Origin of the sequence: Vibrio alfacsensis, assembly GCF_019670485.1 — a bacterium.
In the GTDB taxonomy this organism is placed as follows: domain Bacteria; phylum Pseudomonadota; class Gammaproteobacteria; order Enterobacterales; family Vibrionaceae; genus Vibrio; species Vibrio alfacsensis.
This window is the reverse complement of sequence record NZ_AP024165.1, coordinates 1-57671: the sequence shown is the minus strand read 5'-3', so window position 1 is coordinate 57671 and position 57671 is coordinate 1. Positions and strand designations below refer to the sequence as shown.

45 protein-coding genes, 10 tRNA genes and 3 rRNA genes are annotated in these 57671 nt (G+C 45.3%); 16 read left to right on the top strand and 42 right to left on the bottom strand.

Annotation, left to right across the window (positions count from 1 at the left end; genetic code table 11):
* Positions 1-55 precede the first annotated feature (55 nt).
* Complete coding sequence (locus VA249_RS00290) at positions 56-1771, bottom strand: dipeptide ABC transporter ATP-binding protein (protein WP_221068434.1); 1716 nt, start codon at positions 1769-1771, stop codon at positions 56-58.
* Positions 1772-2447: 676 nt separating this feature from the next.
* Between VA249_RS00290 and VA249_RS00285 the strand changes: the two genes are divergently transcribed.
* Positions 2448-3173, top strand: coding sequence for an HAD family hydrolase (locus tag VA249_RS00285; protein ID WP_221068433.1), 726 nt, complete (start codon positions 2448-2450; stop codon positions 3171-3173).
* A gap of 482 nt (positions 3174-3655) precedes the next feature.
* On the opposite strand, the gene VA249_RS00280 is transcribed toward VA249_RS00285, so the two are convergent.
* The 5 genes from VA249_RS00280 to VA249_RS00260 all read right to left on the bottom strand — a co-directional run bounded on the left by VA249_RS00280 (position 3656) and on the right by VA249_RS00260 (position 4215).
* Positions 3656-3732: transfer RNA gene (locus VA249_RS00280), tRNA-Pro, on the bottom strand.
* A 24-nt stretch (positions 3733-3756) separates the two neighbouring features.
* Positions 3757-3832, bottom strand: a tRNA-His gene (locus VA249_RS00275).
* Between the two features lie 47 nt (positions 3833-3879).
* Positions 3880-3956: transfer RNA gene (locus VA249_RS00270), tRNA-Pro, on the bottom strand.
* 72 nt (positions 3957-4028) lie between these two features.
* A tRNA-His gene (locus VA249_RS00265) sits at positions 4029-4104 on the bottom strand.
* Positions 4105-4138: 34 nt separating this feature from the next.
* Positions 4139-4215, bottom strand: a tRNA-Arg gene (locus VA249_RS00260).
* A gap of 361 nt (positions 4216-4576) precedes the next feature.
* Between VA249_RS00260 and VA249_RS00255 the strand changes: the two genes are divergently transcribed.
* Positions 4577-4990: a c-type cytochrome gene (locus VA249_RS00255; protein ID WP_128812146.1), complete on the top strand. Its 414-nt coding sequence runs from the start codon at positions 4577-4579 to the stop codon at positions 4988-4990.
* Positions 4991-5069: 79 nt separating this feature from the next.
* Here the strand turns inward: VA249_RS00255 and rep are convergent, their stop codons facing one another.
* Positions 5070-7085 (bottom strand): DNA helicase Rep, encoded by a 2016-nt coding sequence (rep, locus tag VA249_RS00250; RefSeq protein WP_221068432.1) that lies wholly within the window; start codon positions 7083-7085, stop codon positions 5070-5072.
* A gap of 168 nt (positions 7086-7253) precedes the next feature.
* Between rep and VA249_RS00245 the strand changes: the two genes are divergently transcribed.
* The 4 genes from VA249_RS00245 to ubiK all read left to right on the top strand — a co-directional run bounded on the left by VA249_RS00245 (position 7254) and on the right by ubiK (position 12477).
* Positions 7254-7835 carry a TetR/AcrR family transcriptional regulator gene (locus VA249_RS00245; RefSeq protein ID WP_128812150.1) on the top strand — a complete coding sequence of 194 codons (582 nt, stop codon included), beginning with the start codon at positions 7254-7256 and terminating at the stop codon, positions 7833-7835.
* An 18-nt stretch (positions 7836-7853) separates the two neighbouring features.
* On the top strand, positions 7854-8960 hold the full coding sequence (gene vmeC, locus VA249_RS00240) for a multidrug efflux RND transporter periplasmic adaptor subunit VmeC (protein ID WP_221068431.1): 1107 nt from the start codon (positions 7854-7856) through the stop codon (positions 8958-8960).
* A gap of 11 nt (positions 8961-8971) precedes the next feature.
* On the top strand, positions 8972-12094 hold the full coding sequence (gene vmeD, locus VA249_RS00235; RefSeq protein WP_128812154.1) for a multidrug efflux RND transporter permease subunit VmeD: 3123 nt from the start codon (positions 8972-8974) through the stop codon (positions 12092-12094).
* Positions 12095-12225: 131 nt separating this feature from the next.
* On the top strand, positions 12226-12477 hold the full coding sequence (gene ubiK / locus VA249_RS00230) for a ubiquinone biosynthesis accessory factor UbiK (RefSeq protein WP_128812156.1): 252 nt from the start codon (positions 12226-12228) through the stop codon (positions 12475-12477).
* A gap of 343 nt (positions 12478-12820) precedes the next feature.
* Here ubiK and ilvC read toward each other — a convergent pair whose 3' ends face one another.
* On the bottom strand, positions 12821-14305 hold the full coding sequence (gene ilvC / locus VA249_RS00225; RefSeq protein WP_221068430.1) for a ketol-acid reductoisomerase: 1485 nt from the start codon (positions 14303-14305) through the stop codon (positions 12821-12823).
* A gap of 142 nt (positions 14306-14447) precedes the next feature.
* On the opposite strand from ilvC, the gene ilvY reads away from it, so the two are divergent.
* A complete protein-coding gene (gene ilvY / locus VA249_RS00220) occupies positions 14448-15338 on the top strand; it encodes an HTH-type transcriptional activator IlvY (RefSeq protein WP_221068429.1) in 891 nt (296 codons plus the stop codon).
* Between the two features lie 160 nt (positions 15339-15498).
* Here ilvY and VA249_RS00215 read toward each other — a convergent pair.
* The 11 genes from VA249_RS00215 to VA249_RS00165 all read right to left on the bottom strand — a co-directional run bounded on the left by VA249_RS00215 (position 15499) and on the right by VA249_RS00165 (position 24251).
* A tRNA-Asp gene (locus VA249_RS00215) sits at positions 15499-15575 on the bottom strand.
* A gap of 65 nt (positions 15576-15640) precedes the next feature.
* Positions 15641-15757, bottom strand: a 5S ribosomal RNA gene (rrf, locus tag VA249_RS00210).
* 92 nt (positions 15758-15849) lie between these two features.
* A 23S ribosomal RNA gene (locus VA249_RS00205) occupies positions 15850-18742 on the bottom strand.
* Between the two features lie 328 nt (positions 18743-19070).
* Positions 19071-19146: transfer RNA gene (locus VA249_RS00200), tRNA-Val, on the bottom strand.
* Positions 19147-19181: 35 nt separating this feature from the next.
* Positions 19182-19257 (bottom strand) — tRNA-Ala (locus VA249_RS00195).
* Between the two features lie 28 nt (positions 19258-19285).
* Positions 19286-19361: transfer RNA gene (locus VA249_RS00190), tRNA-Lys, on the bottom strand.
* Positions 19362-19363: 2 nt separating this feature from the next.
* Positions 19364-19439 (bottom strand) — tRNA-Glu (locus VA249_RS00185).
* A 90-nt stretch (positions 19440-19529) separates the two neighbouring features.
* Positions 19530-21084, bottom strand: a 16S ribosomal RNA gene (locus VA249_RS00180).
* The 16S, 23S and 5S rRNA genes sit together here with 5 tRNA genes alongside, the layout of an rRNA operon.
* A gap of 502 nt (positions 21085-21586) precedes the next feature.
* Positions 21587-22114 (bottom strand): menaquinone-dependent protoporphyrinogen IX dehydrogenase, encoded by a 528-nt coding sequence (gene hemG / locus VA249_RS00175; RefSeq protein ID WP_221068428.1) that lies wholly within the window; start codon positions 22112-22114, stop codon positions 21587-21589.
* Positions 22115-22123: 9 nt separating this feature from the next.
* Positions 22124-23581: a TrkH family potassium uptake protein gene (locus VA249_RS00170; RefSeq protein WP_221068427.1), complete on the bottom strand. Its 1458-nt coding sequence runs from the start codon at positions 23579-23581 to the stop codon at positions 22124-22126.
* Between the two features lie 46 nt (positions 23582-23627).
* The gene (locus tag VA249_RS00165; RefSeq protein ID WP_221068426.1) at positions 23628-24251 is read right to left on the bottom strand and encodes a YigZ family protein; all 624 of its coding nucleotides are present in this window, start codon (positions 24249-24251) and stop codon (positions 23628-23630) included.
* A 268-nt stretch (positions 24252-24519) separates the two neighbouring features.
* Between VA249_RS00165 and fadB the strand changes: the two genes are divergently transcribed.
* From fadB to acuI, 3 genes are all read left to right on the top strand, one after another.
* Complete coding sequence (fadB, locus tag VA249_RS00160; RefSeq protein WP_221068425.1) at positions 24520-26721, top strand: fatty acid oxidation complex subunit alpha FadB; 2202 nt, start codon at positions 24520-24522, stop codon at positions 26719-26721.
* 14 nt (positions 26722-26735) lie between these two features.
* Positions 26736-27911, top strand: a complete 1176-nt coding sequence (gene fadA, locus VA249_RS00155; RefSeq protein ID WP_221068424.1) for an acetyl-CoA C-acyltransferase FadA — start codon at positions 26736-26738, stop codon at positions 27909-27911.
* Between the two features lie 257 nt (positions 27912-28168).
* A complete protein-coding gene (gene acuI / locus VA249_RS00150; RefSeq protein WP_221068423.1) occupies positions 28169-29167 on the top strand; it encodes an acrylyl-CoA reductase (NADPH) in 999 nt (332 codons plus the stop codon).
* A 50-nt stretch (positions 29168-29217) separates the two neighbouring features.
* On the opposite strand, the gene VA249_RS00145 is transcribed toward acuI, so the two are convergent.
* Both VA249_RS00145 and VA249_RS00140 read right to left on the bottom strand, forming a co-directional pair.
* Complete coding sequence (locus VA249_RS00145; protein WP_221068422.1) at positions 29218-30159, bottom strand: LysR family transcriptional regulator; 942 nt, start codon at positions 30157-30159, stop codon at positions 29218-29220.
* A 168-nt stretch (positions 30160-30327) separates the two neighbouring features.
* On the bottom strand, positions 30328-30510 hold the full coding sequence (locus VA249_RS00140; protein WP_038870247.1) for a hypothetical protein: 183 nt from the start codon (positions 30508-30510) through the stop codon (positions 30328-30330).
* 132 nt (positions 30511-30642) lie between these two features.
* Between VA249_RS00140 and tusA the strand changes: the two genes are divergently transcribed.
* Entirely contained in the window at positions 30643-30891 is a 249-nt protein-coding gene (gene tusA, locus VA249_RS00135) for a sulfurtransferase TusA (protein WP_211915663.1), read from the top strand.
* A 44-nt stretch (positions 30892-30935) separates the two neighbouring features.
* On the opposite strand, the gene VA249_RS00130 is transcribed toward tusA, so the two are convergent.
* Positions 30936-31196, bottom strand: coding sequence for a hypothetical protein (locus VA249_RS00130; protein ID WP_221068421.1), 261 nt, complete (start codon positions 31194-31196; stop codon positions 30936-30938).
* A 160-nt stretch (positions 31197-31356) separates the two neighbouring features.
* Positions 31357-31911: a TMEM165/GDT1 family protein gene (locus VA249_RS00125; RefSeq protein WP_221068420.1), complete on the bottom strand. Its 555-nt coding sequence runs from the start codon at positions 31909-31911 to the stop codon at positions 31357-31359.
* A 489-nt stretch (positions 31912-32400) separates the two neighbouring features.
* Here VA249_RS00125 and glyQ point away from each other — a divergent pair, with 489 nt between their 5' ends.
* The 4 genes from glyQ (at position 32401) to VA249_RS00105 (ending at position 37585) form a co-directional block, all read left to right on the top strand.
* Positions 32401-33318 (top strand): glycine--tRNA ligase subunit alpha, encoded by a 918-nt coding sequence (glyQ, locus tag VA249_RS00120; protein WP_221068419.1) that lies wholly within the window; start codon positions 32401-32403, stop codon positions 33316-33318.
* 14 nt (positions 33319-33332) lie between these two features.
* Positions 33333-35414: a glycine--tRNA ligase subunit beta gene (gene glyS, locus VA249_RS00115; protein WP_221068418.1), complete on the top strand. Its 2082-nt coding sequence runs from the start codon at positions 33333-33335 to the stop codon at positions 35412-35414.
* A 102-nt stretch (positions 35415-35516) separates the two neighbouring features.
* Positions 35517-36197 (top strand): response regulator transcription factor, encoded by a 681-nt coding sequence (locus tag VA249_RS00110; RefSeq protein ID WP_221068417.1) that lies wholly within the window; start codon positions 35517-35519, stop codon positions 36195-36197.
* Between the two features lie 5 nt (positions 36198-36202).
* A complete protein-coding gene (locus VA249_RS00105; RefSeq protein WP_221068416.1) occupies positions 36203-37585 on the top strand; it encodes an ATP-binding protein in 1383 nt (460 codons plus the stop codon).
* Here the strand turns inward: VA249_RS00105 and VA249_RS00100 are convergent.
* Genes VA249_RS00100 through VA249_RS00035 form a run of 14 tightly spaced genes read right to left on the bottom strand, consistent with a single transcriptional unit; the run spans position 37582 to position 48925 of the window.
* Positions 37582-38217 (bottom strand): OmpA family protein, encoded by a 636-nt coding sequence (locus tag VA249_RS00100; RefSeq protein WP_221068415.1) that lies wholly within the window; start codon positions 38215-38217, stop codon positions 37582-37584. The two genes, VA249_RS00105 and VA249_RS00100, sit on opposite strands and share 4 nt — an antisense overlap.
* 11 nt (positions 38218-38228) lie before the next feature.
* On the bottom strand, positions 38229-39500 hold the full coding sequence (locus VA249_RS00095) for a vWA domain-containing protein (protein WP_420864278.1): 1272 nt from the start codon (positions 39498-39500) through the stop codon (positions 38229-38231).
* A 41-nt stretch (positions 39501-39541) separates the two neighbouring features.
* A complete protein-coding gene (tadF, locus tag VA249_RS00090; RefSeq protein ID WP_221068413.1) occupies positions 39542-40102 on the bottom strand; it encodes a tight adherence pilus pseudopilin TadF in 561 nt (186 codons plus the stop codon).
* Complete coding sequence (locus VA249_RS00085; protein ID WP_221068412.1) at positions 40077-40565, bottom strand: TadE/TadG family type IV pilus assembly protein; 489 nt, start codon at positions 40563-40565, stop codon at positions 40077-40079. The genes tadF and VA249_RS00085 overlap by 26 nt, the downstream gene beginning before the upstream one ends.
* Complete coding sequence (locus tag VA249_RS00080; protein ID WP_221068411.1) at positions 40555-41319, bottom strand: tetratricopeptide repeat protein; 765 nt, start codon at positions 41317-41319, stop codon at positions 40555-40557. The genes VA249_RS00085 and VA249_RS00080 overlap by 11 nt, the downstream gene beginning before the upstream one ends.
* Entirely contained in the window at positions 41312-42199 is an 888-nt protein-coding gene (locus VA249_RS00075) for a type II secretion system F family protein (protein ID WP_221068410.1), read from the bottom strand. The genes VA249_RS00080 and VA249_RS00075 overlap by 8 nt, the downstream gene beginning before the upstream one ends.
* Positions 42199-43116, bottom strand: coding sequence for a type II secretion system F family protein (locus VA249_RS00070; protein WP_221069748.1), 918 nt, complete (start codon positions 43114-43116; stop codon positions 42199-42201). Before VA249_RS00070 ends, VA249_RS00075 begins: the two co-directional genes overlap by 1 nt.
* 10 nt (positions 43117-43126) lie before the next feature.
* Positions 43127-44410, bottom strand: coding sequence for a TadA family conjugal transfer-associated ATPase (locus VA249_RS00065; protein ID WP_221068409.1), 1284 nt, complete (start codon positions 44408-44410; stop codon positions 43127-43129).
* 9 nt (positions 44411-44419) lie between these two features.
* Complete coding sequence (locus VA249_RS00060) at positions 44420-45640, bottom strand: CpaE/TadZ family protein (protein WP_221068408.1); 1221 nt, start codon at positions 45638-45640, stop codon at positions 44420-44422.
* A 22-nt stretch (positions 45641-45662) separates the two neighbouring features.
* Positions 45663-46133 carry a hypothetical protein gene (locus VA249_RS00055; protein ID WP_221068407.1) on the bottom strand — a complete coding sequence of 157 codons (471 nt, stop codon included), beginning with the start codon at positions 46131-46133 and terminating at the stop codon, positions 45663-45665.
* Positions 46130-47461, bottom strand: a complete 1332-nt coding sequence (locus VA249_RS00050) for a type II and III secretion system protein family protein (protein WP_221068406.1) — start codon at positions 47459-47461, stop codon at positions 46130-46132. Before VA249_RS00050 ends, VA249_RS00055 begins: the two co-directional genes overlap by 4 nt.
* 8 nt (positions 47462-47469) lie before the next feature.
* Positions 47470-48258: a Flp pilus assembly protein CpaB gene (gene cpaB / locus VA249_RS00045; protein ID WP_221068405.1), complete on the bottom strand. Its 789-nt coding sequence runs from the start codon at positions 48256-48258 to the stop codon at positions 47470-47472.
* 8 nt (positions 48259-48266) lie between these two features.
* Positions 48267-48704 (bottom strand): A24 family peptidase, encoded by a 438-nt coding sequence (locus VA249_RS00040; RefSeq protein WP_221068404.1) that lies wholly within the window; start codon positions 48702-48704, stop codon positions 48267-48269.
* Positions 48705-48706: 2 nt separating this feature from the next.
* A complete protein-coding gene (locus VA249_RS00035; RefSeq protein ID WP_221068403.1) occupies positions 48707-48925 on the bottom strand; it encodes a Flp family type IVb pilin in 219 nt (72 codons plus the stop codon).
* A gap of 315 nt (positions 48926-49240) precedes the next feature.
* Between VA249_RS00035 and VA249_RS00030 the strand changes: the two genes are divergently transcribed.
* Entirely contained in the window at positions 49241-50494 is a 1254-nt protein-coding gene (locus VA249_RS00030) for a valine--pyruvate transaminase (protein WP_221068402.1), read from the top strand.
* 149 nt (positions 50495-50643) lie between these two features.
* Here the strand turns inward: VA249_RS00030 and VA249_RS00025 are convergent, their stop codons facing one another.
* From VA249_RS00025 to dnaA, 5 genes are all read right to left on the bottom strand, one after another.
* The gene (locus tag VA249_RS00025) at positions 50644-51081 is read right to left on the bottom strand and encodes an Hsp20 family protein (protein WP_221068401.1); all 438 of its coding nucleotides are present in this window, start codon (positions 51079-51081) and stop codon (positions 50644-50646) included.
* 426 nt (positions 51082-51507) lie between these two features.
* Positions 51508-53925: a DNA topoisomerase (ATP-hydrolyzing) subunit B gene (gyrB, locus tag VA249_RS00020; RefSeq protein WP_221068400.1), complete on the bottom strand. Its 2418-nt coding sequence runs from the start codon at positions 53923-53925 to the stop codon at positions 51508-51510.
* Positions 53926-53938: 13 nt separating this feature from the next.
* Positions 53939-55018 (bottom strand): DNA replication/repair protein RecF, encoded by a 1080-nt coding sequence (gene recF / locus VA249_RS00015; protein WP_221068399.1) that lies wholly within the window; start codon positions 55016-55018, stop codon positions 53939-53941.
* A 9-nt stretch (positions 55019-55027) separates the two neighbouring features.
* Positions 55028-56128, bottom strand: coding sequence for a DNA polymerase III subunit beta (gene dnaN / locus VA249_RS00010; protein WP_128809807.1), 1101 nt, complete (start codon positions 56126-56128; stop codon positions 55028-55030).
* Between the two features lie 63 nt (positions 56129-56191).
* On the bottom strand, positions 56192-57598 hold the full coding sequence (gene dnaA, locus VA249_RS00005) for a chromosomal replication initiator protein DnaA (protein ID WP_128809806.1): 1407 nt from the start codon (positions 57596-57598) through the stop codon (positions 56192-56194).
* Positions 57599-57671: the final 73 nt, after the last annotated feature.

Genomic DNA, 57671 nt, shown 5'->3' with positions numbered 1-57671 from the left:
TTTGTTATGACTCAGGGTTGTTGACCTTAAAGGCCAGCCAAGCGAAAAACTTGGTTTATGCTGTTTTAATGTCTTCTCGTAGGCCCGTGAATTCAGGCATCAGAGAAATCAGTTTCTTACTGTATTCATGCTGAGGCGCAGTAAATAACTGCTCAGTGGGTGCGACTTCCAAAAGCGTCCCCATCTGCATGACACCCACTCGGTCACACATCTGGCGAATAACAGGTAAGTCGTGACTGATAAACAACATGGTGAGATTCAGTTCACTTTGCAGATCTTTCAGTAAGTTCAGAATTTGCGCCTGTACCGACACATCCAATGCAGAAGTCGGTTCATCACAAATCAGTAAGCGAGGACGAGTCGCCAGTGCACGCGCAATTGAGATACGCTGACGCTGACCACCGGAGAATTCATGAGGATATTTCACGCCTGCCATTTTACCCAAACCTACGTGATCCAGTAGGTCATTCACAATTCGGCGAGTTTCCGCTTCATTTTTGGTGAGCTTATGGAAACGAATTGGCTCCGCGATAATGTCGAAAATCTTCATACGCGGGTTCATTGAGGTGTATGGGTTTTGGAAAACCATCTGCATTTGACGACGCAGTGGACGGCGTGCTTTTTCCGATTTCAGCGCCGTTAGGTCGATGCCCTCGAAGCTCACTTGGCCTGAGTTTGGTTCATACAAACCAGCAATCACACGTGCGATGGTCGATTTACCTGAGCCAGATTCTCCCACCAAACCAAACGTCTCACCCTCGTGCACTTCAAAGCTGACATTGTTCGATGCCTGCACGTATTCACGGCGGCTTTCAAACAATGAATCTTTGGTCACAAAGCGTAGGTTTACGTTCTTCACGTCTAGCAACGGGCCGGTATATTCACGTTGATCTTGGCTTTGACCAAGCCAGTGATTTTTAATATCGAGCGGCTCCATTTCTGTCGCTTCCTCGATATAGCTGACCAATGGAAAACGATCGAGCTTCACGTCAGAGCGAGGAACGGCAGAGATCAAACTGCGCGTATAAGAATGGTCAGGATCGCCGAGTACTTTCGCGGTTGGACCAAACTCCACCAAATCACCACGGTACATCACTGCAACACGGTCAGTCACGTTAGATACCACCCCCATGTCGTGTGTCACCAACATACAACCAACGTTGTTTTTGATACACAATTCACGAATAAGGTTTAGGATTTGATCTTGGATAGACACATCGAGCGCCGTCGTTGGCTCATCGGCGATGATCAGTTCTGGCTCACCAGCCAATGCGATTGCAATCACCACACGCTGACGCATACCACCAGAGAACTGGTGAGGATATTGTTTTAGGCGGTTTTCAGGCTGAGGGATCCCTACTTGTTGCATAAGAGACAACGCGCGTTGATACGCTTCTTCATCCGACACTTTCATGTTGGCATGAATCGTCTCTGTTAGTTGCTGCTCAACCGTAAATAAAGGGTTGAGAGAGGTCATTGGGTCTTGGAAAATAAAACCAATCTTAGAGCCTCGAACCTTTCGCATCGCCTCTGGGGACAACCCAGAAATAATCTCTCCATCAAGATATACATCACCGCTTGCGATGCGACCTGGAGGACTTAGCAAATCAATAACGGCGTTACCAACGGTGGATTTACCCGCACCGGATTCGCCAACCACGCCCACAATTTCGCCTCTTTCAATATTGAAAGAAAGTGATTTCACCGCCGCGTGGACTCCGTGGCGAGATGGGTACTCAATACGAAGGTTTTTCACCTCTAATAGTGACATTTCAGACCTCTACTGCCTTGTCTGTGGTATCAAATCGCGCAAACGTGCGCCATTTATCACCTGAATGAATCCGTTCAAATTCAGAATAATACTCTGAAATCTTAATGCGGAAACAATTTGGCAAATATCACACAAAAAAGCAACAATTAAAGTATATCTTGCCGAAAAACATTAATTGCACGCATAATTAGCGAATATAAATGCATTAACAAGTATTTAACCATTTAAAGGGCGCACCATTTTTGTGCGCCAAGTACCATAAAAACCAGAAATATGCTCCAAAATTAATCACAAACACACATTTTGACATAACCACATTATTCGAATGGATTAATTAACAAATACAAAACAAGATATTGTATTTGGCGCCCTTTTTCGACATAAAATGTTACTAACAAAATAGTCGGCACTAATGAAAAGCCAAAGGTCTTAAAGGGAAAATGAGATTAAAACGTGAGCACATCAGCAAAATACCGAATCAATCACTTTGTTTCTGTTATGCGCCTGTTATTCGATATTGTGACTAAAGTGATTTAGGCAGAGTAGTATTCCCACTGAATGTCTTAGCACTTCGCTAAATAAGGGAGAAAGTAGAGATTTTTAGCTTCACGCTGCAATTTCGGCCAAGATAAGCGATAATCACACTCCAATATCTGGTAGTGAACAAGGAGCCTCTGTGCTTAAAGCGATTTTTTTTGATATGGACGAGACCTTATGTGGCACCTCTCAGGCCGATAAAGTCGCTGGACAAGAGTTTGCCAATTGGATTGCGCAAGCTTACCCACAAGTCTCCGATTCAACGGCCTTTGTTCAACGCTATCTGCAAGGCGTATACAAAAAGCTCAATGATGAATTTCCCGAGCTTGTCACTCTATTACCAGACGAAAATGCATATCGCTGTGGTTTAATCCAAACCATCTTGGCAGAGCAAGGTATCGAGATCGATGCAGAACAAGCCCAACAGGCACAGAGTTTCTTCGATTCAGCTCGAATGGGGGCTTTTGACTTCTTCCCGGGAGTGAAAGAGATGCTGACCGAACTTCGCCAGCACTTTAAGTTAGTAGTGATCACTAACGGTCCGATCTTCTCACAACATCCAAAGCTCAAAGCGACACAAATGAGCGAATGGGTTGACCACGTTATTGTGGGTGGCGAAGAACCAGAAGAAAAACCGGCAGCAAGTATCTTCCATAAAGCGCTCAGCCTTGTCGATGCAAAGCCAGAAGAAGTGATTCATATTGGTGACTCTCTGTCAGCCGACATCGAGGGTGCCAACAACATGGGAATTTTAAGTGTTTGGGTTAACGCAACTGATGTAGCAAACTCAACCGAAATCAAACCAAGCTACGAAGTGAAAGAGACGATAGAGCTCAACGAGATCCTTAAAACGCTTGCTCAGTAAAACGGTCAATTTAAGAAACACAAACCCCAGACACCGTGCTGGGGTTTCTTTTGTCTGGTCTAAAAGCATTTGGATCATAGGTGCTCAAAAGCTCTCAAAACTGTACATTTCAGCTGAGCCTATGATTTCGTGAGGATTTAAAAAACGATAAATGCAAAAAAGCCTCGATATTTCTATCGAGGCTTTAAATAGTGGTCAGTAAAGAGCCATATTCTAACTTCAGGCGAACCCCACTTGGGTTCAAAGCCATTGAAATATTGCCGACTAACGCAGTCCAAACTATGTCATAAGCTCTAAAACGACGAAAGCCTGCTAAAAAGCAGGCTTTCTAATGGTGGTCGGTAAAGAGGATTCGACGCGGCAGGGCTTCCTGCGGACTGGCGTTCCACCGGACTGGCGTTCCAGCCCACGACCCTCTGGCCCCAGCATTCTAAGTTTCAAATGTAAAAAAGCCCCAGTCTTTCGACTGAGGCTTTAAATAGTGGTCGGTGAAGAGGGATTCGAACCCCCGACCCTCTGGTCCCAAACCAGATGCGCTACCAAGCTGCGCTATTCACCGAGCATGTATTCTTTAAAGAAAGAATGGGGTGGCTAACGGGATTTGAACCCGCGACAACCGGAATCACAATCCGGGACTCTACCAACTGAGCTATAGCCACCATCAATTTTTTATTGTCTACCGCTATTATAGCCATAAACTAAATAGTGGTCGGTGAAGAGGGATTCGAACCCCCGACCCTCTGGTCCCAAACCAGATGCGCTACCAAGCTGCGCTATTCACCGACTTATGTTTTATCTCGACTTTAAATCAAGAACGGAAGCAATGCTACCGTATTCTATCCCAAAAGGGAAGAATGGGGTGGCTAACGGGATTTGAACCCGCGACAACCGGAATCACAATCCGGGACTCTACCAACTGAGCTATAGCCACCACTGATATTTTTTACCGATAACCTTTAGGCGAATGGTACGCCCGAAAGGATTCGAACCTTCGACCTTTGGCTCCGGAGGCCAACGCTCTATCCAACTGAGCTACGGGCGCATGCCCTATCGGCGGAGAGGAATAATACGGATATCACCCTATGCCGTCTAGTACTTTTTTTACTTTTTTTATCGTTTGGTCTCTTTTTCGACAGTTCTCTGCCTTAAAACTGAATTTTTGATGTGATTCACGCCCTGTCATGGATAACTCGTTGTTTATTGCAACAACTTATCAGGATATAATCACTCATTATTTACATTGATTTAACAGCTACAACTTAGTTGTTCGGTCACTCAAGACGGTTAGATAAGTTTTTTTGCTCAATGCACGAACAATGACGTAAAAATTTATCCAAACGGTCTAAATACTCTAACAATATAAAAAGGTAAGTCACTTACCTTAGGAATGTGAAGTGGGTTTAATGGATATGTCTCGACGAATGATTAGCGTTTTGTTCGCTGCCTTAACTTTTTCTACGGCAGCTTTAGCTTCTGACATCAGCCAAACTGAATATGATGCGATCGCAGAACGCATCAAACCTGTCGGTGATGTCTATCTAGCTGGTGCTGAGCCAGTAAAAGCAGAGCCAACTGGTCCACGTGATGGTGCTGCCGTGTATGGAACGTTCTGTATTGCCTGTCACTCTTCAGGTGTAAGCGGTGCACCAAAAACTGGAGATGCAGCAGATTGGGCACCACGCATCGCCCAAGGTAAAGATGTGATGACTGATCACGCGATTCAAGGCTTCAATGCAATGCCAGCGAAAGGAACGTGTATGGATTGTTCTGATGATGAAATCATCGCAGCGATTGACCACATGATCGAAGGCCTTTAATCGTCCCCGAAAGCAAAAAGGCTTGCCCAACAGCAAGCCTTTTGTTTTTAACACTTATGTGAATTGATTTGTTGGAACGCTACTTCTTGAACATGGCACGTAAGTTAGCGATATGAGCTTGCCCTTTTGCCATCCGCTCTTCTTGCGTTACCGGTTTCTTGTTCGCTTCCCATTCCACATCATCAAAAGGCAGTTCGTCTAAGAAACGACTTTGTGTTGGCTTGATGAGCTCACCAAACTGGCGACGCTCTTTACACATAGTAAAGGTTAGCTCACGTTGAGCACGAGTGATTCCCACGTACATCAGTCGTCGCTCTTCTTCGACGTTATCTTCATCAATACTGGTTTGATGCGGCAGAATCCCCTCCTCCGAGCCAATTAAGTACACATAAGGGAACTCCAAACCTTTCGATGCATGCAATGTCATAAGCTGTACCGCATCGCTGTCTTCGTCTTCTTCTCCACGCTCCATCATGTCGCGTAAAGTGAGTCGCTGAACCACCTCTTTAAGCGTTTTTTCTTCTTGATCGTAATTGTCCCCCTCAAGGTCAGCAACAATCCAAGAATAAAGATCAGAGACGTTCTTCATGCGCATTTCTGCTGCTTTCGGACTTGCAGAAGTCTCATACAACCAATCTTCATAATGAATATCACGAACGAGCGAACGCACGGCTTCTACAGTATCCCCACGCTCGGCTTGATCGGCAATCGCCACCAACCATTGAGTAAAGCGACGTAAATTCTCTAAGCCACGACCAGTAAGATGGTGTTCTAATCCAAGCTCAAAACTGGATTCAAATAGACTCTTCCCACGCATATTGGCGTAGCTACCGAGTTTTTCCAAAGTAACTGGACCAATTTCACGTCGAGGCGTATTTACAATACGTAAAAATGCATTGTCGTCATCAGGGTTCACCAGCACGCGCAGGTAGGCCATGATGTCTTTAATTTCAGCTCGAGCAAAAAAAGACGTGCCGCCAGAAAGCTTGTACGGAACTCGGTTTTGCATCAGAGATTTTTCAATCAATCGTGACTGATGGTTACCGCGGTAAAGCACCGCATAATCTTTGTAGTTCGTGCGATTTAAGAATTTATGCGCAATGAGCTCACCCGTAACACGCTCCGCTTCATGCTCTTCATTCTTCGCCAACAATACTTTCAGCTTCTCACCATCTGGAATTTCCGAAAACAGTGACTTTTCATACACGTGTGGGTTATTTGCGATCAAAATATTCGCAGCGCGCAAAATACGACTGGTTGAACGATAGTTCTGTTCCAGTTTAATCAAACGTAATTTCGGATAATCCTGCCCGAGCAGCACTAAATTTTGTGGCTTCGCGCCTCGCCATGAATAGATTGATTGGTCGTCATCTCCTACAACGGTCAAACGACCACGCTCGCCAACCAACAATTTCACCAATTCATACTGGCTAGTATTGGTATCTTGGTATTCATCAACCAACAGGTAACGAATACGGTTTTGCCAACGTTGACGCACTTCTTCATTGTGACGCAATAAAAGGACAGGCATCAAAATCAGATCATCAAAGTCCAATGCGTTGTACGCTTTCATCTGCTTCTGGTACATCTCAAAGCAGAACGCAAACAATTGTTGTTGTTCACCTTTTGCAAATGCTTTGACCTGCTCAGGCGACAACATGTCATTTTTCCAGTTAGAGATACTGCTAAGCAACTGGCGCAATAAGTCCTTATCACCATCCAATTGTTTTTCTGTCAGTTCTTTCAAGAGCGCTAGCTGGTCTTGATCATCAAACAACGAAAAGCCGGACTTCAACCCCAAGTGCTTGTATTCACGTTTGATAATGTTCAACCCTAACGTATGGAAGGTCGACACCATCAAACCTTTTGCTTCCGCTTTTCCTAACGTTTGTCCGACACGCTCTTTCATCTCTCGTGATGCTTTGTTAGTAAAAGTCACCGCTGCAATATTACGTGCTTTATAGCCACACTGCTGAACCAAGTAAGCGATTTTATTGGTAATTACACGAGTCTTACCCGAACCAGCACCCGCCAGCACCAAGCATGGGCCTGATACATATTTAACGGCTTCATCTTGTCTAGGGTTCAGCTTCATAAAAATTCTCTGCGGCTAAAAATAGTGGCGCCTATGATAAAGGGGGGACCGTGCGAAAGCTATGCGATTTTTACGTAAAGTTTACAAAGATAGTCGTAACATTTCGTTGCATAAACGGTCATAGATTGCGCTATAATGAATGAACGTTCATTCATTGGTGGTAGGGTTATGTCAAATAGCGCTGCTGGAAGTAAATACGAGCAAATCATCGCTGCAGCAGAACGTTTGATCGCCGAATCAGGCTTTCATGGCCTTTCTATGCACAAACTCGCCGCTGAAGCAGGCGTTGCTGCAGGTACGATTTATCGTTATTTCTCAGATAAGGAACATCTTTTAGAAGAAGTTCGCCTTAACGTAACCAAACGTATTGCGGAGGCCGTTCAATCAGATGTTCATGACAATATGTCTTTGAAAGAACGTTACCGAACTATGTGGCTCAATATCTGGCGCCTTGCAGGTTCAAACCTCGACACACTGAGCAGCCGTGTCCAGTATGAATCATTACCCTGTGCAAATCGTAGAAATACGCGGGAACTAGAACGACAAATGTTTGCCCAAGTAGATCGTCTTTTTGATCAAGGTAAGGCGGAAGGGGTATTTAAGCCTCTCGATAACGAAATTCTTTCGGGGTTAAGTTTCGAAGCTAGTGTCGCGCTTGCAAGAAAACATGCTTTGGGATTTTATCAGTTGGATGACGATGCGCTGGAAGCGGCCATCGAAGCCAGTTGGGATGCAATTATTAAACACTAACTTGGAGTTCTTATAAGAATGAAAAAGTGGACTTTCTTTATGTTGCTTATCGCAGTTCTTCTATTTGGGAGCGTGATAGGTTTCAACTTATTCAAGCAGCAGAAAATCGCTGAATACATGGCGAACCGTCCGGAGCCTGAGTTCCCGGTCACGGTTACAGAAGTAAAAGCGGTTGATTGGGTACCTGTTATTGAAGCGATCGGCTTCATCGAACCAAACCAAGGGGTCACCGTAGCGAACGAAACCAGCGGTGTGATCGATAAGATTTCTTTCCACTCGGGGACGTCTGTTGAAGAGGGCCAACCTTTGGTTCATTTAGACTCTGATGTAGAAAAAGCAAACTTACAAAGCTCTCAAGCAAGACTGCCTGCTGCTCAAGCGAAGTACAAGCGCTATCAAGGTCTTTTCAAAAAAGGCTCAATTTCTAAAGAAGCGTACGACGAAGCCGAAGCCAATTACTTTTCACTTAAGGCAGATATCGAAAGCTTAAAAGCAACCATTGATCGCCGCGAAATCAAAGCGCCTTTTGCAGGTGTGGTTGGTATTCGTAATGTTTATCTTGGCCAATACCTACAAGCAGGTACCGATATCGTTCGCCTTGAAGACACCAGTGTTATGCGTCTGCGTTTTACCGTTCCTCAAACTGACATATCACGCATTACCCTAAACCAAGAAGTCGATATATTCGTTGATGCTTACCCTGATAGACCATTCAAAGGTTCTATCTCCGCTATTGAACCAGCCGTTAACGTTCAAAGTGGTTTGATTCAAGTTCAAGCCGACATTCCAAACAGCGATGGCAAACTTCGCAGTGGTATGTTCGCTCGTGCAAACATCATTCTACCTAAACTTGAAAACCAAGTGACGCTACCTCAGACCGCAATTACGTTTACGCTATACGGCGATAATGTGTACATCGTAACGGAAGAAAATGGTGAAAAACGTGTTAATCAACACGTGGTAAAAGTGGGTGAACGCACCAAAGACATCGCCCATATCCTAGATGGTGTAAAACCAGGTGATATGGTCGTAACATCTGGTCAAATCCGTTTGAGCAACCACGCGAAAGTGAGCATTGTTGAAGATGATTCACTAACCCCACCGGCTGAAACACCAATGCTTTAATTGGAGGCATCATGCGCTTTACTGATGTTTTTATAAAACGTCCAGTTTTAGCGGTATCGATCAGCTTTTTGATTGCGTTGCTTGGTTTACAAGCCGTTTTCAAAATGCAGGTTCGTGAATACCCTGAAATGACAAATACCGTAGTAACGGTAACTACCAGTTATTACGGTGCCAGTGCCAACTTGATCCAAGGCTTCATTACTCAGCCTTTGGAACAAGCTGTCGCGCAGGCCGATAATATCGATTATATGACTTCGTCCTCGGTACTTGGTACATCAACCATCACTGTGAACATGAAGTTAAATACCGATCCGAACGCCGCACTGTCTGACATTCTGGCGAAAACAAATTCGGTTCGTTCACAGCTTCCAAAAGAAGCAGAAGACCCTACAGTAACCATGTCGACTGGCTCGACTACAGCGGTGCTGTACATTGGCTTCACCAGTGATGAGTTGTCTTCTAGCCAGATCACCGATTATCTTGAACGTGTAATCAACCCACAGCTATTCACGGTAAACGGTGTATCCAAAGTAGACCTATACGGCGGTATGAAATACGCGCTACGCGTATGGCTAGATCCAGCCAAAATGGGGGCGCTTAAGCTGACAGCAACGGATGTAATGGGTGTTCTAAATGCCAATAACTATCAGTCAGCAACGGGTCAGGCCGTCGGTGAGTTTGTTCTTTACAACGGTAGCGCAGATACGCAGGTATCGAATGTGGCTGAATTAGAAGCCCTCGTGGTGAAAACAGGCGATGGTGATGTAATTCGTCTTGGAGACATCGCAAAGGTCACTCTAGAGAAGAGCCACGATGTTTACCGAGCAAGTGCAAACGGTAAAGAAGCCGTAGTTGCAGCAATAAACGCCGCACCAAGTGCAAACCCAATAAACATTGCAGCAGATGTTCTGAAGCTATTGCCTCAATTAGAACGTAACTTGCCAAGTAACATCAAAATGAATGTGATGTACGACTCAACCATCGCGATCAATGAATCCATTCACGAAGTTGTGAAGACCATTCTTGAAGCGGCAGTCATTGTACTGGTGGTTATTACTCTGTTCCTAGGTTCTTTCCGAGCAGTAATCATCCCTATCGTTACTATCCCGCTATCTTTGATTGGCGTTGCAATGGTGATGCAGGCGATGGGCTTCTCGTGGAACTTAATGACACTACTGGCAATGGTACTAGCCATCGGTCTGGTGGTGGATGACGCGATCGTTGTTCTTGAGAACGTCGACCGCCACATTAAAGACGGGGAATCACCGTTCCGTGCTGCGATCATTGGTACGCGTGAAATCGCGGTGCCAGTAATCGCAATGACACTGACACTAGGTGCGGTATACGCACCGATCGCACTGATGGGTGGTATCACGGGCTCGCTATTCAAAGAGTTCGCATTAACCCTAGCTGGTGCGGTATTTGTGTCCGGCATCATCGCTCTGACGCTGTCGCCAATGATGTGTTCGAAAATGCTCAAAGCAAATGAAGAGCCAAGTAAGTTCGAGCAGAAAGTGCATCACATACTTGACGGTATGACTAACCGCTATGAAAAAATGCTCAAAGCGGTCATGGCGCACCGACCAGTAATCATCGCTTTTGCAGTTATCGTATTCGCAAGCTTGCCAATTCTGTTTAAATTCATTCCAAGTGAACTGGCACCATCAGAAGATAAAGGCGTAGTGGTCTTAATGGGTACTGCTCCATCGAATGCGAACTTGGATTACATTCAAAATACCATGAATGACGTAAACAAGATTCTGTCTGATCAGCCAGAAGTGGAATACGCTCAGGTATTTAATGGTGTGCCAAATTCAAATCAAGCATTTGGTCTAGCGACTCTAAAGCCTTGGAGTGAGCGTGAAGCAAGCCAAGCAGAGATCACTAAGCGTGTTGGTGATTTGGTCTCTCATGTCCCTGGTATGTCAGTAACGGCGTTCCAAATGCCTGAACTCCCTGGTGCAGGTTCTGGTCTGCCTATCCAGTTTGTTATTACAACACCAAACAGCTTTGAGAGCTTATTTACCATCGCTAGTGATATCCTAACGAATGTGTCAAAAAGCCCAATGTTCGTCTACTCGGATCTGGATCTAAACTACGATTCAGCTACGATGAAGATCAGCATCGACAAGGACAAAGCGGGTGCCTACGGCGTGACCATGCAAGACATTGGTGTAACGCTCAGTACTATGATGGCGGATGGTTATGTAAACCGTATCGACTTAAATGGTCGTTCATATGAAGTAATCCCGCAAGTTGAACGTAAGTGGCGATTAAACCCAGAGTCAATGAAGAACTACTACGTACGTTCCGTTGATGGTAACGCAGTACCGCTTGGTAGCTTAATCACGATTGATGTTGTCGCAGAACCGCGCGCGCTACCACACTTCAACCAACTAAACTCTGCAACGGTTGGGGCAGTACCTGCACCTGGTGTTGCCATGGGTGATGCTATCAATTGGTTTGAAGATATTGCGCAAAACAAACTGCCCGCTGGCTACAACCATGACTATATGGGTGAGGCTCGTCAGTTCGTAACTGAAGGTAGTGCGCTGTATGCAACTTTCGGCTTGGCGTTGGCGATTATCTTCCTAGTTCTAGCGATTCAATTTGAATCTATCCGCGATCCAATCGTAATTATGGTATCAGTACCGCTAGCGGTATGTGGTGCACTGATTGCTCTGGCGTGGGGTACGGCATCGATGAATATATACTCACAAGTGGGTCTGATCACCCTGGTAGGTCTGATTACCAAACACGGTATCTTGATCTGTGAGGTAGCGAAAGAAGAGCAGCTACACAACAAGCTGTCTCGAATCGATGCGGTAATGGAAGCGGCGAAAGTTCGTCTTCGTCCAATCCTAATGACGACGGCGGCGATGATTGCAGGCCTGATCCCACTGATGTACGCAACGGGTGCAGGTGCCGCTCAGCGCTTTAGTATCGGTATCGTAATCGTTGCTGGTCTAGCGATCGGTACGCTATTTACGCTATTCGTACTGCCTGTGATTTACAGCTACCTAGCTGAGAAGCACAAACCACTACCAGTGTTTGTTGAAGACAAAGACTTGGAGAAACTGGCTCGAGTGGATGAAGCAAAAGCAGCTCATCGCGAATTAGCTGAAAATAAATAAGCTCAATAAACTAGGAAAAAGGTCACTTCGGTGACCTTTTTTATTGCTGCTCTATTTTTTGCCATCTAAATGGCGACTTTCCCGCATCATTTACATAAAATATGGGCAAATCAAAAGGAGTTTTAGCCACTATGTTTGACCCAAAGAAATTAGAGCAAATCGCTAAACAAATTCATGACTCAATGCCACAGCCAGTGAAAGAACTTGGCGCAGACGTTGATCAAAAAGTTCGTCAAGTAATTCAAGGCCAACTAAACAAGCTCGACGTGGTTAGCCGCGAAGAATTCGACGTACAAACTCAAGTTCTGCTGCGTACTCGTCAAAAGCTGACAGAAATGGAAAAGAAATTAGCAGAGCTTGAAGAAAAGCTCGCTGATAAATAAGCGAAAAGAGACGAGAAAATTATAAGGGTTGATGTGAGAACATCAGCCCTTTTTGTTTATTGGGATTCGGGATTCGCTTCTATTTTGCATTCTTAAGGACAAAATTCATCTTTATAAAAACAAAAAGGCTTGGTCAACGGCGACCAAGCCTTTTAATTAAATGTTGTGTTTTATGTTGTATTTATTGACCCCAGTCTGTCTGGAGTTCTTATCTGCTTTGCTTTAATGCAATTACGCAGATTGTATATTCGAAGCTAGAGCTTAAGTTCGCGGAGGTAACACGGCGTTTGTGCTAGCAAATGAGTATTACCGACAAAGAAACTAACCTCCTTAGCGAAGAAGATTAGCCGCCTACCGCGATGTTCTTCATATCAGTCATATAGCCACGTAGCTCTTCACCAATGTATTCCACTGGGTGGTTACGGATAGCATCATTTACAGCGATAAGAGTCGCGTTATCTACTTGGTTAGAAGTTTCACCTAGCCCCTTACCAATTACGTCAGTATTTACTGCTGGCATAAACTTCTCACGTAGAAGCGGGGTTGCTACGTTAGCGAACAGGTAGTTACCGTATTCCGCAGTGTCTGAAATAACCACGTTCATTTCGTATAGACGCTTACGTGCGATTGTGTTCGCGATCAGTGGTAGCTCGTGTAGAGACTCGTAGTAAGCAGACTCATCGATGATGCCTGATGCCGTCATTGCTTCGAACGCTAGCTCAACACCGGCACGAACCATGGCAACCATCAAGATACCGTTGTCGAAGTACTCTTGCTCAGAGATTTCTACGTCAGTTTCTGGGTAGTTTTCGAATGCCGTTTCGCCCGTTTCAGCACGCCAACCTAGTAGGTTTGCATCGTCGTTTGCCCAGTCAGCCATCATCGTGCTAGAGAAGTGACCTGTGATGATGTCATCCATATGCTTGTTGTATAGCGGACGCATCAGCTCTTTTAACTCTTCAGAAAGCTCAAATGCTTTTACTTTTGCTGGGTTTGATAGACGATCCATCATGTGAGTGATACCACCAAACTTCAGTGCTTCCGTGATGGTTTCCCAACCGTATTGAAGAAGCTTACCTGCGTAGCCAGGATCGATACCATCAGCAATCATCTTCTCGTAACATACGATAGAGCCAGCCTGTAGCATGCCACAAAGGATGGTTTGCTCACCCATTAGGTCAGATTTCACCTCAGCAACAAAAGAAGACTCTAGACAACCAGCCCGGTGACCACCTGTTGCTGCAGCCCAAGCTTTCGCGATATCCCAACCTTCGCCTTTAGGATCGTTTTCTGGGTGAACAGCGATAAGAGTCGGAACACCAAAGCCACGTTTGTATTCTTCACGAACTTCTGTTCCAGGACACTTAGGTGCAACCATAACAACAGTCAAATCTTTACGGATTTGCATGCCTTCTTCAACAACGTTGAAACCGTGTGAATAGCCCAGAGCAGCGCCGTCTTTCATTAATGGCATTACCGTCTCAACAACGTTAGTGTGCTGCTTGTCTGGAGTCAGGTTTACGACTAGGTCAGCTTGTGGAATAAGTGTTTCGTAGCTACCTACTTCAAAACCGTTATCTTTTGCATTTTTGAATGACTGACGTTGTTCATCGATCGCAGCCTGGCGAAGTGCATAAGCGACATCTAAACCAGAATCACGCATGTTCAAACCTTGGTTAAGACCTTGAGCACCACAACCTACGATGACCACTTTTTTGCCTTTTAGGTAATCGGCTTCTGACGCGAATTCTTCGCGGTCCATAAAACGACAACGACCTAGTTGATCCAATTGCTCACGCAAATTTAGGGTATTGAAATAGTTAGCCATCTGGGCACTCCTTAACATTCTTCCATTGAGGTCGGCATTTGCTTTACCGAATGAGTTCATACTAAAACAGACACCCTGTTGCTGAAAGTGATATATTCACAATTACTTATTGCAATAAATGCAACATGGAAGTGAAGATTTAATGAACATCAAAAGCCTGCAATTATTCATTCATCTATGTGATAGTAAGAGCTTCGCTAAGACAGCGGCAGCAATGCATATCAGCCCATCAGCGCTAAGCCGACAGATTCAAAAGTTGGAAGAGGAAACGCATCAACAATTGTTTTTGCGTGATAATCGAAGTGTCGAACTTACCGTTCAAGCAAAGAAATTATTGCCAGTCGCACTTAAGATTTTAAGTGAATGGCAACAGTACCAAAGCTATATAAAAGGCACTGAAGATGATTTAAAAGGTGAGATCCGTCTATTTTGCTCAGTAACAGCGAGTTACAGTCACCTACCAGAGCTTATTTCTGAATTCCGCATACAACACCCTTTTATTGAATTCAAACTCTCTACTGGCGATCCAGCTCAAGCAATCGACAAAATACTAGCCGATGAGGCTGACATTGCTATCTCTGCAAAACCAGATCAACTTCCAGCCAAAGTCGCTTTCGAACCAATCAGTGAAATTCCGTTATCAGTTATTGCACCTGTCGGGGTAAGTAGCTTTGCGGAAGAACTACAAAAAGAAGAGCCCAACTGGTCGGCTATCCCTTTTATTCTCCCAGAAGCAGGCACAGCAAGAGATAGAGCGAACGTTTGGTTTAAGCAAATGAAGATCAAACCGAATATCTACGCGCAAGTAGCAGGACATGAAGCCATTGTCAGCATGGTGGCATTAGGATGTGGTGTCGGCATAGCACCAGATGTTGTCATCAACAATAGTCCCGTCAAAGAAAAAATTTCTCGACTTAAGGTATTACCGATTAAACCTTTTGAACTCGGTGTTTGTTGCGTTAAAAGTCAGCTAGAAAACCCATTAGTTAAAGCTCTATGGGAAGTCGCAGAGTGTAAATATATCTCTTTATAAGAACGCTAACGATAAGACCTGAGCATTTCTGCTAGGGCTTCGTCTAAATAAATGGCGGAACGGCCGGGCTTGCGTTCAAGCGGGACTCGTTGGTCAAAGACCAAGTTTATGCATATACGAAAAAGCCCCAGCATTTCTGCTAGGGCTTCGTCTGAATAAATGGCGGAGCGGACGGGACTCGAACCCGCGACCCCCGGCGTGACAGGCCGGTATTCTAACCAACTGAACTACCGCTCCACACGGTGACGGAGATTTCTCTCTATCCGGTAATCGCCGTTCAACGCGTTTACCTTAAAATTAAAGCCTGGCGATGTCCTACTCTCACATGGGGAAACCCCACACTACCATCGGCGCTATTTCGTTTCACTTCTGAGTTCGGAATGGAAATCAGGTGGGTCCAAAATGCTATGGTCGCCAAGCAAATTCTTTAATCTGGAAAGCTGTTTCTGTGTTCTCTACACAATCAAGTCTTGTTCTTGCTTTGAGTCCATCAAAACCCTTTGGGTGTTGTATGGTTAAGCCTCACGGGCAATTAGTATCAGTTAGCTCAATGCCTCACAGCACTTACACACCTGACCTATCAACGTCGTAGTCTCCGACAACCCTTTAGGATACTTAAAGTATCAGGGAGAACTCATCTCAAGGCTCGCTTCCCGCTTAGATGCTTTCAGCGGTTATCGATTCCGAACTTAGCTACCGGGCAATGCGTCTGGCGACACAACCCGAACACCAGAGGTTCGTCCACTCCGGTCCTCTCGTACTAGGAGCAGCCCCTTTCAATTCTCCAACGCCCACGGCAGATAGGGACCGAACTGTCTCACGACGTTCTAAACCCAGCTCGCGTACCACTTTAAATGGCGAACAGCCATACCCTTGGGACCGACTTCAGCCCCAGGATGTGATGAGCCGACATCGAGGTGCCAAACACCGCCGTCGATATGAACTCTTGGGCGGTATCAGCCTGTTATCCCCGGAGTACCTTTTATCCGTTGAGCGATGGCCCTTCCATTCAGAACCACCGGATCACTATGACCTGCTTTCGCACCTGCTCGAATTGTCATTCTCGCAGTCAAGCGGGCTTATGCCATTGCACTAACCTCACGATGTCCAACCGTGATTAGCCCACCTTCGTGCTCCTCCGTTACTCTTTGGGAGGAGACCGCCCCAGTCAAACTACCCACCAGGCACTGTCCGCAACCCCGATAAGGGGTCGACGTTAGAACATCAACACTACAAGGGTGGTATTTCAAGGACGGCTCCACAGATACTAGCGTACCTGCTTCAAAGCCTCCCACCTATCCTACACATGTAGGGTCAATGTTCAGTGCCAAGCTGTAGTAAAGGTTCACGGGGTCTTTCCGTCTAGCCGCGGGTACACTGCATCTTCACAGCGATTTCAATTTCACTGAGTCTCGGGTGGAGACAGCGTGGCCATCATTACGCCATTCGTGCAGGTCGGAACTTACCCGACAAGGAATTTCGCTACCTTAGGACCGTTATAGTTACGGCCGCCGTTTACCGGGGCTTCGATCAAGAGCTTCGACCGAAGTCTAACCCCATCAATTAACCTTCCGGCACCGGGCAGGCGTCACACCGTATACGTCATCTTACGATTTTGCACAGTGCTGTGTTTTTAATAAACAGTTGCAGCCACCTGGTATCTGCGACTCTCGTCAGCTCCATCCGCAAGGGACTTCACCATCAAGAGCGTACCTTCTCCCGAAGTTACGGTACCATTTTGCCTAGTTCCTTCACCCGAGTTCTCTCAAGCGCCTTGGTATTCTCTACCCGACCACCTGTGTCGGTTTGGGGTACGATTCCTTACAATCTGAAGCTTAGAGGCTTTTCCTGGAAGCATGGCATCAATGACTTCACTACCGTAGTAGCTCGACGTCGTGTCTCAGCCTTAGAAAGAGCCGGATTTACCTAACTCTTAAGCCTACGCACTTGAACCTGGACAACCGTCGCCAGGCCCACCTAGCCTTCTCCGTCCCCCCATCGCAATTGTAAGAAGTACGGGAATATTAACCCGTTTCCCATCGACTACGCCTTTCGGCCTCGCCTTAGGGGTCGACTTACCCTGCCCCGATTAACGTTGGACAGGAACCCTTGGTCTTCCGGCGAGGAGGTTTTTCACCCCCTTTATCGTTACTCATGTCAGCATTCGCACTTCTGATACCTCCAGCATGCTTTACAACACACCTTCAACGGCTTACAGAACGCTCCCCTACCCAATGAAGTAAACTTCATTGCCGCAGCTTCGGTTTATTACTTAGCCCCGTTACATCTTCCGCGCAGGCCGACTCGACCAGTGAGCTATTACGCTTTCTTTAAATGATGGCTGCTTCTAAGCCAACATCCTGGCTGTCTGAGCCTTCCCACATCGTTTCCCACTTAGTAATAATTTGGGACCTTAGCTGGCGGTCTGGGTTGTTTCCCTCTCCACGACGGACGTTAGCACCCGCCGTGTGTCTCCCGGATAGTACTTACTGGTATTCGGAGTTTGCAAAGGGTTGGTAAGTCGGGATGACCCCCTAGCCTTAACAGTGCTCTACCCCCAGTAGTATTCGTCCGAGGCGCTACCTAAATAGCTTTCGGGGAGAACCAGCTATCTCCAGGTTTGATTGGCCTTTCACCCCTAGCCACAAGTCATCCGCTAATTTTTCAACATTAGTCGGTTCGGTCCTCCAATTGATGTTACTCAATCTTCAACCTGCCCATGGCTAGATCACCTGGTTTCGGGTCTATATCCAGAGACTGAACGCCCAGTTAAGACTCGGTTTCCCTACGGCTCCCCTAGATGGTTAACCTTGCCACTGAATATAAGTCGCTGACCCATTATACAAAAGGTACGCAGTCACAGGACGCAATGCCTGCTCCTACTGCTTGTACGTACACGGTTTCAGGTTCTATTTCACTCCCCTCACAGGGGTTCTTTTCGCCTTTCCCTCACGGTACTGGTTCACTATCGGTCAGTCAGTAGTATTTAGCCTTGGAGGATGGTCCCCCCATATTCAGACAGGATATCACGTGTCCCGCCCTACTCGATTTCACTGAATGTGCGTTGTCGACTACGGGGCTATCACCCTGTATCGCCGGACTTTCCAGACCGTTCGTCTAACGCATATAAAGCTTAAGGGCTAGTCCAATTTCGCTCGCCGCTACTTTCGGAATCTCGGTTGATTTCTTTTCCTCGGGGTACTTAGATGTTTCAGTTCCCCCGGTTCGCCTCATTAACCTATGAATTCAGTTAATGATACTAGCTTATGCTAGTGGGTTTCCCCATTCAGAAATCCCAGACTCAAATGGTTGTTACTACCTAATCTGGGCTTATCGCAAGTTACTACGTCTTTCATCGCCTCTGACTGCCAAGGCATCCACCGTGTACGCTTAGTCACTTAACCATACAACCCCAAAGAGTTTCAGAAGAAATCTTGAGTTTGTTGTTTAAACAACCAAAGTTGCTATCTCATTATTTGAATGAGCGAGATAGCTATCGATTTTGCCGGACTCAAATATGTTTTGCTTTCGCAAAACCCAAGAACACTTGAATGTGTTTTTGTGTATTCATCGAAATGAATACTTTGAGAACTTTACAAACAAATGCTTATCTATTTAAGACAAGATTTGTTTTGTCAGCTTTCCAAATTGTTAAAGAGCTAATCACTTCTCATGAAGTAACCATTTTTAAAAACACTCTGCTTTCTGTTTTAAAGAAAGTGTGCTTAAAGATGGTGGGCGATACCGGGCTCGAACCAGTGACCCCCTGCTTGTAAGGCAGGTGCTCTCCCAACTGAGCTAATCGCCCACATGAGTTTTACGTCTCGTGGTAGACGTCAAGAATGGTGGAGCTATGCGGGATCGAACCGCAGACCTCCTGCGTGCAAGGCAGGCGCTCTCCCAGCTGAGCTATAGCCCCATCTTGAGAGTCATTTCTAAAAAAGAAATGGTGGGTCGTGCAGGATTCGAACCTGCGACCAATTGATTAAAAGTCAACTGCTCTACCAACTGAGCTAACGACCCAATGGTATCCCGTAGGGGAGTCGAACCCCTGTTACCGCCGTGAAAGGGCGGTGTCCTAGGCCTCTAGACGAACGGGACACTGGATTGAAGATATTGGGATATCTTCGTCTCTTTTACTTTATAAACCGTATCAATCTGTGTGGACACTCATCGTGAGTAATCATCGTATAAGGAGGTGATCCAGCGCCAGGTTCCCCTAGCGCTACCTTGTTACGACTTCACCCCAGTCATGAACCACAAAGTGGTAAGCGTCCTCCCCGAAAGGTTAAACTACCTACTTCTTTTGCAGCCCACTCCCATGGTGTGACGGGCGGTGTGTACAAGGCCCGGGAACGTATTCACCGTGGCATTCTGATCCACGATTACTAGCGATTCCGACTTCATGGAGTCGAGTTGCAGACTCCAATCCGGACTACGACGCACTTTTTGGGATTCGCTCACTTTCGCAAGTTGGCTGCCCTCTGTATGCGCCATTGTAGCACGTGTGTAGCCCTACTCGTAAGGGCCATGATGACTTGACGTCGTCCCCACCTTCCTCCGGTTTATCACCGGCAGTCTCCCTGGAGTTCCCGACATTACTCGCTGGCAAACAAGGATAAGGGTTGCGCTCGTTGCGGGACTTAACCCAACATTTCACAACACGAGCTGACGACAGCCATGCAGCACCTGTCTCAGAGTTCCCGAAGGCACACCTGTATCTCTACTGGCTTCTCTGGATGTCAAGAGTAGGTAAGGTTCTTCGCGTTGCATCGAATTAAACCACATGCTCCACCGCTTGTGCGGGCCCCCGTCAATTCATTTGAGTTTTAATCTTGCGACCGTACTCCCCAGGCGGTCTACTTAACGCGTTAGCTCCGAAAGCCACGGCTCAAGGCCACAACCTCCAAGTAGACATCGTTTACGGCGTGGACTACCAGGGTATCTAATCCTGTTTGCTCCCCACGCTTTCGCATCTGAGTGTCAGTATCTGTCCAGGGGGCCGCCTTCGCCACCGGTATTCCTTCAGATCTCTACGCATTTCACCGCTACACCTGAAATTCTACCCCCCTCTACAGTACTCTAGTCTGCCAGTTTCAAATGCAATTCCGAGGTTGAGCCCCGGGCTTTCACATCTGACTTAACAAACCACCTGCATGCGCTTTACGCCCAGTAATTCCGATTAACGCTCGCACCCTCCGTATTACCGCGGCTGCTGGCACGGAGTTAGCCGGTGCTTCTTCTGTAGGTAACGTCAAATCCATACGCTATTAACGCATGAACCTTCCTCCCTACTGAAAGTGCTTTACAACCCGAAGGCCTTCTTCACACACGCGGCATGGCTGCATCAGGCTTGCGCCCATTGTGCAATATTCCCCACTGCTGCCTCCCGTAGGAGTCTGGACCGTGTCTCAGTTCCAGTGTGGCTGATCATCCTCTCAGACCAGCTAGGGATCGTCGCCTTGGTGAGCCCTTACCTCACCAACTAGCTAATCCCACCTAGGCATATCCTGACGCGAGAGGCCCGAAGGTCCCCCTCTTTGGCCCGTAGGCATCATGCGGTATTAGCCATCGTTTCCAATGGTTATCCCCCACATCAGGGCAATTTCCTAGGCATTACTCACCCGTCCGCCGCTCGCCGCCCAACAAATCCTCCGAAGATTCAATGTTGTCGCTGCCGCTCGACTTGCATGTGTTAGGCCTGCCGCCAGCGTTCAATCTGAGCCATGATCAAACTCTTCAATTTAAGATTTTGTTCGGCTCAATGAATACTGACTTCAAAACTGCTCTTACTCGAAAGTAAGAAGTAATTTTAAAGCTATTATCGTTCCAACAGAACGATAATGAATTGACTGTGCCAAGCCTTTCGACTCGTTTGGTCACTCAGTTCATTGAAACCTAATTTGATACCGATGTATCTAATTGGATTATCATCAACGAGTGCCCACACAGATTGATAGGTCTATATTGTTAAAGAGCTTTCCTATTGAGCTTTGCTCAAATCGGACGGCCATTTTAGCGAGATAAAGTTTAGTGTCAACCACTTTTTTCAAACTTTCTTTCAAGCGTTTCCACTTGGCTAATTGGCTTGCTAACTTGGTTTGCGTTCCTTTCGGAGCGTTGCCGTGTCAGCGAGGTGGTATTATAGAGATTGCGATCACATTGGCAAGCCCTTTTTTACGTTTTTTTTGATTTTCTTATCGTTCGGATAAAATTGCAGCAAAAACACTTAAAAGAGCACGTTATTTCTACAGTTCTTTGAATTTATCTGCAAAAAGAGCCACTTTTTCCCAGTTGGTGTATTCCACTTCTTTGGTTGTATCGGTTTCACCACCTGTCATCGACATAATGAACTTAATCATCGTTCGATCAAACCAATGATAGCGAGGGTAATAAAGAGCTCCTGCAAAGACACCTATTAACGTAGGTTTCCAAGGTGACTTAATTAGGAACTTACGAATATAGGCACTACCTTCAGGAGTATCCTTACCTTGATCTTCTTTACGGGCAGTAAGGTTCACGCAGAAAAACGCCACTTTGCTTTGCGCAAGTTGATTCAAGTTTCGTTCAATAAACTGGTATAGCTTCTTATTAAGATGACCATAGCGAATAGACGCTCCAATCAATACTCTGTCGTATTGGCTAAAATCAATCGTCTTTACATTATGTAAATCCACCAACTCGCATTCGAAGTCTGTGAGTTGCTCATCTATATAGTGGAGAATTTTTTTTGTCTGCCCTTCACGCGAAGAGTATAGAAATAAAGCTTTTGCCACGATTTCTCCTTAGCTACGCCAGAATGTCGGCGTGAGTAAAATAAGTAAGGTAAATATTTCCAAGCGACCAAATAGCATAGAAACAATCAGCACCCATTTAGCATTATCATTTACATCACCAAAATGAAGAGCAACTTCTCCCAACCCTGGTCCTAAGTTATTCAATGTGGCGGCAACAGCGGAAAATGCACTTAACTCATCCATCCCTGTTGCGATCAGCGCCAACATACAAACGACGAACACTAAGGCATAAGCAGAGAAAAATCCCCACACCGCATCAACCACGCGTTGAGGCAAAGCCGTTCCTCCCACTTTAATAGTGTAAACCGCGCGAGGGTGAACCAGCCGCTTTAGTTCACGTGCACCTTGTAAGGTCAGCAGCAGAATACGGATCACTTTCATGCCGCCGCCAGTCGAACCTGCACACCCCCCTATAAAAGAAGAGAACAATAGCAGCACTGGTAAAAACAATGGCCAGTCAGCAAATCCAGTTGTGGTAAAACCCGCCGTAGTAGAGATAGACACGGTCTGGAATAACGCTTGGTCAAAGGCGTCATATGGGGAGTCATACGAGTGGTGATTCAACAGTAATAAGAAGCACACCAAGAACAGGATAACTTGAATAAAGATGAACGCGCGAAACTCTGGATCTTTCCAATAGTATTTAGGATGCACACCGCCAGACGCAAACGCGGCGAAGTGCAAAGAATAGTTACATGCCGAAATCAACAAGAAGACAACGGTGATCATATTGATGGCGTAGCTATCAAAATAACCCATGCTGGCGTCGTGGGTTGAGAAACCACCAATGGCTATGGTTGAGAAACTATGGCTGATCGCATCAAACGGCGTCATGCCTGCCAACCAAAATGCTAAGGCACATGCAATAGTCAAACTCAGATAGATATACCACAGTGCTTTTGCCGTTTCAGCTATGCGCGGAGTCATCTTAGTATCTTTTACTGGCCCAGGAATTTCAGCGCGATATAACTGCATACCTCCGATACCAAGAACCGGAAGAATTGCTACAGCAAGAACAATGATACCCATACCACCAAACCATTGAAGCAACTGGCGATAGAACAAAATGGCTTTGGGTAATTCATCCAATCCAACAATGACTGTCGCACCGGTGGTCGTTAAGGCAGAGAAAGACTCAAAAAAGGCATCGGTTACAGAAACGTTTGGATTATCTGCAATCAAAAAAGGAATAGCGCCTGCACTACCTAGAACTGTCCAAAAGAGAACAACAATAAGAAAGCCATCACGTGCTTTAAGCTCGTGCTTATGCCTTCGGTTTGGAAACCAACATACCCCTCCCCATAAAAGGAGAACAAAAAATGTCGTGACAAACGGTACACCCGCACCATCTCTATAGATAAGTGCAACCAGTGCAGGTGCGAGCATTGTGACACTAAAAAGCGCGAGCAATAGCCCGACGATTCGAATAATTGAACGAAATTGCATGGATTGATTGACTAGCGAAGCTGTCCCTGTGGCTTCCTATTTTTCATTATTGTCCGTCTAATGGGGTGACAATTGCCTTTGCACCACTTTTGTTGATGATAGTCTGGGTAAACGCGCTCACTTCACGTAGCTCGATTTCCACAACTAATGCCACCTGAACGCTGTATTCGGCATCGACTTCAACCGCACCGAACTGAGGCATTAACGACTGTACGATAGGCATAAAGCCATAGTCTAACTCTAGTCTGAGCTTTGTGGTTATTTTTTTCTCAATTGTTTGAAGCTGCTTGAGAGCTTGTTGTACACCACCACCATAAGCTTTCACAAGTCCTCCCGTACCTAACCGAATACCACCATAGTAACGCGTCACTACGGCCGTGATTTCTCCGACACCTGATCCTGACAATTGAGCAAGTATTGGCTTACCTGCAGTACCGGACGGTTCTCCATCATCACTAAACCCCCACTTCATTGAATCTTCTGGCCGGCCAGCAACAAAACCCCAGCAGTTATGTCTTGCGTCAGAGTGTTTGGATTTTATCTGTTCCACAAATGCTTTCGCCTTTTCCACGCTCGGTGTATGAGCCAAATAAGTAATAAAGAGACTCTTTTTGATCTCTTCTTCAAATTGCACAGGCTCTGCTGGAATCAGATAAGGTTGGTCATTCATAGGATTACGTCACTTTTCTCTTTGTTCAAAGTCTATCACGAGACCGATTTACACGTCGCATAAGATCTGCACTAGCGCACAATGTTAAACACTTGTTTAAAAAATGTATTGAAATTGGCCAATCTGCGGTCCAAACTAATCCCACTGGTCTAACCAGAATAAGAATAAAACGACTTTCCTCTATATCTATTTGTTGTATCACACGGCATTTAGCCAACATCAAATCGGTATACAGACAATCCAAGATTGTATGTCATGGAGATAGACAATGATTTACCAAGCCGAAACCCTACAGGTAAAGGAAGTACACAATGGTATTGCAGAGCTTAGCTTCTGCTCTCCGAAATCCGTCAACAAGCTCGACCTAGCAACACTAGAGTCACTCGACAAAGCACTTGATGCCTTGATTGCGCATCAAGGACTGAAGGGCTTGATGCTCACCTCAGATAAAGACGCGTTCATTGTTGGCGCGGACATCACCGAGTTCTTAGGTCTTTTTGCCAAGACAGACGCTGAGCTCGATCAGTGGCTGCAATTTGCGAACAGCATCTTCAATAAACTGGAAGACTTACCGGTCCCGACGATCTCGGTACTAAAAGGTCACACATTAGGTGGCGGTTGTGAGTGTGTACTTGCAACTGACATGCGAATTGGTGACAAGACCACCAGCATCGGTCTTCCTGAAACTAAGTTAGGCATTATGCCGGGCTTTGGTGGTTGTGTCCGTTTACCACGCGTGATCGGTGCCGACAGCGCAATGGAAGTGATCACTCAAGGTAAAGCGTGTCGTGCGGATGAAGCATTAAAGATTGGTCTTCTTGATGCCGTTGTTGATACCGACGCACTTTACGAGTCAGCACTCAAGACACTGACCTCGGCAATCAACGAGAAGTTGGACTGGCAAGCTCGTCGTAAGCAAAAGACATCACCACTTACGCTAAGTAAGCTTGAATCAATGATGAGCTTTACCATGGCGAAGGGTCTAGTGGCTCAGAAAGCTGGTCCTCATTACCCAGCTCCAATGACAGCCGTTATTACTATTGAAGAAGGCGCTCGCTTTGCTCGTAACGAAGCACTCGACATTGAACGTCAGCACTTCGTAAAACTGGCTAAGTCTGAAGAAGCAAAATCACTGGTTGGTTTATTCCTTAACGACCAATACATCAAAGGGCTTGCGAAAAAATCAGCTAAGTCAGCGAGTAAAGACACGCAACGTGCGGCTGTACTTGGTGCAGGTATCATGGGCGGCGGCATCGCCTACCAATCTGCATTAAAAGGCGTACCGGTGTTAATGAAAGACATCGCGCAACCTTCACTCGATTTAGGCATGACTGAAGCATCTAAGCTACTAAATAAACGCTTATCTCGTGGTCGCATTGATGGCTTTAAGATGGCTGGTATTTTAGCGTCTATCACACCAAGCCTACATTACGCAGGCATCGAAGAATCAGACGTGATTGTTGAAGCCGTAGTAGAAAACCCGAAAGTAAAAGCAGCAGTTTTGAGTGAAGTCGAATCACATGTCGGTGAAGACACGGTTATCACCTCAAACACCTCGACGATTCCAATCAATCTATTAGCGAAATCGCTAAAACGTCCAGAAAACTTCTGTGGCATGCACTTCTTCAACCCAGTGCACCGCATGCCTCTTGTTGAGATCATCCGTGGTGAACATACCTCTGATGAAACCATCAATCGTGTTGTCGCCTACGCAGCGAAAATGGGCAAATCACCAATTGTCGTCAATGACTGCCCTGGGTTCTTTGTAAACCGCGTATTGTTCCCATACTTTGGTGGCTTTAGCATGCTACTTCGTGATGGCGCGGACTTTACGAAAATCGACAAAGTCATGGAACGTAAGTTTGGCTGGCCGATGGGACCTGCATACTTGCTCGATGTCGTTGGTATTGATACTGCTCACCACGCACAAGCCGTTATGGCGCAAGGTTTCCCAGAGCGTATGGGTAAACAAGGTCGTGACGCGATCGATGCACTGTTCGAAGCAAGCAAATACGGTCAGAAAAATGGCAGTGGCTTCTACAGCTACACCATAGATAGAAAAGGTAAGCCGAAGAAAACCTTCTCTGAAGAGATCTTGCCGGTGCTCGCTGATATTTGTGCCGATAAGCCGTTCCATGACAAAGAACGTTTTGACGAACAAACCATCATTCAACGTATGATGATTCCAATGATCAACGAAGTGGTACTGTGTCTACAAGAAGGCATCATTGCCACTCCACAAGAAGCGGATATGGCTCTGGTTTACGGTCTTGGTTTCCCTCCATTCCGCGGTGGCGTATTCCGCTACCTAGATAGCGTAGGTATTGCTGAGTTTGTTGCAATAGCAAAACAATACTCAGAGCTCGGTGCAATGTACCAAGTACCACAGATGCTGATTGATATGGCAGAGAAAGGCCACCCCGTATATGGAAAAACCTTTTACGGTGCACAACAGCAAGGTTCTATCTAAGGAGGGATGCAAAAATGACTAATCAAACAAGAAATGTTGTCGTAGTCGATTGTCTACGTACTCCAATGGGTCGCTCTAAAGGTGGTGCTTTCCGTCATACGCGAGCAGAAGATCTGTCTGCGCGCCTAATGAAGGGGATTCTTGCGCGTAACCCAGAGGTAAACCCAAGCGAGATTGAAGATATCTACTGGGGCTGTGTACAACAAACACTAGAGCAAGGCTTTAACGTTGCACGTAATGCCGCGCTACTTGCTGGTCTGCCAATTGAGATTGGCGCCGTGACGGTTAACCGCCTGTGTGGTTCATCCATGCAAGCGCTTCACGACGGTACACGTGCCATCATGACGGGTGACGCTGAAATCTGCCTAATTGGTGGTGTTGAGCACATGGGCCACGTACCAATGAACCACGGCGTGGACTTCCACCCTGGTATGTCAAAGACAGTTGCAAAAGCCGCCGGCATGATGGGGTTAACCGCAGAAATGCTTGGCAAGCTTCATGGCATCAGCCGACAACAACAAGATGAGTTTGCTGCTCGTTCTCATGCCCGAGCGCATGCCGCGACGGTAGAGGGCCGCTTTAAAAACGAAATCCTACCGATTGAAGGCCATGCAGCCGACGGCACGCTGTTCACCCTAGATTACGATGAAGTAATTCGTCCTGAAACATCTGTAGAGGGCCTATCTCAACTGCGTCCTGTATTCGATCCAGTAAACGGCACCGTCACTGCAGGTACATCATCGGCATTGTCTGACGGCGCTTCAGCCATGCTGATCATGAGCGAAGAGAAAGCCAATGAACTTGGCTTAAAGATCCGCGCACGTATTAAAGGCATGGCTATTGCGGGCTGCGATCCATCTATCATGGGTTATGGTCCTGTTCCTGCAACGCAAAAAGCACTTAAGCGTGCTGGTCTTTCAATTGAAGACATGGATGTGGTTGAGCTCAATGAAGCATTCGCTGCACAATCACTACCGTGTGCGAAAGACTTAGGTTTGCTTGAAGTAATGGATGAAAAGGTCAACCTCAACGGCGGTGCGATTGCATTGGGTCACCCACTTGGTTGTTCAGGCTCGCGCATTTCAACCACGCTGATCAACCTAATGGAAGACAAAGACGCAAAATATGGTCTGGCAACCATGTGTATTGGTTTAGGTCAGGGTATTGCAACTGTATTTGAACGTCCATAATGGTTCAATGGTCGTCGTGATCGACCCAACAATCACAAGCAAATGAACCAATACTGAAAATTTTTAGTATTACACTTAAGGGCGGCATCTAATGTCGCCCTTTGTTTTACGCCAAACATTGCTTGTATGCATAAAAAGCATGCATTAAATGATCAAGTTTCATTTTATTCATAGGCAAAGAAGACATACACTTAGCAGCAGTTGATATCTTGCTGCATGTGACCCAGAGTCACGCTACCGCACAATCGGAGAACCTTATGTTTAATGCTCTAGTTCTAAATCAAGAAGACAAACGTACTATCGCTAGCATCGAGCAAATCGATGAAACACAACTGCCTGAAGGCGACGTTCTGATTGACGTTGATTACTCATCGTTGAACTACAAAGACGGTCTTGCAATTACAGGTAAAGGTAAAATCATCCGTAACTTCCCGATGGTGCCGGGTATTGACCTAGCAGGTACAGTCGTAAGCTCAGAAGACGACCGCTACCAAGCAGGCGACAAAGTTGTTCTTACTGGTTGGGGTGTGGGTGAAAACCACTGGGGTGGTATGTCTCAACGCGCTCGCCTAAAAGCGGATTGGCTAGTACCGCTACCTAAAGGTCTAGACAGCAAGAAAGCGATGATGATTGGTACTGCAGGCTTTACTGGCATGCTATGTGTTCAAGCACTGCTGGATGCAGGCATCAAACCTGAAGCGGGTGAAATCTTAGTAACAGGCGCAAGTGGTGGCGTTGGCTCTGTCGCAGTAACGCTTCTAGCACAGCTTGGCTACAAAGTTGCAGCCGTGACAGGCCGTGTTGAACAAAACGGTCCGCTATTAGAAAAACTAGGTGCGAGCCGCATTATTGATCGTGTTGAGTTTGAAGAACCAGCTCGTCCGCTTGAGAAGCAAGTATGGGCAGGTGCCGTTGATACCGTAGGCAGCAAAGTACTAGCAAAAGTATTGGCGCAAATGGATTACAACAGTGCCGTCGCGGCTTGTGGTCTAGCAGGTGGCTTCGATCTACCTACCACGGTGATGCCGTTCATCCTACGTAACGTTCGTCTACAAGGTGTGGATTCTGTTTCATGCCCATTTGAAAAACGTACCGCAGCATGGGAAAAATTGGTTGAACTACTACCAGACAGCTACTTCGAACAAGCTTGTACTGAGGTAGAACTAGCAGAAGCACCAAAATACGCTGAAGACATCACAAACGGCCAAGTAACTGGTCGCGTGGTTATCAAGCTATTTAACCCTTCGATAGAATAAACAAAGCCGGGTCATTGCCCGGCTTTTTGCTATTTCGATTATCGGAAAAATTAGTCCAATCCCATATCTTCAATTCGCTTGGCAATAAGACGACTACATTCTTCACGAACCACGGCACGTAACCATTCTTGAGCGGGAGAGTGCTCGCAACGCGCATGCCAAATCATCGAATATTCAAACGGCGTGAATTGGAATGGTAATGGCTTCACTACTAAGTCATAGCGATCAGCAACCAAGTACGCCAAATCCGCCGGCACAGTAATTATGATAGGTAAAGTATCGACGATCGCCAATGCTGCTTCCAAATGGTAAGCACGTAGCACCATTTTACGTTTTGGCTTTTCAATTAAGGCTTGTTCAATCAGCGCTTTGACTCCATCACTAATCGCAATCATCGCATGCGGATAGCGAAGGTAATCATCTAAGCTCATCTCTTTATCAGCTAGCGGGTGTTGTTTGGAGAGCATACACAATACACCGACTCGACCAAGCACTTCGCTACGCAGTGGTTCAACAGGACCGGTAGGGCGACAAATAGCGAGATCGGCACTCTCATAAGTCAACTGATCAGATAAACGATCGTGTTGCAGTGGCAAGAAGTTAAAAGACACATTCGGCGCTTCTTGATAAATACGCGGCAAAGCAAAAGGAAGAATTGTCTGCATCGCATAATCTGTGGTGGCGATATTAAAGGTTTGATCGCAATTACGTGGATCGAACTCGCGTGGCGACAACAGCTGACGTAAAGACTCCAATGGATCACCTAAGGAACGATCGATTTCTAACGCCTTTTGCGTTGGGATCAAATGCTGACCTTGCCGCGTAAACAATGGATCGCCGAGCAGATCGCGTAAGCGCCCGAGTACACGACTCATAGCCGATTGGCTTAAATTGAGACGCGTTGCTGCCTTGCTGACACTACTCTCTTCAATCAGTACGCGCAACGCAACCAATAAGTTAAGATCTCGACGATAGATATCTTCTAATTCCACGATTTGCCACTTATCATGTAGGGGATTTAGATAAATTGTACTCTTCAGGCAAAAAAAATCCCGCCTTTCAGCGGGGAAGCCCAAGAAAAATGGGGATAGTGTCGGAATGAAGTGTCGTTAAGTTTGGTGAGCGGTATATCGATAGGTTCCGAATACAGCAAAAAAGCGCTAATTTTCTTGCTCTGATGCACCTGACCATTTGTGCATCTCAATCCAAATCCCAATAATCGTTGCACTCATGCCTACGAGAGGCATTAATGAGGTTTCAGCTGGCGTTCTAAGCACAAGCGCACAGAACGAGATAAAGCACAAAACCGAATAGATGGTTAGTCTGTCTAACGCTGTTAACATCGTCTCTCCTTGCCAGTTGTTACCAAATTGTTAATTTAAGGTAAATCAAAAAATTCAGTTTGCCAAGTGGTTATTGAATATTTTTTCAACGAAAGTAAAATTCACCGCTAAGTTAGCTATGAGAATCACATTATGAGTTTTAATCCTGAACTGGCGACCAAGACATTAGAGGCGGAAGGATTACGCTGCCCAGAGCCAGTAATGATGGTCAGGAAGACAATTCGAACTATGCAAGATGGTGAGGTGTTGCTAGTAAAAGCAGATGATCCATCGACAACTCGAGATATCCCGAGTTTCTGCAGATTTATGGATCACCAATTAATAGCGGCACAAACGGAACATCTCCCATACCAGTATTTAATTAAGAAAGGTTTGGAGTAATCTCAGCAGAATCAAAAACGGCAGCCCATGAGGCTGCCGTTTGTTTATTCATCGTATTCTAGCGTGCGAACTTCTGATTGTAGCTTGTTCAATTGTTTGCGCATCGCGCGCATTTCTTCATGCATCGGAATAATGTGTGCAACCCGAATCCACGCTTCTACTGTTAAACCAGTAAGAATAAAAGACCCTGCCACGATAGGTAGCCACATATCCGTCAACACCATTGCCAATAAGCACAGTGCCAAACCAAAGGTGAATAAGTAACTCTGACTTTTTGGAGACATCCCCATATAACGTGTAAGCATAAACTTGCCCTCTCGCCATCATTCACACCATTAAATTACCATGACAAGTATGACACTAATACGTCATTCGTCACGGTCCTGAATGATTTTGAGTCAGAGTTTGAACTCGCGCATTCCCTATCTACTTATTGATAATTCGCATCATTTTAGAGTATATAAATCAAAACAACGCCGCACCTATAGCAAGCGCGATAAACAAGAATGCGGTAATTTTACGGATCAGCCCTAACGGCATCTTGTCTGCCGATAATTTACCGATCAGAACCACTGGCACATTCGCGAGCAGCATACCGATCGTCGTACCGAGAATCACCCAACTGAGCGCATCAGCATACTGCGCCCCTAGAATCGAAGTCGCGATCTGAGTTTTATCTCCGATCTCTGCAACAAAGAAAGCAATAAAACTCGCAATAAAAGGACCTCGATTAGAAATCTGCTCGTCGTCATCTAACTTATCTGGGATCAGCACCCAAGCGGCCATCGCGACAAAACTGACCACCAGCACCCATTTTAAAATGTCAGGAGACAGATAGTCCGCCACAACCACACCTAGCCATGCAGCCAAAGCGTGGTTGGCAATGGTTGCCAAAAAGATTGCAGCAATAATAGGGATTGGTTTACGGTAACGACTGGCAAGTAATAGAGATAGCAATTGGGTCTTATCGCCAATTTCTGCTAACGCTACGGTAGTAATTGAAATAGCTAAAACGCTCACGACATGCTCATTGGGGCGGGATAATTATTATAACCATAGACAAACCTCACGCCCCACCCCGGTTCATGATGATTTGTCTAAGGTCTTGCTAAACTCATCAGATGATAAGTCTCGAACGCCATGGTGATTTTGCACCAATTATGTTGACGAACGAACCGAATGAAACTGGCATTTCATCAAGTAAGCTACTCCCCAAAGACAAGGCAATTCTAATTATAACGACGCGTCATCTCAAGCTCCGTTTTGTAAGTAAAAATCACCCCAAAAGCTCAATTTTCATCTCTATTAGCTAAATATGCCAAGAATTAGGCAAACTTAGCGGTTCTGGCTATGAAATAAGCAAGATTAGCTCTACTCCCACGCACAATATCTGGGTATACTTGATCGTTATTTTATTCAACCGTCATTACTCCAAACGTCATCATTTAGGCACCAAAGCCTTACTGTTTGACACAATGCGAGTAATTAGAGAATCGCGCGAACCGACTTATGCAAAAATACGATATCAAAACCTTCCAGGGAATGATCCTCGCGCTGCAGGATTATTGGGCTCAAAATGGTTGCACCATTGTTCAACCGCTAGATATGGAAGTAGGTGCGGGTACCTCTCACCCAATGACCTGTCTACGAGCGCTTGGCCCAGAGCCAATGTCTACAGCTTATGTACAACCATCTCGTCGTCCTACCGATGGTCGTTACGGTGAAAACCCTAACCGCCTTCAACACTACTACCAATTCCAAGTAGCATTGAAACCATCACCAGACAATATCCAAGAGTTGTACTTAGGTTCTCTAGAAGTTCTTGGTATTGACCCACTTGTACACGACATTCGTTTCGTAGAAGACAACTGGGAAAACCCAACACTAGGCGCATGGGGTCTAGGCTGGGAAGTATGGCTAAACGGCATGGAAGTGACTCAATTTACTTACTTCCAACAAGTTGGTGGTCTTGAGTGTAAGCCAGTAACAGGTGAAATCACTTACGGTATCGAACGTCTAGCAATGTACATCCAAGAAGTAGACTCGGTTTACGACCTTACTTGGAACATTGCACCAGACGGCAGCAAAGTGACATACGGTGATATCTTCCACCAAAACGAAGTAGAGCAGTCGACTTACAACTTTGAACACGCTGACGTGGAATTCCTATTTGGTTTCTTCGAGCAATGTGAGAAAGAGTGTAAAGCGCTACTTGAGCTAGAAAAGCCACTACCTCTACCAGCATACGAGCGCATCTTGAAAGCCGCTCACGCGTTCAACCTTCTAGACGCACGTAAAGCGATCTCAGTAACTGAACGTCAACGCTACATCCTGCGCATCCGTGATCTGACTAAGTCAGTAGCAGAAGCCTACTACGCATCGCGTGAAGCACTTGGCTTCCCAATGTGTAAAAAAGAACAAGCGTAAGGGAGCGATATAACATGGCAAAAGAATTTCTAATCGAGCTAGGCACAGAAGAGCTACCACCAACGCAACTTCGTACTCTAGCGGAAGCATTCGCAGCAAACTTCGAAGCAGAACTAAAAGGCGCTGAGCTTGCTCACGAAGGCGTGAAATGGTTCGCAGCTCCTCGTCGTCTGGCTCTTAAAGTGGCAGCGCTAGCAGAAAGCCAATCAGACAAAGTAGTAGAAAAACGTGGTCCTGCTGTTTCAGCAGCATTTGACGCAGAAGGTAATGCAACAAAAGCAGCTCAAGGTTGGGCTCGTGGTTGTGGTATCACTGTTGATCAAGCTGAGCGCATGGTGACAGACAAGGGTGAATGGCTTCTATTTAAACAAGAAGTGAAAGGTCAACCGACATCAGAAGTTGTTGTAGAACTTGCAGCAAAAGCACTGGCTAACCTACCTATTGCTAAACCAATGCGTTGGGGCAACAAAACAACTCAGTTTATTCGCCCAGTAAAAACGCTAACCATGCTTATGGGCAGCGATCTAATCGAGGGTGAAATCCTTGGTGTAGCATCTGATCGCACTATCCGTGGTCACCGCTTCATGGGTGAAAAAGAGTTCACAATCGATTCTGCTGAGCAATACCCTGCGATCCTAGAAGAGCGCGGTAAAGTAATGGCAGATTACGAAGCGCGTAAAGCAATCATTCTAGCTGACGCAGAAAAAGCGGCAGCAGCAGTTGGCGGTATCGCTGATCTAGAAGATGACCTAGTAGAAGAAGTAACGTCTCTGGTTGAATGGCCAGTAGTACTTACAGCGAAGTTCGAAGAAGAGTTCCTAAAAGTCCCTTCTGAAGCGTTGGTTTACACAATGAAAGGTGACCAAAAGTACTTCCCCGTCTATTCACATGAGAATGGCGATGAAAACAAGAAGCTACTACCGAACTTCATCTTTGTATCAAACATTGAATCAAAAGAGCCTCGCTACGTAATCGAGGGTAACGAGAAAGTGGTTCGTCCTCGTCTTGCTGACGCAGAGTTCTTCTTCAACACAGACCGTAAGCGTCCGCTTATCGACCGTCTGCCTGAACTAGAGCAAGCGATCTTCCAAAAGCAGCTCGGTACCATCAAAGACAAAACTGATCGTATCGCCGCTCTTGCTGGCTACATTGCAAAACAAATTGATGCCGATGTTGAGAAAGCAACACGTGCAGGCCTACTGGCCAAATGTGACCTAATGACATCAATGGTATTCGAGTTTACGGATACTCAAGGTGTCATGGGTATGCACTATGCACGTCATGATGGCGAAGATGAGCAAGTCGCTTTAGCACTTTACGAGCAATACATGCCACGCTTTGCGGGTGATGAACTGCCATCTAACGGCGTGTCATCTGCGGTTGCAATGGCAGACAAACTGGACACTATCGTAGGTATCTTCGGTATTGGTCAAGCTCCGAAAGGTTCAGACCCATTTGCCCTTCGTCGTGCGTCACTAGGTGTATTGCGCATCATCGTAGAAAATGGTTTCAACTTAGACTTGGTTGATCTGATCCACGAAGCAAAAGTTCAGTTTGGCGACAAACTAACGAATGAAAACGTAGAAACTGACGTTCTTGAATTTATGCTTGGTCGCTTCCGTGCATGGTATCAAGATGCTGGCTTTAGCGTAGACATCATTCAAGCGGTATTAGCTCGTCGCCCGACTAAACCAGCAGACTTCGACCAACGCGTTAAAGCGGTTTCTCACTTCCGTGAACTGGAAGCGGCAGAAGCGCTCGCAGCGGCGAACAAGCGTGTAGGTAACATTCTTGCGAAATTCGATGGCGAACTAGCAGCAGACATCGACCTAGCACTTCTACAAGAAGACGCAGAGAAAGCACTAGCAGAAAGCGTTGAAGTCATGACAGAAGCGTTAGAGCCTGCATTTGCAACGGGTAACTACCAAGAAGCCCTAAGTAAGCTAGCTGACCTACGCGAGCCAGTTGATGCGTTCTTTGATAACGTGATGGTAATGGCAGACGATGAAGCACTTAAGAAGAACCGTCTGACACTACTGAACAACCTGCGTAACCTGTTCCTACAGATTGCAGATATCTCTGTTCTTCAGAAGTAAGATTATTGAGATACGTTCGATTGAAAGGGAAGCAAAGGCTTCCCTTTTTTACGTCTAATGCTAAGGTTAAGCCTATTATGAAATCTCATGACTAGGTAACTTATGTTAGTCGTACTGGTAGAAGACAACGAAATCCTCAATCATCATTTAACGTCACAACTTAAAGATCGTGGCCACACGGTTTATGCTGACCGTAGCGCTTCTTCCAGTTTACAAACAATTCAAAAATACCCCAATGCCGATGCTATGATCATTGACCTCGGTCTCCCTGACTTCGATGGCATCACGCTGATCAAACAAATTCGTCGTAAAGAAATTAGCGTACCCATTTTGATTCTAACCGCTCGCAGTAATTGGCAAGACAAGGTTGAAGGTTTAAATGCTGGAGCTGATGATTACTTAACCAAGCCATTCCAATTAGAAGAACTGCTTGCTCGCTTGGAAGCCCTCGTTCGCCGATACCAAGGCTTTTCCCACTCCGTCATTAAAGCAGGAGATATCACTCTTGATACCCAAGCGAAAAGCATTGTTTATGGCGAGAAAACATTAGACCTAACTGCGCTTGAGTATCAAATTTTTGAGCTTTTAATACGAAACAGCCAAAAGATACTGTCAAAAGAACAGATTGCCGAATCTTTATATGACATCGAAGGCAGTGTTCAACTCAACAATATCGAAGTGATTGTTTCTCGCTTACGTAAAAAACTCACTCAACACAGTCATGACAAGATTATTAGTACTATTCGAGGACAAGGCTATCGCTTTGAATTAGAGGCCAAATAAACGTAATGAAACGGTTGATTTCCAGTTCTTTTCGCCGGCGGGTACTCTTTATAACAACCCTTATTGGTACTACCTATCTCTTCACCATTAGCAGCTTCATCTATCACATAGAAAAAGATAAGTTATTTGAAGATTACGCATTGGATCTCGTTAGCCATATCCCTGCCATTACTAACGAATTGCTCGCCTCTAACCAAGTGACACCTATCGATAAATGGGATGAAATTTACCCCAGTGAATCCTCTCGATTTTCCATGTTTATCTGTGACGAGCAAAACAATGAACTTTGGCGATCAATGAATGATGAATCACGTCAAAAACTCATTGCTAAGGGAATTTCAGTTCCAAACATCGATAATTTTTGTATTGACCCGCTTCTACCCACAAAAATTAATCAGTTTAAATTAATACAAACAAAACAAGGTTCTGCTTTTATTGCTCATGTCATTCCTTTAGACAAAACACCATACAACCCTCAAGGCAGAATCGTACTACTGCGCAGAATGGAGGACAAAGTTGCCTACCTCAATCAATTAAAATTCAATGTTGCTGCATTCTCTGTCATTAGCGCTTTGTTAATTATATTCATTCTCTATCTTGTCTATCGTTGGGGATTTAAACCTTTTAAAGTACTAGAAAAAGAGCTCAATGAAGTCAAAACCAATAAAAAAACAAAGTTAGTTAAGGATTACCCAGAAGACTTTTTACCGATCACTGGAGCCCTAAACGAGCTGATGTTTCAACAACAAGAAAATGAACAACGATACCAACGAGCATTGAATGACCTCGCTCATAGCCTAAAAACTCGAGTCGCCGTTTCTCAGGCCCTACTTGATGAACTTGATGAGGGAAATACACACGCAATCAATCAACAACTACTAGAAATGGATGATGTCATACAAGGCCAACTGAAGCGTGCATCCTTTGGTGTAAAGGGGATCGTAGAAAACACAACACTTATCAAGCCTCTCCTAAACAGTTTATTACTTATGTTTGATAAAGTTCATATAGATAAAGGAATCTCTGTTGAGCTGTTTCTTAGTGATGAGCAAACCGTATCAATGAACAAAGCCGATGTAATGGAAGTCTTTGGAAACATTTTAGAAAATGCTTATCGGTATGCAAAGAAACGTATCGACATCGTGGTCAATAATACCGAATCCGGCATCATCCTGACTTTTAGTAACGACGGCCCTCCCATTGACGAATCGATCAGTGCGAACTTATTTAAGCGGGGCGTACGAGCAGATGAACAAAATCCAGGAACTGGATTAGGCCTAGCCTTATGTGACGAAATTATTCATAGCTATAAAGGGGCAATTTGGTTTGAGACCCCAAATGACCCATCCATGGGTGCGAGCCTAAAAGTACTGTTACCTTACCGCTAATCTTGTTGAGACAAGCTAATATCGACTCGGCGATTTAGTTCACGTCCAAAGGCATTAGAGTTACTGCTCACAGGATGGCTTTCTCCATCTGAACGTGATGCAGCAACCTTTTCATGAGTGCCATCGAGATAACGTGCTACGGTTTGTGCTCGTTTTAGGCCCAAATCAAAGTTATACGAATCACGACCTTTCGCATCGGTATTCCCAACGACTAATAAGGATGCCTCTGGTAGCTTAGTAAGGTGTTGGTTTAACTTATTCAATATATGCTCTGATTGCGCGTTTAAGCTCGCTTTATCAAAATCAAATAGCACCCTTGCTGCTATCTCACCTCGTGTTTTTTCTGAAATCTGAGCTCGGCTGAGTAAGTAAGCACCACAAGACCTATCAATTCCAGCTTGTTCTAACTGTGACAACAATACTGGTTCAAGTGATAGCTGCTCGTCATGCAAGGTAATTTGCATAAATGGCCCTTGGTGATATTTCACCGCAACCCGAGGGCTAAGAGCAACCGACTCTTGATATTGGTTCTTACCTTGTTGGCAATAGTAGTACAAAGCTTCATTCGTATTGTTTTGTGCCCATGCGGCAAGAGGGGCAGCGGTAATAAATGCTAATATAAGTTTCTTCATATTTGAGTTCTTCATAAAGATAAGTGTCCGACTTCTTCAGTGATCAAAGCAAGAATCTGATCGAGTATTTCGTCTTTGTTTTCTGCCTTAAATACATTCTCTTTTCCGACGCACTTTTTTAGTCCTGTATTGGCTTTTAAATCGTAATCAAAACCAATGACCGCCATACGAGCACTCATAGATTCGCCTTTTGACGTCACCATACCTAAACTTTTATTACCTTGAACATTGGCTCTATCGGGCAAGTAACCGACATTTTTTAGTTCCCCACCACCAACGATATTTCGGATATTGCTACACATACCTTTGTCCACCAATTTGGGAGTTTGCTCAGCATAGTGATTCCAGTCTTCTCCATCAGAAAGGATAATAATGAGTTGCTTTGGTTTATCTGCAAGCATGGTAATGATTTGTCCAGCGCGAATGATCCCTTGCAATGACGCCGTACCACCACCAGCCTTAAACTTTTTGACTTTCTTATTAAAACTTTCAAAGTTCGTTTCATAAAAAATATCGTTAAACCTGGCGTCATCATCGCCGTTTGGTACTCTCTTCGCTTCCCCTTTGATCTTAAATTGTTGTTCTATCGTTTTCTTAAAATTAACTTCATCATCTTTATCGTACTGCCCCATTTTGTTAATAATGCGTTGGTCACGAACAATGAGTTCATCATCACTATTCGCATTAATGGTTCGACGATTAAAACCGGTTAATGCCACGCGGTTTTGTTTATCTGGATTCAGCTTATTGAATTTATCTAGCTCATCAGTCACATCTTCAATGATGTCTTTTAGATCTTGTATTTTACTTTTATGACCTCCGCTCCAATCCAAATTCATGGATTCAGAAAAGTCGACCACAAAAGTGATATCGAGAGCTTGGCTTTGATAACGCCGAGCTTTAGAGGATCCAGTCACATTAAAGGTTTTGCCAAATCCGACCATCGCATCATTACCGGCAAACCAGGACTTATGTTGACTAAGACCAGCAACACGATACTCAAAATAGCGTGCTTCCCCCCGCTCTAAGCCTGCTTGACATTCTGGTAACGCGTCACAAGAAAGGCGCTCCACTTGAATATCTTCAACGGATTCGACATCGTATAAATAGTGCTCAATATATCGTTTGGCGAGTGCGTTATCGTTCGAATCTTCCGCCGATACAGCCAATACCGCTGCTTCTGCTGCCTCTTCTAATCGAGCTTTTGTTTGCAAAGCTCTCGCCCCATCAGAGCCCAACATGAACACGCCAAACAACGCTGGAATGATCATCGCAAATAACATTGCTGCATGACCCGATTGTTTATGAATACTAGTCGCCACGATTATCTTCCTATTACTACAGAGTCAGACTCAACACGGGTGAACTGTGTACCGAGTAAATTGCCTATCCAATTATCGGTTTGATAACAAATCGAGACTCGATAAATTGGCATTTGTCTCCCTCGATTACTCACAACCGAAAGATCTTGTAGCTGTGATATCGGCTTACTAATGTTGCAATCTAACGTTCCTCGATACTCTCTCACTGGCTCATTCGGCTTATCGACTTCTTCAAAACTCTGTTCTTCAACCAACAAACCATAACGATCCGCTTGAAAACGACCAAATGTTCGCATTAAAGAGTGACGAGCAATCGTATCGATATCATCAACTTCCCGTTTCGATAGCTCATAATCAGCCTCATAAAGCTGTGTCCGTTCTTTCACAACATTCACTAACGAGTAAGAGAGTCTGTCGAGCTTTCCTTTTACCGACAGTTTGATGATGACATCGCCACTAAATACCAGTAGCAAACTAAAGAACATCCCTACGATGGCAAATTCAATGCTGAATGTGCCACGTTGTAAGTGACGGGAATTAGATTTCAAATTGTGAACGCTCATATTCTTGTACCACCAACATTTCTCGGCTCATCAATCCATCCAAACCAAGGAAATAACTGAAGATCGGCTGGAAGGCATAATCAATGTGATAAACCGCAATGGCCGCACTATCGGCTTCTCCACACTCTTTACTCAAATCTTCCTCTACTAAGTCACACTGCCCTGTAAAGTCTGTAAGATCACCGATGTTATCTAAGTATTGAATGGACACTTTGAAGTGGTCGCCATCAATCACTTGATTCCAAATACTGTTTTCACGGTGTAAAACCTCTTGGACGATATCCATGTAGTCGGCTGAACTTTTTTTAGCCGTGCGAGATATTTCAGAAATTGCCAGATCATTGATGGCTGAGACATAAGACATATAGCTCATTTCGACCCACGCCATGCACATTAGCCAAAAAGCAAAGAAACCTATCGCAAACTCGACACTCGCAACTCCTCGCTGTGACTTAACTTTCACGAATGTTCTCCGTGAGTGTTTGCTGCTTTTGTACCGCTTTTAGTGGGTCAAACTGGCGCAATGCTTGGTAGATTTGTTCAATTTGATGATGACTGTATTTCTCAGAGAGCGCTTGTTTTACAAATGCAAACTGCCCCTCTTTCGCCATACTCAACGTCAAATTCGCCATCACTTTTTCATCGGCTTGGCCATTTTTGTATAACGGCAGTAAGCGTTGGATCGCATGTTTATACTTACCCTCAGCAATATCCAGCACGGCAAGGTTGTTATTTACTGTCGCACCATCAAAGAAGTGTTCACGTGAGCGTTCAAAGTAACGACGAGCCAAATCATATTGATAGTTATAGCCGTAGAATGTCCCCAGCAAGTTTTCTGCCTCAGCATTCTTACTGTCTGATTCAAGCGCGGCTTTCGCACTATTAATTGCTGCTGAATATTGCGCTAACTCACCAAAAGCCTGCGCCTGAATTAATAATGTCTCAATACTCGGTTGGGCTTGGTCCGTTAGAGGTTTGATATAAAACAGTGCCGATTCTGCATCACCCAATGCCAAATAACTTTTCGCGAGTTTTTCACGAACTTCCTGTTCATCACTTTGCTGCAACTTCTGTTTATACAGTTCAACCAGTTGTGTATGGTTGTTTGTTTTCTGATATATCGCTTCTTTGGAGTCTTCTTGTTGCCACTGTTGCGATGTTGAACTACAAGCTGCAAGTACGAATGGCATTAGACAAATTAATAGTCGTTTAAACATGAGACATCATCCTCATCACCCCCGGAGCGGCGATCACAAATACAAGTGGAATCAAGATGAATACGATCAATGGTATCGACATCTTGGCGGCCAACTTCCCTATCTGTTCTTCTAGTTCCAGCATCTGCACTTCACGGATATCTCCGGAAAGTGTGGTCAACATGGTGTAGATGGAGGAACCATGTTGCATACTTTGAGTCAATGTCAGCATAAAACTGCGCATCTCTGAGGACGGCACTTGCTGATACAACTCTTCTAACGCACGCTCCATACCAACAATTCGAGCTCGTTGGTTGGTGTTGTCTAGCAGCTTACCCAGTTCAGGATTAAATCCTGATATTTCTCTGGCTAGATACTTTAAAGAGGCTTCAATCGTCATACCGGTTTGAACACAAATCGCCATGAGATCAATTAAGTAAGGCAAACTTCGACTAATACGACGCTGACGATTAGTCTTGCGAGCATTCAACCAAATATCGGGTAATGTAATAGCCACCATTGCCCAAATGGCAGCAACGGCAATCCACTGCATACGGTCCAACTCGATAAGTTGAACCACCAATGCGATAACCATTTCCCCCAAAATCAGTGCGCTGTACTTCAATGACATAAACCACTGAGCAAGTAGCGTATTTTTTATGCCTGCATCATGAAATCGTTGCTGTATGTCCGAATCTGATGCTGCGACCATATTGGTTAGCGGTGAAAGCAGGTTATTGACCTGCAATTCGCTTTGTTTTCTGGCCTTATGATGTCGAGCGATACGCGAAATTTTCTGCTGATACCATATTCGGCTTATCCCCCAATAAAGCAGCAGCATGCCGCCAAAACTGATACTCACAATCGAAAAAAATGACCACGCTGAATATTGCGTTAACATTACTTCACCTTATTCATTAGCGCCCAGATTATGCTCATACCCACTGACTCACTGATCAGTAAGTAATACAGTAAAGGACGCCCTTCTGGATGAAACATGACAAATTCATAGTTTTCTGGACTCAAAAACTGCAGCATAAACAGAAAAAAGAATGGGGTTGCACAGACGATTTTGGCTGAAATACGAGCTTCTGATGTTAATGCGTATTTTTTTCGCTCTATCGCTCGTGCTTCAAACATCTGTCTGTTTAAACGGCTCATCACTTCTTTTAATTGACCACCTCGCTGCATATTGGCTCGTAATGTGATCACAAAAAAATGAAATGCCGGATAAGGAAATCGTTGGCAAGACTTACGAAAGACATCATCAAGCGATTCACCGAGCTTAAGCCGCTCGCCCATTCGTTTAAATTCCTGACCGACTTCCCCCTCGAGTTTCTCACCCACATACATAATGCCGCGCCCAATGCTTTCTCCGGCACTAATCGAGCTGGTCAACATGTTGAGGGCATCAGGAAATGCTTCATCGAAGTGTTTTCTTTCTCGTTTTTGCATCCATATATAACCAAACCACCAGCCAAGCAAAAGTGCCACAGGTAACACCTCATAAAATGCCAGCCGCAGCATAGTACGATTAATAACAATTGCGACAACAATGACAGCGACACTAAAAACCAACACTTTGACTTGAGCATAAGGGCCTAACTGACGTTGTAAGTTATCCCAACGCTGCAATAAACGCTGTCGCACATTACGGTCAGATAAACTGGTCAAGTTGATGGCCTGCAATGAGAACGTCGTATTAGCTTGTGTTTGAAAGCGATATTGACTTAAGTACTCTTGAGCGCGTTTTTCTTTTTTTGGCCACAACGCTATCGATATCAAACCAGCCCCAATAAGAAGCAGCAACCAGTACATAGACATCGGACTACCTCGCTAACTCAATCGCTTCAATAGCGTTCGCTAGCTGCTGTTCAGCACCAAAAAATCGCGCTTTTTCAAACAGTACTGATCGGCTCATTACGCCTGATGTCACATAACGACCAGTGATTTTCCCTTCTTGGTTGTGGGGCTCCGCTTTAAACGCAAATAATTCTTCCAACACAACGCTTTGTCCCTCCATGCCCACCACTTCGGTAATGCTCATGACTTTGCGTGAACCATCATGTAATCGGCTCACCTGAACAACGAGATCCACAGCACTAACAATCGAACGGCGAATGGCTTCAAGTGGCAAACTGCTCGTCGCCATCATGACCATCGCCTCTACCCGCGCAAGCGCATCTCTGGCACTGTTGGCGTGTAATGTCGACATAGAACCATCATGTCCTGTATTCATCGCCTGTAACATTTCAAAAGCTTCTGCGCCACGGCACTCCCCGACAATGATTCGATCTGGTCGCATACGTAAGGAGTTAATCACCAAATCACGAGCAGTAATGGCACCCGTTCCCTCAATACCTGCGACTCGAGTTTCTAGACGAACAACATGAGGTTGAAGTAATCGCAGTTCAGCGGTGTCTTCTATTGTCACGATACGTTCTCGTCCCGCTGCATACTGCGACATCGCATTCAACATCGTTGTCTTACCCGATCCCGTCCCTCCGGAAATAAGAACATTAAGACGGCATTTAGCGGCCAACGCCAAAATTAACGACATCTCATGACTGAGCGCACCAAAAGTCACTAGCTCATCAAAACCGATGCTCTTTTTACGAAACTTACGAATAGAAATAGACGTGCCATCAATGGCAACCGGTGGAATCACTATATTCACACGGCTACCATCTTCTAAACGAGCGTCACAAGTTGGTGAAGACTCATCAACGCGTCGGCCAACACGGTCAGCAATTCGTTTCGCAATATCAACCAGTTGCTGTTCATCCAAAAACGTAATTTCTGAACGCTCAACAAGTCCTGAACGTTCGATATAAACCTGCTTGTGTCCGTTGATCATGATGTCGGTAATGCTTTCATCATCCATCAGAACTTGTAGTGGCCCTAAGCCCACCAGCTCGTGGATCATGCTCAGCACATATTCACTTTTCGCCAGCGAAGAAACCGATAACTGATCGCGGCCAACCAACATATCAACGGCGTTACTTAATTGCGTTTCCAAATCTGGGCGAGAAAGCGATGTTACGGCTGCCGCATCTAAAGCATCAAAAATTTGATTTCTTAAATGCACATACGTTCTTTTAGAATGCTGCATCACTTACCCCTAACGTTTTAACCAACCAGACAACCATGCTTTCTTCGTTGATGGTTTATCACCAACCAACCGAGCTACAATGTTTTTTAGGCCGATACTCATCTCAGATTTCGACTCTAAAATAGACTGACCTTGCAATAGAAAGTGGTTTACTTTGTGGTCAAATTCGACGACAGCATCGGCATCGCGACCAAAATACTTTTCTACATCAGACACATTGATCGATGCGGCATTCTGTGGGCGCGAGTGATTCATTACCGTCAAAACCAACAAATCTGGGTAACGCATTTCCAGCTCAGAGACGATTCGATTGAGCTCTCTTAACGAAGATACCGTTGCATCAAACACCACAACTAGCGTATCAATGTCAGTGACCGCTCGGTCAAACTCTTCATTAGTGGCGACTGTGTGTGAGTAGTCTTCAATAACAAACACGTGCTCTTTCAGCACTTGCTCCTTAAGAGCTTCGGTATATTCGTGCAACTCCGCACGGGTAAAAGCATCTGACTCAATACCTAAGACTGACAAGTTCTGTGCAACTTTCTGCATCAGACTCCCTGCAAAGTCGCTATCAATACTCGATGTCATAGTGCCTTTCTGAACACTACGTTTGGCAAATTTTTGCAAGCCAAGTAAAACGTCTATATTGCTACCTGTGTAAGTATGATCAATGAGCAGCGTAGAAGCAGAATGGTGCTTAGCTAATGCGCGAGAGACTTCACTCGCGATCAAAGACGTTCCCACACCGCCTTTCACTCCTAAGAATGCCACTTGTTTTGCCTTGCGACGTGCTGCGACCCCTTTTTTCTGTTCATGATTACCATAGACGTTGTGATAAAACTCCATCACTTCGTTTTCTGTCGCAGACCAAAACAAGTAATAGAATCCGAGCTGCTTTAATCCTCGAATCGTCGAAATAGAGTCTTCGCTACCAATAATGATGACGGACACATTGGTTGGTATTTGATGAGCGATTAACTTGGCATCTTCAATGACATTGGTGCTGTTATTCAACTCAACAATGACAACATCAAGATCCGCTTGAGCTTGTACATCCGGATAACTTTTATCTTGGTTGAGTAAAGAAACAGGCTCAGGTAATCCCTCAAAGCGAAACGCCTTTTGAACCACATTCTTACAAGCCGCCGTTTGGTACAAAAGCGCACATTTACTTTCTAATTGATGATGCGTCGGCGTGTTTTTGCTTAACTTATCGACCAAATCAAACATTGTGTTTCACCTTTTATTAAAGCTAAAGCGCACGTTGTGGGTTTACCATTGACTGCCAACGGCTACCATCGGTGTAACAACCAAGATGCCCATGACCATATTGACCCACTTTTTCTTGATGACAAATTTCCAGCTCTGGTTTCAGTTGAACCACCGAGACTTGCACATCAAAACGACTGGCATGTTCCACTTTTACTAATGAAACATTAGCGTTCTCGACACCTCGCTTAACTAACACGTCACGATATTGCTTGGAGAGTTCATGGCCCTGACGACTGTAACTGGTGATCACCCATTGGCTACCGCTCTGGATGCGATATTTTTGAGTAAATTCATTCAGCTTCTTTAGTGCAAAAGCAGTATCGTTACTTTGTACTGAAAAACTAAACTCTGTTGGCTGTAGCGTAATCGTCGTGCCGCGAGGCTCCACGATATGATCGGCGCACCCCATTAGAGATATTGCCGCCAAAGTTGATAACATCAGTTTTTTCATTGACGAAAACCTCCCGCGTTCAGCACTTCACTTGCCCATTGTTCTTGTGCTTTGTCGTAATGCCCATCTAACGCTAAGAAACGTTTTAATGTGCTGGTTTTTTCCATAGTCGGTAGTTGGATCTGCTCTGCTTTAACGGGTTTCACCAAGTTCACTGTGGCAACAATAATTAGCTCTGTTTTATTACGCTCCGTACCGGTATGACGGAACAACGCACCCAAAATAGGAATATCACCAATAAACGGGATACGAGTCAGAGACTCACGTTCCTCACTGTTCAGTAAACCGCCCAACACAAAACTCTGTCCATCACCAAGCTCCACTGTGGTTTGTGCTCGGCGCGTTTTAAATGCTGGTAGGTCAAATAATTCACTGGTATAGGTGTTGTCCAGCGAACTCACTTCTGGTGAGAGCGCCAAGCGGATTTTGTCATCACGCAGAACTTTAGCCATTAACGCTAAACGTACGCCAAACTCTTTGTAATCAACATTGCTGCTCCCATCAGCAACCGTCACGACAGGCATTTCACCACCAACAAGGAAACTCGCCTGCTCACCAGAAATGACCGATAGGTTTGGTTCAGCAAGGACTTGACCGATCCGATCCGAACCAACGGCAGAAATCACTGATACAATGTCATCAGCACTAAAGCTCGTTAACTGATCAACGAAAATCCCCATATTCCCGTTTGAGCCCATCTTGATGCCAAAATCTTGAATAAAGCTGTGTGAGACTTCGGCAATCGTTAGCTTCACATTGACCTGTTTGGTTGTATTCACCTCGATATTATTCACTACGCCGTCGTAGCGCGGTGCTGCCATAAAATCGACCGTCATATCATCAAGCACGTTGCTGTTGTCTTGCAGTTCAAATTCACGGTCATTGGTGCTTTTCTTACCTAACAGTTCGCCGACCATTTGATAAATGTTGTCTCGTTCATTGTTCGACGTTGCAAAACCACTGAGAACAACATTCTTGCCTAAACCACTGATCTTGACTTCCGAGTAAGGAAACTGAGCATTAACCTGCTCTTCTAACTGAAGGTAACTCTGAGTTACGAGCAGCGTTTGATTGACCATTTCATGACCTTGCTGATCAAAAATAATAAACGATGCCTCCCCCTCGCTTTTTCCTAACAGCACGACTTTGTCGTCACCAATCAATTGATAATCGGCTACGGTCTGATTTGAAATAAAAACCGAATCAACTTGTTCAGAAAGCGCAAAAGTCTTCGCACTGCCAACGCTTAACGTTACCGATTCTTTTGCCACAACTGCACTCGACAATAGAATGAAGGCATGCACCATTATTTTGAGTAATCTTTTCATAGTGCCTCCTAGTTGAATCTGTATTGTTTTATCGGTTCGCTTTGTCCCGACACGCGAATGACATCACTAGAATCTGCATGCAAATCATCGACATAATTCTCGCCAATGGATTTATGAATCATCACGTCTGCGATTCGTTTCGCGACAGAAAGTTTTGCCAACTGACGATTGGTAACTTGCAAAATCAGCGTCACTTCCGTGGTTTTCTCATCGGTTAAACGACTTGAAGAACGCTCTTTCTTGATCATGTCTAGCACTGGTATTTGCGCAATTAGTGGCGTCATCGTTAGATGGTTGATGTCCGATACGGTATTTTCTGCCGCTAAGTTTTGCTTCGTTGCAGCCATTACAGAGATATCAACAATATCGCCAATTTTGATTGTTCCACCGACGACATCATTTACAGGTACCGTCATGTTAAATGGCACGTACCCCGGCTCGATAACGGTTGATATATACTCGTCTTCCCCTGGTGACGTCAGCATCGTGTCATCTAACATGTCACCTTTCTCTATTGGGGCGATGGCGACCAGTCGCTGCTCAAAAGTCAGCGTTGTATCTGAATCAATACCAAATGAAGCGGCTTGTTCGCGCGTGAGGTATTCAATATTGATGTCTCGACGAGAGAGCCTCTCTGCTTTTTGTAGATCGCGTTTCAGTGTCCAAACTTTAATTTTCTTTTCTTCTATTTTTGGCTTATTTGGTAACACTGGTATTTCAGACTTGGACTGTGTAACGCCATACAAGCCGACCGTAATTGCAACGGTTGCCAACACAAGAATGACTTTTGTATTCATGATTAAACCTATAGTGAGGCAGCGATTCCCAGTAGACTCCCAATGCAAATTGGCACGCCATAAGGCACACCTCTATCAATCCAACTGGTATCTTTAGTAAGCCGACTTAATCCCCATAACCCGATGGCAAGAACACCACCAATCACGCTGATAACCCAAAGTGTCAGTAACATATAGCTTGGCGCGATCATCAGGCTAAATGCGGCAAACAATTTACTGTCTCCGGCTGCAAGGATATTCAATTTAAACAGCACCATTCCAAAACACAGGGTAATAAGTGGTATAAGAAACTGGCTGTAATCCCTTTCAATACAGACAAAAAAAACACCCAATACAGCTACGCTTAACGCCACTCCATTGGGTATTTTTCGGTATTTGATGTCCTGATAACTGGCTAAAAAAGCCATGGCGGCTAAAGGGATAAGCCACCATAGTTTTATCAACAAACTTATTCTGTAACGTTTGCTGCATCAGCGGCGGCGATGTTGTCAGAGATAGTGCTTACCGCACCTTCTAGTGCCTCACGAAGTGCACCATTAAATACCGCTAGCACGACTGCAGACATGCAAACACCTAGGATTGCGTATTCAATTGCCGTTACGCCGCGCTCGTCGTTTTTGAATGATTCGATGAATAGTTGGGTTTTTACAAATAATTTAGTAAGCATTTTTCTTCCTCAATTAACTAACACGTCAAAAAGATGACGCGGTGATAGTATGAATTGAGGCGAATTTGAGCAATTTCTCGGCTTGCCCTCTGACATTTCTCTGACGCTTTGCTCTATTTCATTCAGTTTGAATTCAGCTTTTTGCGAAGAAAACGTTTTCGTAGCGATGATTCAAACGTGGTATTTTTCTTCTTCGAGCAAATTCACACTTTGCGTTGTTTCCACATTCATGTAAGGTCAAGGATTATCCTATTGACTGGCATCACGCTAGCGTAATCACATTAAGCAATCACAATGAATTAGGTATCACAAGGCATGCAGTTCTCGAAGTTTGGTGAAAAATTTAATCAGTATTCAGGTATCACGCAGTTAATGGACGATTTGAATGATGGTCTGCGCACTCCAGGCGCCATCATGCTCGGTGGGGGTAACCCAGCCGCCATTCCTGCCATGCTCGATTACTTTCGCCAAGCCAGCGAGGAGATGCTCGCCAGTGGGGAGCTCGTCGCCGCCCTCGCCAACTACGATGGGCCGCAAGGCAAAGACGCATTCGTTAAAGCGTTGGCTCAGTTATTCCGTGAAACTTACGGCTGGGATATTTCAGAAAAGAACATCAGCCTAACTAACGGCAGCCAAAGTGGCTTCTTCTACTTGTTCAACTTGTTGGCAGGTAAACAGCCAGACGGTTCACACAAGAAAGTGCTACTGCCTATCGCGCCTGAATACATCGGTTATGGTGACGCGGGCATTGATGAAGATATCTTTGTCTCTTACCACCCAGAGATCGAGCTGTTAGATAACGGTCTGTTTAAATACCACGTCGATTTTGAGCAGCTAAAAATCGATGACTCTGTTGCGGCAATCTGCGCGTCTCGCCCAACCAACCCAACAGGTAACGTACTGACAGACAAAGAAGTACGTAAGCTGGATAAACTGGCACGTGAAAACAACATCCCGCTGATCATCGATAACGCCTACGGTCTGCCTTTCCCGAACATCATCTTTGAAGATGTCGAACCGTTCTGGAATGAAAACACCATCCTATGCATGAGCCTATCTAAGCTTGGTTTGCCGGGCGTGCGTTGTGGGATTGTGATTGCGAGTGAAGAAATCACGCAAGCGTTGACCAATATGAACGGTATCATCAGCCTCGCACCAGGCAGTGTTGGTCCAGCGTTGGCAAACCACATCATTGGTAAAGGCGATCTGCTTAAACTGAGTTCAGAGGTGATTAAGCCGTTCTACAAGCAGAAATCGCAACGTGCGGTTGAACTACTGCAAGAGGCGATTACCGATAAGCGCTTCCGTATCCACAAGCCAGAGGGCGCTATCTTCTTGTGGCTATGGTTCGATGAACTGCCAATCACGACAATGGAACTGTACCAACGCTTGAAAGCGCGTGGTGTATTGATTGTCCCGGGTGAATACTTCTTTATTGGTCAGAAGGACGAGTGGGATCATGCGCACCAATGCTTGCGTATGAACTACGTTCAAGATGATGAGATGATGCAAAAAGGCATTGCGATTATCGCAGAAGAAGTGGAAAAGGCTTACCGCGAAGGTAAATAACGGATTAAACTCAGCCACTTCTCTTTGAAATTGCGGCTTTGAAATTGCGGCTTTGAAAGCCCCAAACTAAAAAGAGCGCCCTTTTCCGTAATGGAAGGCGCTCTTTCTCATTCTATCACCGTGTGGCTAGCTGAATTGCCATTAGCTGATTAGTTATTTTCAATCAGATTATTGCCACCGATAGCAATCTTACGCGGTTGCATGGCTTCTGGAATCTCACGAACTAAATCGATATGAAGTAGGCCGTTTTCCATTGATGCACCAACGACTTTTACGTAATCCGCTAGTTGGAATTTACGTTCAAAATCGCGTTCTGCAATGCCTTGGTAGACGTAATTTTTGCTTTCTTCTGCTTTGCGCTCGCCTTTAACGATCAACATATTTTCGTTCTGAGTCAGATCTAACTGCTCTTCAGCAAAACCAGCCACTGCCATAGTAATACGGTAGTTATGCTCGTCTTTTTGCTCAATGTTGTACGGAGGGTAACCGGCAGATGTGTTCTTCGCAGAGCTCGCTTCCATCAAGTTAAACAGACGGTCGAAGCCAATTGCATTACGGTATAGTGGTGAGAAATCTACATTACGCATAGTTCTATCCTCTTTTAAGCAATAGTCTTAGCCCAGATGAGTATCATCCACGTGGCGCATTTATGCAGTAAACGCCGAGCTAAGGGATCCGATAATTCATTCCTCAGACCTAGTCTTTAAGTTCGGGGACATGATGTCGAATCTAGGGTCAAGTTGTGTGCTAATACGGAGTATCCTCTCTTGAGCGATCTCGTTTAGCGATTCCAGAGGCGCTGTTCTTCTAATCTTTAGCAAGCCAATCATCCTCTTCATAACTAGATATAAGGTCGATAAATACGCTTTCAAGGACCCCAGTGAAAATATTTTTAAAACCATAAAGCGCAGCCGTTCTCGTATTTCGACTCTTTTATCTCATTTCTACCCCAATAAAAAACGCCACCTCTTGCGAGATGGCGTTTTTAGCATGATTTGACTGAGCCTGTACGACTACACGTCTAGGTTTGCAACTTTAAGCGCGTTCTCTTCGATGAAGTTACGACGCGGCTCAACTTGGTCACCCATTAGCGTTGTAAACAATTGGTCTGCACCGACTGCATCTTCAATCGTTACTTGCATCATACGACGAGTTTCTGGGTCCATTGTGGTTTCCCAAAGCTGATCTGGGTTCATCTCACCTAGACCTTTGTAACGTTGTAGACTTAGGCCACGACGCGACTCTTTAATTAACCACTCGAGTGCAGAAGCAAAGCTCGATACAGGCTGAGTACGCTCACCACGCTTGATGTACGCACTCTCTTCCAATAGACCGTCTAGCGCTTCAGAGAGATCCGCTAGTCTGCCGTACTCTTTCGAGTTTAGAAGATCAATGCTTAATGCGTAGTCATGCGTCACACCGTGAGTACGTACGATGATCTTAGGTAGGTTTAGACCTAGTTCTTCGTGTTGCTCGACTTCAAAGCTGTATTGGCTTGCCCCTACTTCTTTCGCATTTAGTTGCTCAACAAGTTGCTTAGTCCAAGCTTCAACTTTCGCAGCATCTTGACACTGCTCAGCCGTTAGACGCGGCGTGTAGATAAACTCGTGAACCAATGCGCTTGGGTAGCGACGGCTCATACGGTCCGCCAGTTTGATACCTGCATTGTATTGCTGAACGAGCTTCTCTAACGCTTCACCAGCCAATGCTGGCGCTTCAGAGTTAACATGTAGCGATGCGTTATCCAGTGCTAATGACACTTGGTATTGGTTCATCGCATCTTCGTCTTTAATGTATTGCTCTTGTTTGCCTTTTTTCACTTTGTATAGTGGTGGCTGAGCGATGTACACGTAGCCACGCTCGATAAGCTCTGGCATTTGACGGTAGAAGAAAGTCAACAGTAGCGTACGGATGTGCGAACCATCGACGTCAGCATCGGTCATGATGATGATATTGTGGTAACGCAATTTATCCGGGTTGTACTCGTCACGACCGATACCACAACCTAGTGCAGTGATCAGCGTTGCCACTTCTTGAGAAGACAGCATCTTGTCGAAACGCGCTTTTTCTACGTTAAGAATCTTACCTTTTAACGGCAGGATTGCTTGGTTCTTACGGTTACGGCCTTGTTTTGCGGAGCCGCCTGCCGAATCACCCTCCACTATGTATAGTTCAGAGAGTGCCGGATCTTTTTCCTGACAGTCTGCAAGTTTACCTGGCAGGCCCGCTAGGTCTAGTGCACCTTTACGGCGAGTCATTTCACGAGCTTTACGCGCCGCTTCACGAGCACGTGCTGCATCGATGATTTTCGAACAAACCATCTTCGCTTCAGACGGGTTCTCAATCAAGAACTCAGACAGCTTCTCACCCATAGCGGATTCAACTGCCGATTTCACTTCAGAAGAAACCAACTTGTCTTTAGTTTGGCTAGAGAACTTAGGATCTGGCACTTTCACCGAAACAACCGCAGTTAGACCTTCACGCGCGTCATCGCCTGAAGTCGCTGTTTTTGCTTTCTTAGAGAAACCTTCTTTATCCATGAACGTATTCAGTGTACGCGTAAGCGCCGCACGGAAACCAGCAAGGTGAGTACCACCATCACGTTGTGGAATATTGTTGGTGAAACAGTAAATGTTCTCTTGGAAACCATCGTTCCACTGCATCGCCACTTCTACCGAGATGCCATCTTCACGTTCAAAATCGAAGTGGAAGATTTTATCGATGATTGGTGTTTTGTTGGTGTTTAGGTGCTCAACGAACGCTTGGATACCACCTTCAAACATGAAGTGGTCGCTCTTATCGGCTTCGCGCTCATCAACCAGTTTGATGGATACACCAGAGTTTAGGAAAGAAAGTTCACGTAGTCGTTTTGCTAGAATATCGTAATGAAATTCGATGTTGGTGAACGTTTCAGCACTTGGCCAGAAACGGATTTGAGTACCAGTGGTATCTGTATCACCTACCACAGCTAGTGGCGCTTGAGGATCGCCATGGTGGTATGTTTGCGTATGGATATGACCACCACGATGAATGGTAAGAACCACTTTTTCAGACAGCGCGTTTACTACCGAAACACCTACACCGTGAAGACCGCCTGATACTTTGTATGAGTTATCATCAAACTTACCACCCGCGTGAAGTACCGTCATGATAACTTCTGCTGCTGATACTTTTTCTTCTGGGTGCAATTCTGTTGGAATGCCACGACCATCATCCGTAACTGAAACCGAGTTATCCTCATGAATTGTCACAACGATGTCTTTACAGTGACCTGCCAACGCTTCATCAATTGAGTTATCCACCACCTCAAATACCATGTGGTGAAGACCGGTGCCGTCGTCCGTGTCGCCGATGTACATACCTGGACGCTTACGAACCGCATCCAGACCCTTTAGTACCTTAATACTCGATGAATCGTAATTTTCAGACATGAGTTTCTCTCTTCTAGTTTGACTCTATCCTGCCATGTTCCACATGAAACAACTTGCCAGTATCATCCAACATATCGGCGATTTGGCTTTCAGTGATAGAGCTTACAAATACTTGTGCGCCCGTCTCTTTTAAGCAGTCTGCTAGACGCTTGCGACGTTGGCTGTCTAATTCCGACGCAAAGTCGTCAATTAGATAAATACATTGTTTTCCGGTCATCGCTGTCAGATGTTGCCCTTGCGCCACGCGTAATGCACACACCATGAGTTTTAATTGACCGCGTGACAAAACATCCTCAACGGGTGTTCCATTCACTTTAATGCGTAAATCCGCCTTGTTTGGGCCACTAAAGGTGTACCCCAACGCCTGATCACGCTCGAAATTTTTCTCTAGTATCTCATGATAAGGTGTATCTTTGTCCCAACCACGATAATACTTTAATTGGATCTCAAATTCTGGCAAAAATGTCTGACAGATGGTTTCCGCGACGGTTCTCATCTGCTCAATGTACTGCGCTCGCCACTGACTGATGTTTTCAGCCAATCGAGCCATTTCTTGATCCCAATAACTGAGTTCGCGATAGCTTCTGGCGGTTTTCAACAGGGCATTACGTTGCTTGTTAAGGCGCTTAAATCGCCCCCATGCATCATAAAAAGCGGGTTCAGTATGAAATACCCCCCAATCAATAAATGCACGGCGATGTTTTGGGCCATCGGTAAGCAGATCAAATCCTTCCGGATGGATCAACTGCAACGGTAAAACTTGGGCGAGCTGCGCCAGTTTTTGTCCAGATTGACCGCCTATTTTAACCTCTGTAGACCCATCACGCTGCTTATTAATACCAATAGGTAGCTCAAATTGATCCGAGTTCAAAAAACGACCATGAACAAACAGCTCATGACATTCATTTTGGATAACTCGTCCCGTCAGAGAACTTTTGAAAGATCGGCCATGTCCGAGCAAGTAAATCGCTTCTAGGACACTGGTTTTTCCGCTGCCGTTTGGCCCAATAAGAAAGTTAAAGCCTGCTGATAAATGAATATCACAGGCTTTAATATTGCGAAATTGCTGAATGATGAGGCGAGAAAGTGGCATTCAGATGACTTATAGTCGAATTGGCATCACCACGTACATGGCACTGTCATCGTCTGCGTTTTCAATCAACGCACTGGCATTCGCATCTGACATCGATACGCGCACCTTGTCACAGCGCAATGTATTGAGCACATCAAGCACGTAGCTAACGTTGAAGCCGATTTCAATCGCATCGCCTTCAAAGCTCACGTCTAGCATCTCTTCGGCTTCTTCTTGCTCCGGGTTATTCGCTGTAATGCGCATTTCACTGCCTGCAAGATTCACACGTACACCGCGGAACTTTTCATTCGAAAGAATCGCAGCACGAGAGAACGCTTGGCGCAACTCATCACAACCCGCTTCAAGTGTTTTAGTCGTACTTTGCGGCATTACGCGGCGATAATCAGGGAAACGACCATCAACAAGCTTAGAAGTGAAGGTAAAGTTATTCACCTCAGCACGCACATTAGAACTACCAATTTGCAGTACAACGGGTTGCTCCGGTGCATCCATTAGCTTAACCAGCTCTTGCACACCTTTACGCGGTACGATGATTTGTTTTTGAGCAAAATCCGCACCTAGCTGAGTTTGAGATACTGCCATACGGTGACCGTCAGTCGCCACACTGCGTAGCGTTGTGCCGTCAATCTCAAACAACATACCGTTTAGGTAATAACGAACATCTTGGTTCGCCATTGAGAATTGTGTTTTTTCGATCAGAGTGCGCAGTTCAACTTGTGTCAAAGAGACTTCAACTTCACTCTGCCAATCTTCAATATTTGGAAAATCGTTCGCTGGAAGCGTGGCTAATGAAAAACGGCTACGACCAGAACGAACTTGGACGCGATCCCCTTCCAATACAAAAGTAATGATCGAGTCATCCGGTAGTCCGCGACAGATATCGAGAAACTTACGAGAAGGAACAGTAATGCTGCCGGCTTCAAAATCGCCCTCTAGAGTCACTTTGCTCACCAATTCTACTTCCAAATCGGTCGCAGTCATGGATAACACGTTCTCTTCTACTTTAATCAGTAGATTGCCAAGAATTGGCAGGGTTGCTCGGCCACCTAAAGCGCCCGACACTTGTTGTAGCGGTTTGATTAAATGACTACGTTCAATGGTAAATTTCATGCTTGGCTCTTTACGCTGTCAGCTCAATTAGTGATTTGCTTAGAATACTGTCATTCTAACCGATTAAGACGACAGGGTGCGAATCAAGTTAGAGTAATCTTCTTTGATATCGTGGCTCTCTTCACGCAACTGCTCAATCTTGCGACAAGCATGCAGTACCGTCGTATGGTCACGACCACCAAATGCGTCACCAATTTCTGGTAAGCTGTGGTTGGTCAACTCTTTTGCCAGTGCCATCGCCAATTGGCGAGGACGAGCAACCGAGCGAGAGCGACGTTTTGACAGCAAGTCCGCCACTTTAATCTTGTAATATTCCGCCACCGTCTTTTGAATATTGTCGATGGTCACTAACTTCTCTTGCAGAGCAAGAAGATCGCGCAGCGCTTCACGGACGAAATCAATCGTAATTGGACGGCCTGTAAAGTTCGCGTTGGCAATAACACGGTTAAGTGCGCCTTCAAGCTCACGAACGTTTGAACGCAATCGCTTAGCAATAAAGAATGCCACTTCATCCGCTAGATGAATTTGGTGGTCTTCCGCTTTTTTCATCAAGATCGCAACGCGCGTTTCAAGCTCTGGCGGTTCGATCGCAACGGTTAGGCCCCAACCGAAACGCGATTTAAGGCGATCCTCCACACCGCTGATCTCTTTTGGATAACGGTCCGAAGTTAGGATGATCTGTTGATTACCCTCAAGCAGAGCATTGAAAGTATGGAAAAATTCTTCTTGAGAACGCTCTTTGTTTGCAAAGAACTGAATGTCATCGATAAGTAGTGCATCCACACTGCGGTAGTAGCGTTTGAACTCTTCAATCGCGTTGTTCTGCAGGGCTTTTACCATGTCTTGTACAAAACGCTCAGAGTGCATATACACCACTTTCGCATTTGGATTGTTATCCACAATCGCGTTACCCACGGCGTGCAATAAGTGCGTTTTACCTAAACCAGTACCGCCGTATAGAAACAATGGGTTGTAAGCCGCACCTGGGTTATCTGAAACCTGACGAGCAGCAGCCAAACCCAGTTGGTTCGACTTACCTTCAACAAAGTTATTAAACTTATGTTTAGGATTCACGTTTGAGCGATGGTTGATATTAGCGATCGCTTGAGGGTCGTCATCCCACGTTTTGTGGACAGGTTTGCGTGCTTGCAATTGTGCAGGAGCCGATGATTCAGCCGCAACATCAGCCGGCGTACGTGTCGGTACCGGTTTTGGTGCAGCTACAGGGCGGCTACCCACTTCAAAGCGCAAGTTAGGAACATCATTACCGCAGTATTCCTGCAGTAAACGATTAATGCTATTCAGGTACTTATCGCGAACCCAATCCAACACAAAGCGGTTTGGAGCGAATAGAGTGAGAGTATTGTCATTGAGCTCCGCTTGTAACGGACGAACCCACATACTGAATTCTGTAGCTGGTAGCTCTTCTTGAAGCTGCTGCAAACATTGCAACCAAAGCGAAGATGACACGGTGCCCCCACTGAGTATTTGAATTATCGGAAAAGACTGGCAATTTTACCTGTTGATAACCAAGATCGCCAGT

Coding starts and splice junctions, on each gene's coding strand:
- VA249_RS00025 (WP_221068401.1), bottom strand. CDS start 51,081: ATGCGTAATGTAGATTTCTCACCACTATACCGTAATGCAATTGGCTTC.
- ubiK (WP_128812156.1), top strand. CDS start 12,226: ATGTTTGACCCAAAGAAATTAGAGCAAATCGCTAAACAAATTCATGAC.
- vmeC (WP_221068431.1), top strand. CDS start 7,854: ATGAAAAAGTGGACTTTCTTTATGTTGCTTATCGCAGTTCTTCTATTT.
- gyrB (WP_221068400.1), bottom strand. CDS start 53,925: ATGTCTGAAAATTACGATTCATCGAGTATTAAGGTACTAAAGGGTCTG.
- acuI (WP_221068423.1), top strand. CDS start 28,169: ATGTTTAATGCTCTAGTTCTAAATCAAGAAGACAAACGTACTATCGCT.
- VA249_RS00165 (WP_221068426.1), bottom strand. CDS start 24,251: ATGAATGACCAACCTTATCTGATTCCAGCAGAGCCTGTGCAATTTGAA.
- VA249_RS00065 (WP_221068409.1), bottom strand. CDS start 44,410: ATGCAGCATTCTAAAAGAACGTATGTGCATTTAAGAAATCAAATTTTT.
- glyS (WP_221068418.1), top strand. CDS start 33,333: ATGGCAAAAGAATTTCTAATCGAGCTAGGCACAGAAGAGCTACCACCA.
- VA249_RS00170 (WP_221068427.1), bottom strand. CDS start 23,581: ATGCAATTTCGTTCAATTATTCGAATCGTCGGGCTATTGCTCGCGCTT.
- VA249_RS00075 (WP_221068410.1), bottom strand. CDS start 42,199: ATGTTAACGCAATATTCAGCGTGGTCATTTTTTTCGATTGTGAGTATC.
- rep (WP_221068432.1), bottom strand. CDS start 7,085: ATGAAGCTGAACCCTAGACAAGATGAAGCCGTTAAATATGTATCAGGC.
- VA249_RS00110 (WP_221068417.1), top strand. CDS start 35,517: ATGTTAGTCGTACTGGTAGAAGACAACGAAATCCTCAATCATCATTTA.
- VA249_RS00140 (WP_038870247.1), bottom strand. CDS start 30,510: ATGTTAACAGCGTTAGACAGACTAACCATCTATTCGGTTTTGTGCTTT.
- VA249_RS00290 (WP_221068434.1), bottom strand. CDS start 1,771: ATGTCACTATTAGAGGTGAAAAACCTTCGTATTGAGTACCCATCTCGC.
- VA249_RS00030 (WP_221068402.1), top strand. CDS start 49,241: ATGCAGTTCTCGAAGTTTGGTGAAAAATTTAATCAGTATTCAGGTATC.
- VA249_RS00095 (WP_420864278.1), bottom strand. CDS start 39,500: ATGTTATTTGCGATGATCATTCCAGCGTTGTTTGGCGTGTTCATGTTG.
- ilvY (WP_221068429.1), top strand. CDS start 14,448: ATGAACATCAAAAGCCTGCAATTATTCATTCATCTATGTGATAGTAAG.
- dnaN (WP_128809807.1), bottom strand. CDS start 56,128: ATGAAATTTACCATTGAACGTAGTCATTTAATCAAACCGCTACAACAA.
- VA249_RS00080 (WP_221068411.1), bottom strand. CDS start 41,319: ATGTTTAAACGACTATTAATTTGTCTAATGCCATTCGTACTTGCAGCT.
- VA249_RS00070 (WP_221069748.1), bottom strand. CDS start 43,116: ATGTACTGGTTGCTGCTTCTTATTGGGGCTGGTTTGATATCGATAGCG.
- VA249_RS00255 (WP_128812146.1), top strand. CDS start 4,577: ATGGATATGTCTCGACGAATGATTAGCGTTTTGTTCGCTGCCTTAACT.
- VA249_RS00105 (WP_221068416.1), top strand. CDS start 36,203: ATGAAACGGTTGATTTCCAGTTCTTTTCGCCGGCGGGTACTCTTTATA.
- tadF (WP_221068413.1), bottom strand. CDS start 40,102: ATGAGCGTTCACAATTTGAAATCTAATTCCCGTCACTTACAACGTGGC.
- vmeD (WP_128812154.1), top strand. CDS start 8,972: ATGCGCTTTACTGATGTTTTTATAAAACGTCCAGTTTTAGCGGTATCG.
- VA249_RS00130 (WP_221068421.1), bottom strand. CDS start 31,196: ATGCTTACACGTTATATGGGGATGTCTCCAAAAAGTCAGAGTTACTTA.
- VA249_RS00035 (WP_221068403.1), bottom strand. CDS start 48,925: ATGCTTACTAAATTATTTGTAAAAACCCAACTATTCATCGAATCATTC.
- ilvC (WP_221068430.1), bottom strand. CDS start 14,305: ATGGCTAACTATTTCAATACCCTAAATTTGCGTGAGCAATTGGATCAA.
- cpaB (WP_221068405.1), bottom strand. CDS start 48,258: ATGAATACAAAAGTCATTCTTGTGTTGGCAACCGTTGCAATTACGGTC.
- VA249_RS00245 (WP_128812150.1), top strand. CDS start 7,254: ATGTCAAATAGCGCTGCTGGAAGTAAATACGAGCAAATCATCGCTGCA.
- recF (WP_221068399.1), bottom strand. CDS start 55,018: ATGCCACTTTCTCGCCTCATCATTCAGCAATTTCGCAATATTAAAGCC.
- VA249_RS00055 (WP_221068407.1), bottom strand. CDS start 46,133: ATGAAAAAACTGATGTTATCAACTTTGGCGGCAATATCTCTAATGGGG.
- glyQ (WP_221068419.1), top strand. CDS start 32,401: ATGCAAAAATACGATATCAAAACCTTCCAGGGAATGATCCTCGCGCTG.
- VA249_RS00050 (WP_221068406.1), bottom strand. CDS start 47,461: ATGAAAAGATTACTCAAAATAATGGTGCATGCCTTCATTCTATTGTCG.
- tusA (WP_211915663.1), top strand. CDS start 30,643: ATGAGTTTTAATCCTGAACTGGCGACCAAGACATTAGAGGCGGAAGGA.
- VA249_RS00100 (WP_221068415.1), bottom strand. CDS start 38,217: ATGAAGAAACTTATATTAGCATTTATTACCGCTGCCCCTCTTGCCGCA.
- fadB (WP_221068425.1), top strand. CDS start 24,520: ATGATTTACCAAGCCGAAACCCTACAGGTAAAGGAAGTACACAATGGT.
- fadA (WP_221068424.1), top strand. CDS start 26,736: ATGACTAATCAAACAAGAAATGTTGTCGTAGTCGATTGTCTACGTACT.
- VA249_RS00060 (WP_221068408.1), bottom strand. CDS start 45,640: ATGTTTGATTTGGTCGATAAGTTAAGCAAAAACACGCCGACGCATCAT.